This window comes from Desulfofarcimen acetoxidans DSM 771, assembly GCF_000024205.1.
Taxonomy (GTDB): Bacteria; Bacillota; Desulfotomaculia; order Desulfotomaculales; family Desulfofarciminaceae; genus Desulfofarcimen; species Desulfofarcimen acetoxidans.
Genome location: NC_013216.1, coordinates 1,729,596 through 1,787,266, shown reverse-complemented (window position 1 = coordinate 1,787,266; position 57,671 = coordinate 1,729,596). Strand labels below are relative to the sequence as shown.

The following is a 57,671-nucleotide window of genomic DNA, read 5'->3' as shown; positions in this document are numbered from 1 at the left end:
GGCAATAACAGTAACGGCACCCGCATGTTCAACCACTTCTCTTTTTGAAGTGCTGCCGTTAGGCAAAGCTACCTCGTCTAAGCGCAAGCTTAATACCTTGCCCTGGTATACAACTTTTGATTCTAATGTTTTTTCGGCCAAATCCGACAAATTATTACCAATCCCTTCAGTTTTCTCGTTAATTAAAGGCGAGTTTCTTCATAGCTCCTATTACCAGTGAAGGCAGTAAGGCATAATCTTCAGTATCCAGATAACGGGGTGCCGAAGCATCAAATAAAACATTACCGTTAGCAGGAAACTCCTCATCAGCCAGCCAAAGAATAAAGGTTACCGGTACGCGGGGAAATACCGGTATAGTTATACTGGCATCTCCCATAGTCAGCCTTTCTCCACCTAATTTCTCCCCCGCAGACAGCATTTTATCCGGAATATTGCCAAAAATGCCGACCAGAGGACGGATAGCTCTATTAGTAAAAGGTTCAATATAAATAAAACCGTCCGGCAGTTCTTTAAAAGAAATCAACTTGTTTTGCAGATCTACCCCGCTTGCCCCATAAAGATAATGAAGTATTAAAATTTTTACCTCTATTATAACCTCGCTATTTGAATCGCTGTAATATACTTCACCATCCGGATAAACCACCCTGTAGTCTTGTCCCAAAAAAGGAACCGCAAATTCCTTTTTTTCAGTATTATAAGTTACTCCGGCCTTAAGTGCCATAGCCTCAGCATCTTTTTGGCTGAAAATAGTTTTTGCTTTTTCCAGCGCCGGAACCAGATTTATCAGTGCCATAACGTACCCCCTCAAAAATTTCTTTCTTATTCTTTCTACTTCGACAGAATTGTTTCCTGCAAAAGATATGTATTATTATCGACATATATTTTTCTTAATCAAAATGAATATCATCGCTGATTATGAATATTTTATCGTAAAAAGATCATGAGTTATCCGGTTCAGGTTTTTTTTGCTTTTCCGGCAATAATATCCTCCAGGCAATTTAAAGCATAAGAAACCTCAGCAGCTGTGTTAAAGTGAGAAAAGCTGAAGCGAATTAATTTCTTTTCCAGCGTACCCAGTGTTTTATGAGCATCCGGCGCACAGTGAGCACCTACCCGGCAGGCAATATTAAAGGTTTTATGCAATATGTCTGCCGCCTCCTGAGTGTCGTACCCCTCAAAATTAAATGAAACTACCGGGGCTCTGCCTGCTGTATCTTTTAAACCGTAAATTCTGAGGCTCTTCAGATTACAGGCTCCCTGCAGAAACTGCCCGGTTAGATTTAATTCATGCTCGCGAATCTTTTGCATGCCTTCCCGCTGAATATATTTAAGCGCCGCTCCCAGCCCGGCAATGCCAAAGCTGTTGACAGTACCGCTTTCATACCTGTCCGGCATAACCTCGGGCTGTTCCGGAACTTCTGAGAGCTTGCCGGTACCACCGTGTTTGAGCGGCGTTAGCTTTATGCCTTCTTTAACATATAAGCCTCCCGTACCGGTAGGTCCCAGCAGGCTTTTGTGTCCCGGAAAAGCCAGCAAATCTATACCCATTTCCTGCACGTCAATATCAAATACACCGGCGGTTTGCGCAGCATCTACAATAAAAATTAAGCCTTTATCGCGTGCTAACTCCCCTACCTCTTTTACCGGCATCAGGGTGCCGGTTACATTAGAGGCATGAGTCAGTACAATTGCCCTGGTATTTGACTTGACGGCAGAGCTGATAGCCTCAACAGAGATAATCCCGGTCTCACTGTCACACGGCACTTTGCTTACTTCCACACCCTGTCCGGCTAAGTAATAAAGAGGCCTGCTCACCGAGTTGTGCTCCATAGAGCTTGTTATTACGTGCTCACCGGGGCGCAGCAAGCCTTTTATGGCCAGGTTTAATGCCTCTGTCGCATTTAGACCAAATGTCACTTGTTCCCATTTATCTATGTTAAATAAACCGGCCAAAAGCTGTCTTGTCTCATTTACTATGCTGTTGGCCTCTAAGGCCATCCGGTAGCCCGATCTGCCGGGATTAGCCCCCACCTGCTTCAGGCAATACTCCATTGCCTGCCATACCGCATCCGGTTTTGGCCAGGATGTCGCCGCGCTGTCAAAATAAATCAAAGTAACACCTCCCCGCTTAATATTTATCCTGGGAGGTCGGATTATACAGGTCAAGATAACCTTACCCCATTGATTGAGGGATTTTTACCAGCTCTTCTTTGGAAAGTCCGCTGCAGTCGTTCAGCAAGCAGGTCATTCCGCTTTCTTCCCAACTTATGGCTCGTTCAACTACTTTGCGCGATCCCTTTAAATGCCTACTGAGAAATATCTTCCGCAATATCCTTGCGGCCCGTCACAACTGTTGTGCCATATCATTTGGAAAAGTAACAATGTTTCATTGAGAGGCGCGGCTATTTAGGTTCAAAACCGGTATTAAATACAGTTTACAATTCATTTAATGCTTTTTGTATACTGAACGGTTTAATTCACGCAGAAGAAAAATGAAGACTAACCAGGTTAGTCTTCATTCACTCCACTGCGATAGTACCCCGTATCCATCCGGTTGACAGAAATAAACTCTTTGCCCCCAAGACTGCGCAGCTTCAAACTGTAGACTACATCAAAATACTTAAAAATATTCTGATCAGTCAGAGCGGTAAGACAAATCATCTGCACCCGGTTGGCCGCAGCCAATTGGAAAACCATATCCAGGATATGGGGAGAAGAGGCGGCACCGAAAGGATTATCCGCCACCAAAACTTTGGCCGGGTTGTACATAGCACTGGCCTTGCTGCGCAGGTAAGAGATCAGAGCAATATACATAGCACAAAAGCCTGCGTAACGCTCACCACCCGACCATTTAAAAACACCTTCCCAACGATCATAGCGAGAGGAGGCATGATCCTTTTCCGGTTTTAAAACTCTGACTATAGCCTCGGAAAGAGGTGATAGAACATTCAGCAATTCCTTGGAGGACATTTTGTGCTCAATAAATTCCTGTAGTTTTTGCTCCTCCGCACCTTCATCTTTCATATCGTTTAGTATCATGATACACTGATTAATATAATTGTCCGTCACCACCGGCGCAGCCTGTTGCTCCCAAGATCTCAGCTTAATGTCAATAGCCTGCAAATTCCGATCGTTTAAAGTAAACTTGGAAAACTTCTTGATAGAATTTATTTCATCGGCCACCCTGGAAGCCTGCTGTATGCAGCGACTGATCAGTTCCTTTTTATCCTCCTCAATTTCCTTCAGCTTGTGTTTATAACTCTCCTCATACTTAAGGATAGTGGCAAAACACTTACTGAAAACAGGTTCTACCAGCGCAAAATCATATTTATGCCTGTCCTGCTCTAACAAAGATTTAACAAAACTGTTCACGATGCCGTTGTGTCGGGCCTCCAAAACCTTTTTAAAAATCTCGAACTGTTTCTCTACCACCCGGCTCTTGCTCTGCTCTTCATCTTTGAGCTTATTTAACAAGCGGGTTTGCCGGGAAACAAAATCCGTGACATTTTGCATGGCCTGCTGCCAAACCTCCGGGGGCAGCCCATCATCAATCGGCATTATGCTGTTGCTCTTCATGTTTTCATCCAACCTGATTCTCGCGTCTTTCAACAAGGATAACTCATTATTATTTTTTTCAAGCAAATCCCCCAGGAGCTGCAATTCATTCCGCACCTGCAATTTATCCCGCCGCAAAACCGCTTCCTCATTGTCGGGATGAGAAAACAGAGTATATGGCTCCTGTCCGTACTTTTCCGCCACTTCCTCACAATATATTTCCATTTTTGAAACAGCTCCGGCCCGCTGCTCATTCATGCCTGCCTGCTCTTTTTGCATCCTACGATGCATATCCTTACATGACTCCCGCCTGTTTTCCAATAATCCGATCACTTCATTTGAAATATAGCTATCGGCATGGCTGACCTCTTGCAAAAGCAGTCCGTAAGTATTTTGAATTATTTTTTCGTATTCTCTAATATGCTCCTGACAGCTCTTAATATCATCTTCCAGCGACTTGAGCCCTTTTACTTCTCCAGCCAAAGTTTTTTCCAAACCGGTCGCCTGTGCTTTAGCTTCTTCATAGCTCAAAGGCAAAGCCTGTCTCAATTCCGGCAGAACGGCAGCCACGACCTGAGGCAGCGCACTGTCCCGCCTGTTGTCACCGTCCATATTAAGAAGTTTATCAGTTATCATATGAGACTGCCGCCACCCGTCATGTTCCAAAACTTCCAGGCCTTCACACTCCCGCTCCATTTCATCCAGTATTCTGCTCTCGTTATCCAACCGCAATGTCAACTCGGTTATTCTAGTTTGCAGACCGTTCAGCCTATTCCGGCAATCCGCCAATTCTGTGTGCAAGGACTGAATTTGTCCGGCCAGTTCCTCCATTTGCCTTAAATAACTCACTTTCTCTTCGTGCTGGCAATAGAGGTTTTCCAGTTCTTTATAGTGATTTTTCGCTTGAGTCAAGAGTTCTCCCTTCTTTTCCCTATCTTCCTCCAGCACTGTTTTGACTTCAAGCTTCTGAATACGCCGCTTTTCCTGATACACCAGGCGTGAAGCTGTTTTTTGCATCTCAGCAACAACAGCATTGCTCTCACTTTCGAAAACCGGGGTTGGGTCTTGCGGATAGCTCAGATAAAATTCCCGTACTTTAAACTCTAATTCCGCCAATAAGTCACTATTTTGACGCAGCCTGCTTATTTCCTGTTCCGCGTCCTCCATCTGCTCGCCAAGGGAGAGCCTCAATTCTTCCAATGCCTGGCGGGAAAGAGCATAACGGTAACCGCCATGCCAGGGCAGGTAAACATAGTTATCCATCAGTGGCAGCAGAGCACTGTCTTTCACCTCACCGCCGGACAACGCTGCCTCACTCTTCACCACCAGCGGCACAGGGTTATTTAAAGCCAGCTTCTGCCACTTTTCCGCCAATTTGCTCAAATTAGCCAGATCCTTGCGGGCAACGATCAAAGAATATGGCAGCAAAGGGTTGTTTTTCAGATAATTCTCCCGCTGTCGGCCGCTTATTCCGGCCAGATCAAGCCACTTGCTGCCTGTCTCGGAGAAAACACCCCATTCTTCCAACTTCTCCTGCACCAGCAGCAATTCCCGATTGGGCACATAATATTCCAAGCCGCTCAGTTCGGCCTTCTCCTGAATATTGCTCTTTTTTGCCCCGACCCGCAGCATAGCTTGCTGCCCCTCAATTACTTTTTGAGCCAACCTGGTCTCAATGTCAGCACGGTTAGCAAATATATCCCCCACATCCAGCGAAAACCGCGTCAAACTGTCCTGGATATGTTCATATTGCGAATTAAAAACAGCTCGATTTTCGTTAATGCGTTCCATGCGATTGGCAGCAGACGCCTGCCGGAATTTCAGTTCTTCAATTTCTTTCTCAACCGGCGGCAATTCTTCAACAATCTTTTTTATACTGTCTTCAATTTCATCCTTTGCCCGCTCGATTTCCTGTATAATTTCCGACACTGCCTTTTTTCCGTAAGCAGGATCTTTTACCCAGGCTTCCTCATATCCCCCGGCCAAAAGCGTCTTTTCTTTTTCTGAATAAAATTTCAGCCAGCCTTCCACCATGCCTGATTGTTTTCCGCTCTTTTCGATACTTTCTTCCAGCCGTTTCTGTTTTACCTCCTTCTCTTTCGTTTCCGACTTCAGGGCTAACAATTCCTCCCTCAGAGCTTTTACACCCGGCATCTGCCGGTTAATCCTTTCTTTAAGCCTGGTTTTCCAGGTATAGCGGCAGGTTAATAACTGCTCCATGAGTTCCCGGTTGCTGCGCGTCAGATTTTCCGCCTCAACCTGAGCCGCTTTTATCTTTGCCTGCTCCGCAGCAATTTTAAGCCAGAGGTTTTTACCCTTAGCCAGGTTTACCTCATAGGCAGACTGCCTTGCCTCTTTTTCAACCAGTGTAATACTTTCGGTCAGAGCAATAAATTTCTTTTCCAAATCCTGTAGTTCCAGTTTCACTCTGATATATGGCAGGCTGTCCAGCTTATATTCCAATTCATGGAGCCATTTACCTTGCTTTTCCAGATCCGCTGACAGTCCTGCGTTTAAGGCATTGATTTCCTCTTTCCTATTGTTCACACTGCAGTACAATCGCGCTACTTTTTCTTTTTGCCCACTGCGCTCCAATATGCAGTCACTGTAAGCCTTGATGGCGGCCAACACCTTTTCTCCCTCACCCCGGATAGTAGAAAAATCTTTGATGTTTTTTTCCAGCTTAGGGATGCTCAAAAGATTGTCCTTATGTCTGGTAAAAGCACGGGCTAACTCTTTTTCTTCCCCGGCCCGGTTAAAAATCACCTGATCCACACCCGGTATAATCAATCTTTCCATAAGCTGTTCGGTTTTTTTGCTCTTTTCAAAAAAACCTTCCATACCGCCTTCATCACCGTTAGTGGTCTTGATGCCCCGCCATTCCCGCTCGTAAATATTAAATGTTTCCAGATGCTTGACATACTTGTGCTTTTCCCCCTTATCCTGTTGAAAAACATCCAGGCGGCGGCCTCCCTCACCGGACAGGCGGCGCAACATAACCAACAATTCCTGGTAGGAACGGACCTTGCGATTTTCCAGCAGCGGCAGGTTCTCTATATCAAGCTCATTAGGAATCTGATCATACTGAATCGTATACATAAAATATTTAAAAAGCCTTTCATCCTCGTAGCCCCTGGTAAAACAAAAACCGGTCAAAAGGTAGCGTGATTCCGGGTCATCCAGGCGCCATTCCACCAGGATATGTCCGGTAAAGCGATCGCTGCCGCTGACCAGATCGGAAGCCGGCCTCACACCGATACTTTCATTAGGCAGCACTACTTGTAGAAGCAGTTGCACCATAAGAGACTTGCCGCCCCCATTTTCCAAAATAAAAGCACAGTTACTGCCTGCAGGCAAAAACATATCATTGACAAATTCTTTTTTACCGTTATCATACTTGACATTAGTTAGTCTAATCCGCTCAATTTGCGGCAACCTGATCCCTCCTTGCCGCCTGCCCGCCGGACAGCAGAAACTGTAACAATTGCTCTTTTCTCGAGGTATCCGAGTAGTAGCGGCGCACCATGCAATCCAGTCTGTCACGCAGGTAAATCTCCCTGTCCTGATGTACGATAACCAAATCCTGCGCCTGCAAAAAATTGCAGACTTTCAGAATAAAGCTCACCTTATTGTTCTTACTTCTTGCCAGGCTCTTTAATTTATCATCATAATCAGGCAAATCACGCCACAGATAAACAGCATGTGAAAAACCGAACTCCAATTCTTCCTCTATAACAGCTATTTCCTCCAACTGCCCGATCTTTTCTGTTTTGTCAGTAACAAATGATTCCAATTCTATTACCGGCACGAACTGGCGGGTAACCACGTTCAAATCCTCGCTGTCGTAAAACATAGCCATCAGACAGAGTATTATAAAATATGCGGTATAAAGCTCGGCATTTGTCTTTAAGCCCAGCAAATCCCTCAACTCTGTATTGGTGTAGCCAAACACACGGTTATCAATGCCCGGTGAGATATACAGCTTGTCCACCGCATTCAATACCTTGACTTCTGCTGCAGGTTCAAAAACTCCGGATATAATCTCCCTTACCTCGGGAACATTTTTATATGCCTGCAATAACCGGGAGGACTTTTCGTCAACTACTCCCCGGCTGACAAGTGTCATAAAAATAGCGCAGGCATCCTTTACATTCTCAGCTTTATACATTTGCACCACCTCAATAGGACAATCACCTTAATCTCTCGGCAAATTACAAAACATCGCTTAACGCCCGAAAAACAAAATTCGTCACCTGGCAGCCGTTAGCCAAAGTCAAAACATCCTCAGAACCGCATACCTCCAAAACACCCTTATCTGCCAGGTACTCGTTCTCTTTTAAATATTGCAGCAGCAAAAAAAGCAGGTTGGTACCTTCAGTTGAATCAAAGGTTTTTGATTCCATCTCTTCGGTTACTTCCATAGGCAAAGTGCCCGTCTGGTGCAATTGTACCAGAAAAGGATAAAAGTCAACCCGATTGATCAGGTCATCACAAGCAGCAGGTTCCATAGATTGCAGCACATCCAGCAAGGTGTAAGAGGTGCTTTTTTCCAGAGGTGACAGACAAATTTCTATATAATATCGAGTTCTCTTATCCCGCAATTCTTTTAATGCTTTTTCCCGCTTAAGTTGTTCCATGACCTCCTCCGGATCATAGTCGGAGACAACTTCTTCTTCCTGCTCCTCAACCGTTCTGGTAATCAAATTGGGCTCAAAAACCTTTTGCATGTCGAAATACTTAGGGGGTTTTGGCTTTAAAAGAGGGTGAATTAAGTGGCGCATGGTTTCCAGAGAAGCATTATTACTGATCACCCCATCCACCAGTTCCCTGTCAAAACTGATCTTGGTACGAAAGGCATGGGCAATATGCGACTCCATAGTCTCTTCCAGCACCATGCTTAAGTCAAGCTTTTCACTGAACAGCCTGGTATGCTCGTTTACAACAATATCCAGCCGCCGAGCCACTTCCAGTAATTGGGTTAAAGCCAACCTATCTTTTTCCCGCAGGTAGCGCGAGCGAATGTCCTGCTCAGTAGAGCGTACCAGTTCTTTTAATTCAGAAAAAACCTTTTTTTCATCCTGAAACTGCCGCTGTACCCGACCGACCAGTTGTTTATACCGATCTATGGAAACGGCGTGGACATCCCTCAATATTGCCCGCCGCATATCCTGCAAGGAACTGTATACCTTTTTCACCTGCAAATACAGGTCATCTACAGCTTGTAAAGCTCCGTCAAAAACCCGCCTTTCAATCTGCTGGCGCAGGTAAATCTGTGCAATCGTTACGCGCAGTTCCTGGTAAATCTCCCTTGTCTTAAACAATAAATCCAGACCCTCCTGGGAAAGCTTAAATTTAATCTTTCCTCCTATTTGGTAGCCGGCTATCTCTATCAGATGAAAGCGCAGTTTTTCAGAGCCGCCCGTTTCCAAATCTTTAAAGGGATGTTCAAACGGTTTGCCGTTATTGCGCAGTTGATCCAAAACAGTATAGGTAAGTTGCTCCGCTTCTTCACTGCTCAATTCTTTATTGTAATGACAGCGCATCACTTCCAACAGAAATTTGCTTATCCCTTCATGGTCACACTCACTGCGTCCCATCAGCATACTGTCGAGAATATACAAAAGTACCGCCAAACCAAGTGAAACAAGATCATATTCCTGGTATTTGCGCAAGCCTTTTAATTGCCAGATTGGCTCAAATACTGACAATGACTTTACTCTTGCTGAAAAATCACGCAGGCATTCATGCACCCCTGTCACACTCCTCCAGATAAAAAGGATAGGCTAAAGCTTCCTGCGGTATATACATAGATTGGCTTAAAACAGACAATATAACTTCTGTTTCCTCAGCAGAAAAATACTTTAAAAAGTTTTCTAAATGCAGGTCATTGAGCCGCTGTTTTTTAACCATGGGCCGGGGAGATATCTTCAATAAACCGCGGTAAAGAAACACAAAAGGAATTATCTTATATTCAGGATAAGCTTCCGCCAAGCCGCTATAAATTGAAATGCCCTCATAATCAAGGTCACCGAAATAATAAAGTGTAATACCCGTATCCCTGCAATCAGGAATCTCCTCCATAAACTTAAGGCTGTGCAATATCTTTTTGCCTTCGCCGTAAATAAGCATATCTAATTTTACACCATCAATGACTCTGGCTTGCCTGTCAGACAGGTCAAGTGCACTTTTCTGCCAGTTTCCTCCCCGGTTAAATATTTTTTTCAGTGTAAAAAAGCTGTCTTTGTTCTCTACTACCAGGCAGTTTAATGGGGATACGGTTTCATAAATAACATAGAAAAAAGGTTCAAAGGTGGGATAACAGCCCAGATCACCCCACTGTAGTCCGATCCTACGGCAAAACTCCTGCCCCCTCGCACTCGTTAGAAATTTTTCATCCCGGAAAATCTGATAGGATCTTTCGTTGACGGAAAAAGGAAGATTTAAGGTATCGTACATACCTGCATCTTTCAAAAAAGCATCCAGCATATCCAAGTATTCTATATCTTCGTCATGGCCAAGCGGGTGATTGCTGTAATAATCCGTGCATATCCTGGGATGGTAAGCAATCAATCGGTGTCTGTCAGTCTCCTTTTTCTCCTCACGGATATGATAGCGGTTGTACAACAGCGGTCTACGCCCGTTAGTGCCGGACGCTTTTACCGGCGTGAGCAGTCCCTCGGCGCAAAGATCTTCAATACAATCCGCCAGCGCCTCATATCCCCCATTTTCGATAAAGACACTCTTTTTTCTCACCATATCTTCCATGTAAGAAGTTTCAATTCTTTTTGTTTTATGGGTTATAATTATTTGCCTGAGTTTTGCCAGCACAGATAAGCCTCCATCACGATTATACTAAATAATTAGTTATTCTACCTATATCAGCAAATACCTATTTGAATTTTAAAATTTTTGTATTATATAATATTCGGATGTTGTTTAAGCAAAATATTATTACCGCTTGGAACCGGAATGGACCGAGACGGGGATATAGTTTATGATGCCTCTCTGTGGGTATAGCCGGCAGAACAATAGAATCTGCCGGGCTGGCTGCCGTAAGAGTTTTAGCTGATGCGGCGGAAAAGCAGGAGAACATTGCCCACGGAGCAGATGTACTCATTTGCCATAAACTTCTCTTAACAGTTTAATCTCTTGAGCATAGCCAGGTACATCATTGGGAGTTTCCAAATAAAAGGGTAGATTTCGCAACTGGGGGTGGTTGATGATATCGGCAATAGCCTCTGCTCCAATTGTTCCCGCCCCGATGAGAGCATGTCGATCCTTTTTACTGTTGAAAGAGGTCATACTATCATTCAAATGAATGGCTTTCAGGTTTTTTATCCCAATAGACTTATCAAATTGCTCCAATACCCCATCCAAATTGTTTACAATGTCATAGCCTGCAGAATAAACATGACAGGTATCCAAGCATACTCCCATCTTTTCAACCAAATTCACCTTTTTCAATATCTGACTGAGTTCATCAAAGCTGCTTCCTACTTCGCTGCCTTTTCCTGACATTGTCTCTAATAATACCGTTGTGGTCTGCTCTGACCACATTACCTGATTTAATAGCTCTGCAATAAAACCTATTCCTGCTTCTACTCCTTGCCCCACATGGCTGCCGGGATGAAAGTTATATAGATTGTTCGGTAAGTATTCCATTTTAGCCAGATCCTCCACCATTACTGCTCTGGCAAATTCCCTCAGGTACGGATCATTCGAACAAGGGTTCATTGTGTAAGGCGCATGGCCCAAAAGTGCGGCAAATTGATGCTCCTGCATTAAATCAAGCAGTGCAGCCACATCATTTACATCGATTTGTTTAGCTTTGCTTCCCCTTGGGTTACGAGTAAAAAATTGAAAGGTATTTGCCCCTATGCTTAAGGCTTGCAATCCCAAATGCTTATAGCCTTTTGACACAGATAAATGACAACCTATATTCAACATCAGTTTCTCCTCCTTTGAAGGGAAATTTCACTTTTTAACGTAATCATATTAATATCCTCTATGTGTTTTCCAGCCCTCTAATAAGCAATCTAATGACATCATCCATCCAGTCAGAAGCAATTGGTTCTTTCATTGCCTTTTTGCTGAAGCAGTTACTTACTGTCCTAATTAAAGTGCCAAACTAAAATTAAGAAATTCCATTATTTTCTGCATGATAATTCGAATAGCTATATTTTAGAACAAAAGACGCTGGCAAGAGAATTTCTATCTTCTCAACCAACGCATAAAAGCTTTGAAAAACCATATTATATAACTGATAGAGTATGTTATAATAAAGGCGGTATAAAAGCTTTTAATATTTAAGAAGTGCTCACACCTTCTTAATAAATTTTTTATTTATAGAAAGGAGTTAGCAAATATGTCTACCATAATAGATAATATTACAATTGATGAATATGGTCAAATTATGTTACCGTTGGAAGTTAATCAACAACTTAATTTAAAAAACAACGAATGGATCAAAGTGAATATTAAATCAGATCATATACTGTTGGTTCCCAGTAAACCTGGAATAGATGAGGAATTGCTTGATATTATTATGCATGAAGGTATATTAATAGATATAGAATAAATGATCTGGAAATGGTTAAAAAATAATGCTATTTACGAATAATCTCATAAATAGCAATTATCATTAGCAAAATCAACTTAAACTGGTGCCAATCTGCTCATAATCTTGTTTTAAACTACTGTTGATTTTAGCAAAATCAACATCTACCTCGAAAGAATCTGTTATCATAACATTGGCAATATTCTTAATATGCTCACTAATTCTTAAAAGAGCGTTAATTAAATCTAAATGAATCGAACTTGTTTCTATAGAACACTGAAACCCCTCACGCAAACGTTCAATATGACATTGACGAAAATGTTTTTCCAACTTAATTAATTCAGGTTGGATGTCAACCACATCACGGGCTAGGGTTAAATTATTTGTAGCAAGTGCAATACAAGCAAGGCGTGTAAGCTCACAAATTCTTTCATGCATTTCTATTAACTCCTGCCAACCTTTTTCGGAAAAATCAAAATTTGTTTGAAATTTGTTTTTGCAAAGATCAGTAATATACTTCTCAATAATATCACCGATATGTTCGAAGTCATTTACAATATTCATTAAACTCATAGAGCGATTAAAATCATTTTTAGTAAGTGGTTGGCGTAATATTTTTGCTAAGTATTGGCTCGTTTCCTTTGCCAATATATCTACATATTTTTCCTTTTTAAGCATTTCTTCTAAAAGATCGGGTTCATTCTTTTTAAAAACCTTTAAAATATCAATGATCATATCAAACACCTGATCAGATATGTGAATTATCTCTCTGGTGGCCAAGCCAATACCAATAACAGGTGATTTTATTAATTCCTCTTTAATGTATTGGGGACGAAACGCATTTTTTATTTCTTTCACTTCAGGGATAATTTTGTTTAAAAAAATTTGAAACTGTTTCAAAAACGGAAGGCAGATTATAACATCAAAAATATTATAAATTGTATGTGCATTAGCAACTTGATGCCCAGAGTTTACAGTTGTTTTAGCTATAAAGACAGCAAAAGGATGGACAAATGGAAGAAGTACAAATACACCAATTAATTTAAACATAATTTGAGCAATAGCTACTCGTTGTGATTCCCGAGAAGATCCGATACTATGCAATATCGCCGTGAAACAGGTACCAACATTGGCACCAAATAAAAAATAAATTGCATGTTCAATAGAAACAAGACCTTGCACTGCCAATAACATAATAATTCCAATAATTGCTGCACTGCTATGTACAAGGAAAGCAAATACTGCCGCTATGATCATTGATAATAATGGTTTACTGGCTAAAAACACAAGTATATTTTTAAGGTAGGGATCACTTCGTAAAGGATACATACAATCAGACATTATTTTTAATCCAAGAAACAGCAGCCCAAAACCCAAAATAGCCAAACCGTACTGTCGATACTTTAATCTTTTCGTAAAGAAAATAATCATCGCACCAACACCAACCAACGGAAGAGCAACTTCAGTCAGCTTAAAAGCAATTAATTGGGCAGTGACGGTTGTTCCAATACCAGCTCCCAGAAGTACACTTAATGTCTGTCCCAAAGTAATAATTGAAGCGCTGGTTAATCCCACTAAAATAACTGAAGTTGCCGTACTGCTTTGAAATAATATTGTAATAATAATCCCTAAAAACATACCTACAAATCTATTTCTTGTTAGATTGCTCAGTATTATTTTTAATTTCAATCCGGCTATTGTTTGCAAACTTTCGCTTAAAATTTGCATACCAAATAGTATAAGTCCCATTCCACCCAATATGCCTAACATAAACTGATTCCACACACAACCTCCCCCTTATGTTAATTTTATATTAACCTAATGTTAAAAAATATTAAATCTATGTTAACATAGATTTTCTAATTATTCAATTATTTTTTATTATTTTAATGATAAATATTTCTAATGCATATTAAGAAGCATATTTTGCTGGGGTCGAAAGATGAGTTATTTCCTGCCTGCAATTGTCAAATTTAATGTTTACAAAAAAGGGTGGTACCGGCAACACCGGTACCACCCTTTACTTTAAATATCATATACAGCACATTACTCTTACACTAAATAGGCTCCGACCCGTCCAACACCTTATTCATATTACGTACAGCACACATTTTGCCGCACATGGTGCAGGTGTCCTCGTTCTCAGGCTGGGATTGTGACCTGTAGTTCCTGGCCTTCTCCGGATCCAGGGCCAACTCAAACATTCTCTGCCAGTCCAAATTGCGCCTGGCTTCGCTCATATTATCATCCCACTGCCTGGCACAGGGAACTCCCTTGGCTATGTCGGCCGCGTGGGCAGCAATACGGGAGGCGATGATACCCTCTTTCATATCTTCCAGGGTGGGCAGCCGCAGGTGCTCCGCCGGAGTTACATAACAGAGGAAATCCGCCCCATTGGCAGCAGCGATGGCCCCGCCGATGGCACTGGTGATATGGTCGTAACCGGGAGCTACATCGGTAACCAGCGGTCCCAGGACGTAAAAAGGAGCACCGTGGCATAACTTCTTCTCCAAAAGCATGTTCGGGACAATTTCGTTTAAAGCCATATGACCGGGTCCTTCTATCATCACCTGAACATCTTTCTCCCAGGCCCGCTTAGTCAATTCACCAAGAATAATCAATTCCTGAATCTGGCTGGCATCAGTAGCATCTTTAATACTGCCCGGCCGGCAGGCATCACCCAGGCTGATAGTGACATCATACTTTCTGAAAATATCCAGAAGTTCGTCATAATACTCAAAGAAAGGGTTTTCTCGATCATTAAGTTCCATCCAGGCATAAAGCAATGCCCCACCTCTGGAAACAATATTGGTCAAACGCGGGTTTTTCTTGAACCGGCCGGCAGTCTCCCGATTAATCCCTGCGTGTACGGTCATAAAGTCAACCCCGTCCTGGGCATGTTTCTCAGCCACTCCCAGAAACTCCCCGGCTGTTATTTCTTTCAATTCCTTATCGTAAAAACCGACAGCATCATAGACAGGCACGGTGCCAACAGCCGCCGGTGATATTTCCACCAGTCTGCGCCTAAATTCTTCGGTTTTTCCGTAACAGCTAAGATCCATAATGGCATCCGCCTGCAGTTCAATGGCACGCCGAACCTTTTCCATCTCAGACTCAATACTGCAGCAGTCTTTGGAGACACCTAGATTAACGTTAATTTTTGTTTTTAAGCCCTGCCCAATCCCGCAAGCTTTTAGGGAAGTATGATTTTTATTGGCGGGTATAACCACCTTACCCTCCGCGATCAGTTCCCGCAAAACTGATACATCCATTAACTCCTTGCGAGCCACCTCTTCCATTTCCCCGGTGACAATTCCTTGACGGGCAGCGTCCATTTGAGTAGTATAATTCAAGGGCTAAACCTCCTTCCGGCTGAGAATTGCTTTAAGAGCGCTCACCTTACCGCGTATATCCCCAGCTCCTACAATTTCTGTTACCAATGCAACGCACCTGGCGCCCCTGCTGCTTACCTCGGCCAAATTATGTTCCTTAATCCCGCCGATGGCCACAAAGGGCAGCCTGATATTGTCTGCCACATATTCCAGGTATTCCAGTCCTACCGGATCACAAACATCTTTTTTAGTTCTGGTGGCAAAAATAGGTCCCACACCGATATAATCTACCCCGGCTTTCACCGCGGCATCTGCCTGCTCGGGACAATGAGTGGAAAGACCTATAAGCATCTGCTCACCCACCAGTTGTCTGACTTGTTCCGGGGGCAAATCATCCTGTCCCAGATGCACCCCGTCAGCATCCACCAGAAGGGCCAGGTCAACATGATCGTTAACGATAAAGGCAACCCCCACCTGCCTGGTCATCTCCCTGATTTTCAGGCACTCTTCATATTTTTCACGGGTTTTCTTTTCTTTCTCACGGTACTGTATAAGCTTAATCCCGGAATCAATCATCATGGACACCACCTCAAGGTTGCTCCTGCCCAGAGAATACTCTTCAGCTGTGATGCCGTAAATATCCGTTTGCAAAAGTTCGGCCAAACCGCGCCTAGACACCATTAAAATCACCCCCGCAACAATCTCTCCAAGAAAGTCGCCTGAAGCGACTTTCGAGCAGCCGCAATCACTCGTGCTGCACCAAAAACAGACTCAGAAATACCATTTTCATTCTACATGATGCTGCAGAAATCTCGTTGAAAATTATGCTGTACTAACCTTAAATTATCCACAGATCAATCATAAACATAATTTGTCGGAGCGCAAAAAATAACTTAAAACTATATCAGCCTGTTTGGCCGCTGCCACGTTAACACCCGGGGCCAGTACAGGACAGCCGGGAGCAGCCTCCGAAACCAGATCTCCTACCAGGTAGAAATTATTTTTCACCCGGCAAATTTTGATATCGTCAATTCTACCCCATCCTGCCACGCCTGATGCCGCCACCAGGAGCTTACCCGTGTTCAGAATGGCCTCCACAAGCATTTTTTTAGACCCAGCCAGATCCAAAGCTTCTACCACTGCATCGCAGTCAGCAAAAATTTCACCGGCATTCTCCTGCTCAATCCTTTCCGGCATAATCTCTATTTCCAGTTTAGGATTAATTAATAGCAGGTTTTCCTTCAGGGCATCCACCTTTTGACGGCCAACCTGGGCAGCAAAGAAAAATTGGCGGTTTAAATTGCTGTATTCCACCAGGTCAAAATCTACCAGCCTGAGCCTTTTAAACCCACTCCGGACCAGAAACAGGGCACAGTTGGAACCAAGCCCGCCGGCCCCGGCTATGCCGACCTTGACTCTTTGAATTCTGGCCAGGTTATCCCGGCCCAAGCTTTTAGCCAGTGATCTTTCAAAAGCATTCATTATTATTCACCGTCAAAACGACTGCCAATCTTTATAGACCGGCTGGTAACCAACAGAGTAAAGCATGTCCGCCATCTCCACCACATTGCGCTCATCAGATATCTCAAACTGGCCGGTGGATTCCTGATCAGACCGCCCACCCACAGCAGTACAAGAACCGGCCGACATTTTGGTCGCGCCCAGCCGCACAAGATGATCCCGCAATTCTGCCCTCTCTCTGGTGGAAACAGTAATACCGCCGCGCGGCATAAAGAGCCGGAAGGCCAGTAGGTACTGCACCAGGTTTTGATCGCTCACTTCAACTCTGGGTTGAAAGCCCCCCAGGTGAGGGCGCATCCGCGGCGGCGATATGCTGACCTCAACATCCGTAAAATTTTTCTGGAGATAATCAGCATGCAGACCTGTGAAAAAAGCCTCGCTTCGCCAGTCATGCAGTCCCAGTAAGGCGCCCACATTAACTGTCCTCACTCCTGCCCGGCAGGCCCGCTCCGGAGCATCCAACCGGAAGCGGTAATTTCGTTTCGGCCCACCCGGATGCAGTTCGGCATAAACCTCCTCGTTATATACCTCCTGGTACATAGTCAAACCGTCCACCCCGGCAGCAATAAGCTCGGCATACTCGTCTTCTTCCAGTGGATAAATTTCTATGCTGACAGAAGTAAAATATTTTTTCAGCACCTCGACACAATCTCTGATATAGGAAACCGGGGATTCCTGCCTGGACTCTCCGGTAAGAATGAGTATATGCTTTAGACCGGTAGCTGCAATAATTTTAGCTTCCTTTTCCACTTCGGCGGGAGAAAGTTTCTTTCTTTCCAGCCTATTATGAACCTGAAACCCGCAGTACACACACTGATTGACACAATAGTTGGCCAGGTACATGGGAGTAAAAAGGAAAATTACCCTGCCAAAGTGCTGAACAGTAAGGCGGTGAGCTTTTTGAGCCATTTCCTCCAGAAAATTTTCCGCCCGGGGAGACAGCAGCGCCAGGTAATCTCTTTCATTAAGGCGGTGCTGGGCTATAATTCTTTTAATCCCGGCGTCAGTAACTTGTTTAAAAAAGAGTTCAAAATCAAAGTTCTCATACCTTTGGAGTTCTCCGTAAAAACTCACAGCACTCATCCTTTTTATTTATTAATCCCTTAAAAAGCCTGTCAGTGGTGAAGAAGATCGGGCATAATCTAAAGTTTCACCCGGTCCCGCCAGGCAGGCGATACGGCCGGCCCGAACAGCCAGGCCAAAGGCACTGGCCATCACCACCGGGTCACCCGCCGTGGCAACCGCCGTATTTACAAGCACTGCAGCGGCACCCATTTCCATAGCTTCCGCGGCTTCAGAAGGCCTTCCGATTCCTGCGTCTACAATAATGGGTAAAGCTATCTCTTCGATTAAAATCTTTATCAGTTCCTTTGTTTTCAAGCCCCGATTACTGCCGATAGGAGCACCCAGCGGCATTACCGCCGCCGCGCCCACCTCCGCCAGTTTTTTGGCCACCATCAAATCCGGGCTCATATAGGGAAGAACGACAAATCCTTCAGCGGCCAGGATTTCAGTGGCCTTAATCGTCTCATAATTATCCGGCAGCAGATACCTGTTGTCCGAGATTACTTCAATCTTAATCCAGTTGCCGCAGCCTGCCGCCCTGGCCAACCTGGCAATCCGAACCGCTTCCCCGGCGTTTCTGGCCCCCGAAGTATTGGGCATTAAGATACAATCTTTGGGCACGTAAGCAGCAATATTCTCTTCTTCGTAATCAAGGTCAACCCGCCTTAAAGCTACAGTTACCACCTGGGCACCCGAAGCCTCAACAACTTGAGGAATCAGCCTGTTAGATGAAAACTTACCTGTACCCAGAAACAGCCGACTGCTTATTTCCTGTCCGCCAATTTTTAAAATATCTCTCACCTGCTTAACCTCCTCCAACAAATCTTAAGATCTCCAGCCGGTCATTTTCTTTAAGAACAATACCGGCCAACTGTTCTTTCTTAACCAACTCCCGGTTATATTCTACAACCACAGTATCAGGGTTAAGTCCTTTTAAATTGATAAGCTCTGCCACCGTCAGGCTTTCCTTAAAAAACTCTTCTTTTCCGTTTAAGTTGAATTTCAAACAACACCACCCCCAACAGGAAATTCGCCTCAAGCAACTTTCGATGCTTCCATAGACACTTTGCAGTCTAGAAAAATGCAATAACTAACCTTGCAAAAGTGTTTTCATTTTCATGCTATTCTGTGAGTTAATACTCATGAAAGTTTCTTAGAGAATAAAAAAAGCCTGCCTGAAGAGGTAAGCTTTAGTTACTAATGAGAACGTGTTCAACCTTACAACACAGTTCCAGCTTCCCTACGATGGAATTACCCAAATCAGGTTCAGAGGGTTGAGATCACTCTCTCTCAGCCACGCGGCACCCCTAGCCAACTATTTAGTTTATGATTAAGATAAATTATAGTTGAAGTTATCGCTCTTGTCAAGATATGGTTAAAACAGTATGAGTCTGTCTTTAAAAATGATTTCTGTCGCATATTCATCGTCAGACTGGTAAGCTGTCGCTACCATAGCAACTGTAGTCATTGACGGAAGCCCAACAATTAATGTTAAAATCATGCGTGGAGTCTGTGGCAAAAAGAAACCTAAAAGAAAATACATGCTCACCGGTATAAACAACATTTTAACTAAGGCCAAAACAAATATACTTGGCTTCTTGATTATTTTGTCCACTGCAATAAAAGCCAAAGTACCGCCTAAATATATCAGTGTCAAGTACTTGCTCGTTCCTCCCATACCTGATATTGTCCTCATAAGCAAATCCGGTATCGGTATCTTAAAAAACATTATAGTAAAGGCAATGAGCAAAGCAACTGTGGTAGGATTCACCATATTTTTAACAGCACTCAATGAATTTAAATTATCATAATGCCTGCTGCATAAATAAACTCCCAGTGTCCACAAAAGAGCCATATCTATAATGGTATAAACGGATATGCAAACCTGAGCCACCGGCTCCTTAAATATAGACTGTATTAATGGTATCCCCATAAAGCCCATATTGCCAAAAATCATAAGAGCCAAAAATACGTTTGCAGATTTGCCTTCCAGCTTGCACAGTTTAATTAACACCATTCCGGATAGGATTAAAGCTGCGTAAGAACATATTACTCCGATACTAAACTTTCCGCTAATCAGAAATTCTTTGGCTGTTAACCCGCTATCTGCAACAATGCTGAATATTAAAGCGGGTAAAATAATTTTAACTATCATCTTGGAAAGAGCATTCAGCCCGTCCTTGGTAATAACATCTGTTTTCGCACCGGCATACCCGACAAACATAAGAATAGCAAATATTATTATTTGATTAATTACAACAGCTATCCGTCCGGACAATTATTTACACCTTTCCTCTCATTTTTTAGAGAAACTTATAACGACTGCCAACAATTGCTTGGATTTCACAAAAAAATCGTAGACTAAATGATGTATTAAGCATAAAACCTTAATAAGAAAGGAAATACTAAAATACGCTATTGATATAATTACAGCAATTATCTAAATGTAATAATACTACACATAAACACGATTGAATATAATAGTTATTAAATTATAGCAATGTGGCTAACCTCCACTCGAACGCAAGCAATTACGTCCATCTAACTTCGCCTGATATAACGCCTGGTCAGCAGTTTTCAGAAAATGGTCTAAATTTTCATCAGAAACAAACTCCACACCGGAAGTCCCTATACTTGCTGTAACTTTTATACTTTTCCCTTCATAACATATTACTGCCGATGCAATATTGTTTAAAATTCGATTGGAAACCATCCGGCAGTCTTCCAATTTTGTATTCGGTAAAAAGATAACAAATTCTTCACCACCGTACCGGCCTAAAATATCAATGGAACGAATAGACTTGCGGCAGATATCTGCAATCTCCTTGAGTACTGTGTCACCGGCTTGATGACCATAATTATCATTAATCTGCTTAAAAAAATCAAGATCGAGGATAATTAATGAAGCAGGCATATTATAGCGCCTTGATTTCGATAATTCCAAAGAACTAAGTTCGGCAAAATATCTTCTGTTATAAACACCGGTCAGGGCATCTCTCGAAGCAAGGTGATTTAGTTCTTCCATCATATTCATATACTTTGTAATATCATTAAAGGTTATAAGAAAACCGACCCCCCTGTCTCTTGATTCTAATATCTTTACCGTTTGAACCCTATAATAATTTTTCTTATAATCGCTTAGACTTTCATATTGAAATTCCACACAATTAAGAATCGAATCAACCAATCTTTCATTCGTTTCAAATACCATTCGTATATTTTTACCTATACAATTCTCATCAAGACCGGGAAAAATAACCTCCGCCGAGGGATTAAAGTCGATAACATTATTATTAGCGTCTAATACAATAATACCATCATTTGTGGATTCAAAAACTTTATCTCTGGCTAAAGGTTTTATATTGAGAAACTGGTATCTTAAATAAGCCACTAAAAATATAGCGACTGAAGAAGTGACTGCAAAGGCACCCCAATCAATATTCAAAGGCGATATATTCAATAAATCCAGCAAGTAAGAAATCCAGGGAAAAAGTGAAGCAATCAGCAAAAGTAAACATTGACGGCGAATGGATCCGGTTGATTTCCTATACGTAAAAAAATACACATAATTCACAACAATAAAACACGATGTTGTATATATTGCATGAACCCAATACCAGGGACCCTTCACAATATATAGTACAGGAAAAAAAAGATTAGTGGTTTTTTGCACACTTACATAAAAAAGATGATTTAAATTGCTTGTATACCGAAAAAAGAGAGTTAAAATCGGTATTAAAAATATACCCGCCTTTATTGCAGTTTTGGTACGCTTATTATTATATTCCAAACTAAATATTAACCACAACGCAGGTAAGAATGGCAAACCCAAATATTGAATATAATTCCAAAAAAGCATTTTATCAAATCTGTTACCATAAAGCTCCATAGAGTATCCAAAGGAATATATTGTTATGCTTAGACAAAAAAATGCGAAATATTTTGTAATATAATTATTCTGCTTAAACATATAGATAAAAACAAAAAAAGTGAACATAGCAGATGCCATTAAAAAACCGCTTAATATAGTTTGAATATGTTCCATAGTTCATTTTCCCCGGGATTAATTAGTTTAATATTTTGGGTAAATCCACTTCTTAACTCAAGATTCCCCGTTTGTCCTAAATTTCCTTCTAAAACGCTATCCAAAATATCAAAGAATGTCACCCCGACGGAATTTCAATAGAATAGTATATTCTAACTTTAAAGATAATAATTAATTTAATTAATAATTGACAGTGCATTTTCCATAAATATTCCTTTATAATCGATTTCTATGCTCACCAGAGCTTATACCTTAATTTATACTCCTAAACAAATTGTTGTTGTTAATGCTGTTAAATGGAGGTAGAATTATAAGTATGTCGAATATGTTATAAAGTTAAGCACTTAGCTGGAAGCCGTTCTTAATAAGACTTTTAAATATAAACTTTTCGTCATAAAAACAAATATCTATTCACGGTCAAAATAAAATCATTAAAGGGCATGTGATTTGACTATGGAATCAATTAACTTAAGTCAATACCTTAATTTAAATATAAATACTAAAAAAACAGGGCAAATTATTATAGATAAGACAACTAACAAAATAATTGCATTAAACAACGTCTTAATTGAGTGGCTGGGATATGAAAAGAAGGAATTATTAAATTGCAGTATTGAAGATTTCATAGAAGTATTTGAACAGAATGAAACCCTTGTGTCAAGACTTATTAAAAAAGACGGTACATTTGTGGAAGCACAACTTTCCGCAACTTTCATGGAAAATAATAATAAAGAATACTATTTGTTGGAAATTAAAAACAGTAACCAGCAACATCAGGAAGACCAGTTGAATTTCCTGCAACAATTAATAGATATAATACCCAGTCCCGTCTTTTTCAAGGACATAAATGGATTATATCAGGGATGCAATAAAGCTTTTGAAAACTACATAGGCCATTCCAGAGAGGAATTGCTGGGTAAATCAGCATATTACATATCACCTAAAAATTTAGCTGACAAATATTTAGCAAAAGACAAAGAGTTATTTAAAAATAAAGGTGCAGAGGTATTTGAATCAAGCATTTTATATGCTGACGACAGCCTGCATGAAGTTATTATTAACAAGGCTGTCTACTTTGATAATGAAAATAAAGTAGCGGGTTTAATAGGAATTATTACTGATATTACCGAACTCAAGCAGTTTGAAAGAAAACTTAAGCAGACAGCAGAGCGTTTTCGCTCCATTTATGAAGATGCAGCTATTGGCATTGCAATTGTAAACGAGCAGGGTCGCTTCTTGCAATGCAATGCACAGTTTCAAAAGATGCTGGCCTACAATGAAAATGAACTCCGCGATAAGCTTATCAGCGATATAACTCACCCAAATGACATCTCAATAATGAACTTTCTGTATCAAGAACTTTTTTCAGGGAGACGCATGAATTATCAAACTGAGAAAAGATATATTCGAAAAGACGGCCAGCTAATATGGGTTCGACTCACAGCTTCTCAGGTGCAAACGGCTCCCGGTGAACCAAAGCTGGTAATTGGTATGGCGGAGGACATCACCAAACATAAACAAGTGGAAAAAGCTCTTATAACTGAACGCAAGAGGCTTTTTTCCTTATTGGACGAATTACCGGCTGCTATTTTTTTGCTGGCTAAAGATTATACCATTCGCTATTCTAACCGTTTATCTCTGAAACAATTTGGGAATCCCGGTACCAAACGATGCTACGAGCATACTTTCGGATTAAGCAAACCTTGCAAGAACTGCATCCCCTTTAAAGTATTTGAAAACAATACGCTTACACAGCATGAGTTTAAAGATAAAAATGGACGCAAATATCATTTTTATAATTATCCCTATACAGATGTGGATGGGTCTTCCCTGGTTTTAAGTTTATGTATAGATATAACGGATCGCAAACAGGCTGAAGAATTTTTTAAAAAATATAAAATACTTTCTGATTGCGCGCATGATTTTTTTCTTTTTATCAACGGTAACAAAAAAATTATAGAGGCTAATCAGGCAGCAGTGGAAGCACTAGGTTACAGCCGTGATGATTTGCTAACTTTAAATATAAACGACTTGCTTGCACTGGAAGCTTTGAAATTAAACAAAAACCAAATGGAACAGGCTTACCAAAATGGAATTTTGTTTGAAACAGTGGCAAAAAGAAAAGATGGCAGTACTTTCCCAATAGAAGTAAACTTGAGAGGTACTTTTATTGGCAATGAGCGCGTTTTTTTGAGTGTTGGGCGTGATATAACAAACCGTAAAAGATTTGAACAAAAATTGCAATATTTAGCTAGCCATGATCCATTAACGAACATTTCCAATAGGTATTCCCTGGAGGAATATCTGACCAGATTTGTAGCCAAAGCCAAACTAGGCAGGACAGGTGTTCTCCTGCTAATTGATCTGGATAACTTTAAAATGGTCAACGATACTTATGGTCATGCTGCAGGCGACGAGGTGCTGATAGCACTGGTTAATACTTTAAGACTCAATCTGAGAGAAGAAGATTTTATTGCCCGGTTTGGCGGAGATGAATTTGTAGTCTTATTAGATAATACGACAGTAGCGGAAGCTATGCTCATTGCTGAAAAACTGCGCAATGCGGTTGATAATAATGCTTTTTGCCTCTGTACCTTCAAAACTTGTTTTAACTTAACTATCAGCATTGGAGCGGTTCTAATTGACGGCAATCAGGATGCTCAAAAATTACTTTCTATTGTAGATGCAGCTCTTTATGTGGCAAAAGAAAGCGGGAGAAACAGCATTAAATACTTGGAAGCAGATGAGTTTTCCAAATACGTTTATGCGGAAACAAACGAAATAATTGGTCTCATCAAGCAGGCATTAAGAGAGGACAAGTTTATATCATACTATCAACCGGTTGTAAAAATAGATAACGGTACTATAGCGCACTATGAGGCTCTTACCCGTCTTATCGGTAAAAATAGGGAAATAATTCTTCCCGGCATATTTATTCCCGTTGCTGAGCGATATGGATTAATGCCCCAGATTGATCAATGGGTTGTCCGAAATTCATTGGCTGCCCTTGTGCAAAATCCTGAAATCAAAATTTTTATCAATATTTCGGGTATGAGTCTGGGCCAGGATACTTTGCTTGAATCTATAGAAAAGCAAATTCGGGATAGTAAAATTGACCCTTTACGACTGGGCTTTGAGATTACAGAAACAACCGCCATTAAAGATCTGCCACGTGCAGAAAGATGGATTCGCAGGTTAAAGAAATTAGGTTGCCAGTTTGCCTTAGATGATTTTGGTATGGGATTTTCCTCTTTTTCTTATCTCCGTGTATTACCGGTGGACATAATAAAAATTGATGGTTCTTTTATTCGCGATATTAACGATAATCCGACTCAACATGCCATACTCCAGGCTATAATCAATATAGCACGTACTCTCGGTAAAAAGACTATTGCCGAGTACGTGGAAAACAAGGAAATTTTACAATCTCTTCATAAGTTAAATATTGATTACGGTCAGGGGTATTTTCTTGGTAAACCTGCTCCAGAGTTCCAAAATAGCTCTCGGTATTGATCTATATTTTAAATCTTAGCTCACCTTCCAATATTTTAATCTTTTAAAATATTACAATGAAACTTGTTTCATTTCTTTACTCCCTTAAATATAATCCTATAACTAGCTACCCATTATATGAGTGGGTAGTTTTCGGTTTCACAAACTTTATTTAACCTGCTATTCTCTGCATTCTTTCCATATCCAATTAATTCTTCATATTAGAAAGAGTGCTAAACCATCCTCCCCACACCCGCAACTAATAAACCACAGCAAAAATGGGAATATTCTTATTGGTGTGTTTTTGGATATTGCAACTTTTTTGGGAGGATCTATGAATCTAAATACTGAACAGCTCCGACAAAAAGCTCACGAACTCGCGCTGACACACGCTCCGGACATGGGACGCATAACCTTAAAACGTTTCGGGCGTCAATTTTATGCTGATGTGGAAAATCTGCGCGCGTTCGTAAATTGCCTGCAGAATGACCGGGGAAATTGCTCACAGCCGTCGGAAGAATGGTTGCTCGACAATGCCGAGTTTATTGAAGAACAGGTACTGGTCGTGAAGAACCAGATCTCCAAAGCCTTTTTGAAGGGGTTGCCGCGCCTGTACAAAACCGGTGAGCCACGTATATTGTCAATAACTGCCGACTATCTCAAACATGTGGATGGAAACATGGATGAGAACTCGCTCGTTTCATACATAAATTTTTATCAGGATGTATCTGTTATTACCATTGCCGAGGCCTGGGCAGTCCCGCTGGCGCTGCGCATAGCTCTTATCCGGCACCTGGCCGAAGTCATGCAGCTGCTGCGTGAACGGAGAGAAATCTGCGAGCTGGTTGAACGGTTGCTGGAACGCGTAGAACCGTCAAAGCTAAACCCGGAAGTGCTCCGGGAGGCTCTGGAAAAAGCAAATCAGGACATGCCGCTCTCCGGCCCGATGATTGTCCATCTGATCAGCCATTTACGCGAATGGGCGGATGATTCATCAACCGTGCGCGAGTGGTTGATGTGCAAATTAGAAAACGGCCCGGCCAGTCTGGATCGCATCATCTCCTACGAGTTTCAGCTTCAGGCCGGCTATCAGGTTACAACTGGTAATCTCATCAGAAGCTTGCGCAACATTTCTCGCTGGGACTGGCGCGATCCCTTCGAGCAGCTTTGTATTGTCGAACATACTTTGCGGCAGGAAATGGCCGGCGATTATTCCAAGCTTGACTTTTCCAGCCGCGACACGCTGAGAAAGCGAGTTGAGCAATTGGCCCATCGCTTTTGCGTGCCGGAAAACCTGGTGGCCAAGCAGGCTGTGGAGCTTGCAGACAGGTCTTATAAACAATACTGCGAGGAAAATGAACAAGCTTGCTCAGACACGGCAAATTACGGAGTGGAAAATAATAAAGTAAATAACCGCAAAAAAGATAAGTCAGATCATAATTCAAATAATGTATATCAACCGCCGCGCCAGAGCTATGTTGCTTTCTATCTGCTTGACCCGGCCGGGGTCAGAAAGCTGCAGCAGGCTTTAAAAGTTTGCCTGTCCCCTCGCCGTTTTGTAGAAAATGGACTGTTGCGGCTGACAACCAGCACATATTTCAGCCTGCTGACCGGCTTTTTAGCAGTCGCCCTGCTCGGTTTCGCCGTTTACATCGGAGAGGGAACGAACTTTACACCGGCCCGCGGGATTATAATTCTGCTTGCTCTGCTGCTGCCTGCCAGCGAGTGGGCTGTAAATGCCGCTCACTGGTTTATAGAGTGCGCCAGCAAGACACGTCACCTGTTGCGCTACGATTTTTCCCGCGGCATCCCGCCGGAAGCGGCCACAATGGTAGTAATTCCGGTGATTTGGTCAAAAGCTTCGGACGTACAGGAACTGGCAGACAGACTTGAACTGCATTACCTGGCCAACCGTGATCCGAATATCTATTTCGCCCTGCTGGGCGATTTTGCCGATGCAGATACGGAAAGCCTTCCGGAAGATACAGCTATTCTGGCAGCCGCTCGCGCCGGCATTGACGAATTAAACCGTAGCTACAGTACTCCGGGCAATACTACTTTTTACCTTTTCCAACGCCGCAGGCTATGGAACCCTTCCGAGGGTAAATGGATGGGCTGGGAACGTAAGCGCGGCAAACTGGTGGAATTTATCGAACTGATCAAGGGACAGAAAACTACGACTTATGATTTTGTCCACGGAGACAGCGCTGTTTTTGCGCGTATTCGTTACATCATTACGCTTGACGCCGACACGCAGCTGACCATGGGAAGCGCCCACCGGATGATTGGCACCCTGCACCTGCCCTATAACCGGCCACGATTAAATGCCGCGCGGACACGTGTTGTCGAGGGCTACGGCGTGCTGCAGCCGCGTATCGGCATCAGCCACGAAGCAGCCATGCGTTCCCGTTTTGCCTATTTATGGTCGGCAGACCCGGGAATCGACCCTTACGCCTTTGCTATGTCTGATCCCTACCAAGACGGACTGGGGCAAAGCATATTCACAGGAAAAGGTATATTTGATGTTGATGTCTTTGATACGGTACTCTGCAAACGTATTCCGGAGAACAGAGTACTCAGCCATGACCTTTTGGAAGGTGCTTTTTTACGGACCGGTCTGCTCTCTGATATTGAATTAATCGATGACCACCCGGCTACATACAGCGCCCACCAGAAAAGACTGCACCGCTGGGTGCGTGGTGATTGGCAGCTCTTGCTCTGGCTGTTTTCCCGTGTTTCCGACCGCTCGGGAAGGCTTGTGCCGGTTAACTTATCCGCACTTAATCGCTGGCAAATTATTGATAACATGAGGCGCAGCTTACTCACGCCGGGTCTGTTCGCGCTTTTGCTGCTGGGTCTGACCGTCTTGCCCGGCACCCCCTGGGCTTGGTTTGCTCTGGTCCTGGCAACTCTCTTTTTGCCGGTAATCCGCCAGTTGGCAGCCATCCGGCGGACAATCTGGCGTCCCCAGAACTTGCTGGCTTCAGTGGGCCAGGCACTGCTGACTCTTATAACTCTGCCTTATCAAAGCATGCTGCTGCTGGACGCAGTCACAAGAACTTTGTACCGTTTATTCGTATCAAAACGCAATTTACTTGAATGGGTTTGTTCAGCGGAGGTTGAAAAACACTGCCGGGGCGGCCGGCAGCCTGGCGTGCTGTACATGCACGGGGGTTATTTCCTGGTTTTTATTTTTGCGGCGGCAGCCGCGACAAGTACGAGCCCGCTGCTGCAGGGGACAGGCTTGCTGCTCAGCGCACTCTGGGCTCTGGCTCCGCTGGCAGTGCGCTGGCTGGATCAGCCTATAAAGTGGACTGAAGGACAGTTTAAGGAAAGCGAGAAGGAAGAACTGCGAGTGCTTGCGCAGCAGATTTGGGCATTTTTTGAGGACTATGTAACAGCCGAAGAACACTGGCTGCCCCCTGACAATGTCCAGTTTAATCCGCCCCGTGGAGTAGCACACCGCACGTCGCCCTCCAACATCGGGCTCTACCTTGCTTGTGTGCTGGCGGCGCGTGATTTGGGATTCATTGATACACAGGGCATGCTCGAACGTTTGGAGCGTACCATCAGTACAGTCGAAAGTCTGGAAAAATGGCAGGGCCATCTCTACAACTGGTACGATACCCTGACACTTGAACCATTGCCGCCCCAATACGTGTCAACTGTCGACTCAGGCAACCTGGTCGGCTATTTGATGCTTTTAAAGGAGGGACTGGTGGAATGGCTCAGGCCGGATGCGGAAAAAGACAAACAGCCCGGCTCAGGCCGCACTTATGGAAAGGCGGCACATAATGCTGCCTTTGCTGAAGAACTTACACCGGTAATTGGCTTTAAAGATATAGATTCAGCCAGGCGCGGGCAAAAACTGATTACCAGGCTGGAAGCTCTGGTTCAGACCACAAATTTTCGGCCTCTTTACGATCATAAGGCTAAATTGTTTAGCCTTGGTTATCACGCCGGGCTGCATAAGCGTGACGATATCCTGTATGACCTGATGGCTTCAGAAGCCAGACAGGCCAGCTTCATTGCTATTGCTCTGGGGCAGGTCTCTGTAGCACACTGGCACGCGCTGGGCCGGACAATGACCAAGGTAGGAAAACGGACCACACTGCTTTCCTGGTCCGGAACCATGTTTGAGTATTTGATGCCTTCGCTGGTTATGCGCACCTATCGCAATACTATCTGGGACAGCACCTATCGTGCTGTGGTGAAGCGCCAAATCGATTACGCCAGGCAGCGGGGCGTCCCTTTTGGCATCTCGGAGTCCGGCTATTATGCCTTTGATCACCGGATGAACTACCAGTATCGGGCCTTCGGTGTTCCCGGTCTGGGTTTTAAACGTGGTTTGGAGCAGGACCTGGTGGTAGCCCCTTATGCAACAATTCTGGCTTTGCCTTATACGGGAAGTCTTGGACTGGCTAACCTGCGAAAAATAGATAAGCTTGGCGGGCGGGGTAAATACGGCTTCTACGAGGCCATTGATTATACGCTTGAGCGGCTGCCTGAGAATAAGACTTACCAGGTAATTCAGAGTTTTATGGCCCATCACCAGGGTATGAGCCTGCTTACTCTGGCCAACTTGCTGTCACCCCAAAAAATGTACGAGCGATTTCACCGGGATAAACGTGTACAAGCGACGGAACTGCTGCTGCAGGAACGTATTCCTGCCAGGCCTAAGATTATAAAACACCCGGCCATCAAACGAGTGCACCTGCCCTATAGCAGGCCGGAACAAACAGGTGCCGTGCGTGAATTTCTTTCTCCGGACACTCGCACACCGGAGGTTTGCATTCTTTCTAACGGCACCTTTACGACTATGTTGACTAACAGCGGCAGCGGCTTTTGCCGCTCCGAGAACATATCCGTCTCTCGCTGGAGGGAGGATCCGGTGCTGGACAATTGGGGCAGTTATATTTATATTCGTGACTTGACTAACAATGCTTTATGGTCGCCGGCTTTTCAACCCTGTCGTGTGCCCTCTTCCAAACAACGGGTGCAATTCTCGCTGGATCGAGCGCAATTTTTGCGGGTAGACGGAGATATTCAAACGAGCCTGGAAATTTGCGTGTCACCGGAATGGAACGCAGAAGTCCGAAGGCTGCTGCTCACTAACACGGGAAACACGGCGCGGATTATGGAAATAACTACGTTTTTGGAACTGGTTCTGGCGCCTCCCATGGCTGACGAGGCGCACCCTGCCTTCAATAAACTGTTTATTGAAACTGAGTATGCCAAAGAGGCTGAGTGCCTGCTGGCCCGGAGGAGACCTCGCCAGTCAAGTGAAAAATCCTTATGGGCGGCACATTCTCTTCTGGGAACCGATGCCACACTGGGGCCTGTAGAATTCGAAACAGACCGGGCCGGCTTTATCGGCAGGGGGCATAGCCTGTCCCAGCCGCAGGGAATAGGCTCCCGCTTGCGTGGAACGGTGGGCTCGGCAGCGGATCCTGCTTTTATCATGCGACGCCAGTTAAGCCTTGAACCGGGTGACCAAATTCAGCTGTTTGCCATTACTGCTGTTGCCGACACCAGGGAAGAAGCACTAAATATTGTTGGGCGATTCACAGCAGAGCAAGTGGTGGAACGGACCTTTCAACTGGCCTGGAATCGCAGTCAAATCGAGCTGCGCCATTTACACCTGACCGCTTCCCAGGCCATGGTCTGGCAGGCCTTTGCAGGCCAGGTTTTGTACACCCCACCGCTAAAGCAGGAGCGGCTAAAAAGCATTGCCGGAAATGTCAAGGGTCAGTCCGGTCTCTGGGCTTACGGAGTTTCCGGAGACCGGCCAATAGTGCTTGTGCGCATTGAGAACCGGGCTGCACTGCAGTTTGTGGTAAAACTGCTGGTGGGTCATGAATACCTGCGCCGCCTGGGTTTATTCTTCGACCTGATTATTCTGAACGAATCTACAGGAGGCTACCAGCAGGATTTGCAGGAAGCGCTCCGGCGGGCGGTCGAACACGGCGTTGACCGTTTTGGCGCCGGTCACGGGGGTATTACAGTTATTAGCGCCAACCAACTGCCCGAGAGGGACCGGCTGCTGTTAATAGCCACGGCCCGCATTGTCCTGCAGGCGGGCGGGCCCAGTCTCAAGACACAAACCAAACTGCCGAAACCGGACACAGGCTTGCCGGCTGAACTGGTTCCGACAGCACCGCTAAACAGATTTACAGCCAGGCCTCCCTGTGAGCTGCCTGATCTGATTTTCTTTAACGGCTGGGGAGGTTTTACTCCTGATGGCCGGGAGTACCGCATAGTATTGAAAAATAATCATCACCTGCCGGCGCCCTGGAGCAATGTCATTGCCAATCCTCATTTTGGCTGCCTTGCAACTGAACTGGGTACCGGTTACACCTGGTGGCGCAACAGCCGCGAGTGCAAAATCACGCCCTGGTCTAATGATCCTGTGCTCGACCCTCCCGGTGAGGTTTGCTACCTGAGGGATGAAGAAAGCGGCGAGATGTGGACTGCCGCACCCATGACTGCACAGGCAGACAGGCCTTATGTGGCAACACACGGCCGGGGCTTTACCCGTTTTGAACACGAAGGGTATGGCATAAGGCATGAAATGACGGTTTTCGTGTCTCCTGGTGATCCTGTCAAGGTTATAAAATTACAACTGCACAATAAAACTGCTCTGCAACGACAACTTTCTGTCACTTATTATGCAGAATGGGTACTGGGCGTACAGCGCCACTCTAACGCTCCATTTATCGTTACAGAGTGGGACAACAAAGCCCGTCTTTTGATGGCTCACAATACTTACCAGGAGGTCTTTCGCAATGCCACCGGCTTTATGGGCATCTACCCTCAGGAAATGCTTGCCAAATCTCATCTTTCAGCAAAATCTGAAGCAAGGACAAAAGAGAACGCATTTGAGCAAGCATTGTCCTGGACAGCAAATCGCAGCGAATTCATAGGACGCAACGGGACTTGGAAAAACCCCGCCGCTCTCGGCCGGAAACACCTATCGGGCCAAACAGGTCCTCAATATGAATCATGCGGCGCAATACAGGCCGGTCTAACATTAGAACCGGGAGCCCAACGCCTGGTTTATATCCTGGTAGGCTGCGAAGCTTCACGGGAGGCTGCCCTGGAACTGGCTGAAAAGTACAGTAAAGCCCGGGTTTGTGAGGATTCCTGGCAAAAGGTGCAGAAATTCTGGGATGAGGCGCTGGATCAGATTTCAGTCGCTACACCCTGCCCGGAACTGAATGTTCTAATCAACGGCTGGCTGTTATACCAGGCCGTCGCCTGCAGGTTATGGTCGCGATCCGCTTTTTACCAGGCAGGAGGAGCCTATGGTTTCCGTGATCAATTACAGGACAGCCTGGCACTTCTGCACACACGACCGGATCTGGCCAGAGCACAAATATTGCTCCATGCCGCGCATCAGTTCGAAGAAGGCGATGTACAGCACTGGTGGCATGAAGAAACTCAGCAAGGCATCCGTACTGACTTTTCCGACGACTTGCTCTGGCTGCCCTATGCAGTTGCCCGCTATGTGGAGCACACGGGAGACGACAGTGTGCTTGATGAACCGGTAGAATTTCTGCAAAGTGAGACCTTGCGTGCGGGTGAATATGAACGCTACGAAACGACACAAAGCTCTGAGAAAAAGAGTACCGTCTTTGAGCACTGCCTGCTGGCCATTGACAGGTCCTTGCAGCGTTTCGGTGAACACGGGCTGCCTCTGATCGGAATTGGTGACTGGAACGACGGCCTGAGCCGCGTGGGTGCTGAAGGTCGTGGCGAAAGTGTCTGGCTGGGCTGGTTTCTCAGTGATGTCTTGGACAGAATCAGGGAGCTTTGCCGGCAGCGCGGTGACAGCAAACGGGCCAACCGCTACCGGAATGCGCGGCAGCAGTTGTCCTTGAATCTGGATAAACATGCCTGGGACGGTCAGTGGTACAGGCGGGCTTTCACTGACGCCGGGCAATGGTTGGGATCTGTTCATAACCAGGAATGCCGTATTGATGCCATCGCCCAATCCTGGTCAGTGATTTCCGGAGCCGCGCCCAAAGAAAAGGCGCTAAGGGCAATGCAATCCTTTGACCGGGAACTTGTGGACAGGGATATTTCCGTGGTGCGCCTTTTGACACCGCCTTTTGATCATACAGATCCCAGTCCCGGTTATATTCAGGGTTACCCACCAGGGATCCGTGAAAACGGGGCTCAGTACACGCATGGTGCTATCTGGAGCATTATCGCCTGGTGCAAGCTGGGCAGAGGAGACAAGGCGCTGGAGTTGTTTCAAATGCTGAATCCTTTAACTCACACGCGCACAACCAATGAAGTGCGCCAGTACACCGGAGAGCCCTACGTCATGGCGGCAGACGTTTATACTGCGGACCCTCATAAAGGACGAGCGGGCTGGACCTGGTACACCGGTGCCGCCGGTTGGATGTACCAGGCAGGAGTAGAGTGGATACTGGGTTTACGCCGGCAAGGCAAAAAACTCTACCTTCGCCCCTGCATTCCCGCCGAGTGGCCGGAGTTTTCCGTCAACTACCGTTTTGGCAAGACACACTATCTTATTTCGGTCAAAAACCCGTCCGGCAAATCCAGTGAAGTCAGTACGTTACAAATTAATGGAGAGGATATGGATTTGAAAAGTCTGGACACCAAGAAAGGCCCTTATATTGAATTACATGATGACGGGAAGAAGCACCATGTTATATTAACGATGTAGCTAAATTTATATATCGTCTTACACCCTCTCATGAGCTACAGCACTGTGTTGACAGGAAATCAGTTTTACAAAGCAACCCATTGTCCTGATGCAACCCTATACTGATTATCAAAGACCTTTATAGAAAATCGCTCCTGAAAACCCACGCATTCGTCCCGTGGGATGAAAGGAGCGATCGCCCGGTAGGGCGACAAGTATATACACAAATACTTCCCCTACTGTATAATTGAATCATTGAAAGAAAAACAAACCATTGGGTTTATAATATCAACTATCATATCATGTTTTGCCAAAAGTACCGTTGCAAAGCAATTACCGGACCACTTGCACATATTCATCTCTGCTCCATCTACCGTAGCTCCCACTGAAATTGTAAGAATGCTTAGGAGAATTACCGCTGACAGAATATTTGCCGCTTATCCTTGGGTTAAAAAGAAATATTTCCGGGTCAGCGGGTTATGGAGCAGAGATTACTATGTCGGCACTGCCGGTAATGTCAGCTCTGAGACCATTAGTAAACATATTGAAGCTCGGAAATCTCCCATAAGGAGGTGAATGTGTCTGGATATGCCTACTGAAAATAATGGGCGGGATAAATTACTATGAAAAAACTAATTATTATTGTATTAGTAATGATTTCTGTTGTTACTGGTTTTATATCATTTGCTCTGGACAAAGAAAAATATGTTTCTGAATGTCTTTCGGAAAGTAATTTTGATAACTCCGGTCAAGACAAAGAAATTATCCAAGGGGTTCTAAAGAATAACTATGCTGATACACAAAGAATGCTAATTGAAAATTATGACGCTTTTGGTTTTAACTCCAAAGAAGAGGTTCCCAAGGAGTATGGTAAGCCTTATAAAGTTTATCAGTTAGGAGATATATTTTCATCATTCAAAAATAACAAAAATATTTCCGGCTGTATAGATAAAAGCTATTTTTGGGAGATCCCCCTATTAGACAATGATGGTAATATTTTAAATACTATTACCGTAGGAAAAGAAAAAGATAACTGGAGTATTGTATCTGCAGGTAAAAGATTTAATAATGATCTGTTAAAATTCTATTCCGATGATGATGCTGTACGAGAATATTTAAAATCGGAGTATAATATTGAAAAAGTTAATAAAATTTCTCGTATAACAGCATATTATTTTGACGGAATCCATATAAGACAAAACAACAAAGAGTATATTATACCGATAACTGCAAGGCCTGAACTGTTTAAAATTAAAAATCTAGGAATGTACACAATTGAAGAGTTTATTCCTAAATATAAAAATATGCTTAGTAGTTTTGGCATGACAGTTGAAAACATCAATCACTAAATACCACTTTTGGGAGTCTTCTTCAGCAACCTTCATATGCAAGTAACAATCATGGTGTAGATTCATCACTGGGCTTTACCGTAATTCTTGGTCAGGTTAATTGGAGTTCGTATTTCTGGAACTATATGACACTGGGGGAAACGGTTTCACAAGCAGCATATGGTTCCACTACTATTCCTTGATTCGCTAAAATGAAGGGAGCGATAAAATATGTTACGTAGAATAAGCATTTGGTTGATAACCCTAACACTAATTTTTAGCGGTGGAGTTGCTGTCTCCAAACTTGTGTCAGCGCAAGAAGGAATAACTGTCAATCAAAAAGTTTATAATATAACAAAAATTGATGAAAATACTGCAAAGTATAAGGTTAAACAATTATTGGAGGACCAAACCGCAGATTTTGAAAAAGTGGAACTTATACCTCAAGGAGAGAAAAAATATCACCCACGTTATTTCCTTCAAAATAATAATGGAGATACGTTTAGAGTTGATGCAGTAAATGGCGAAATACTTTCGGCAACATTTACTAAAGGGATAAAACCACAAAATAAAAAGGTGGATTTAGCGGAAGCAAAAAATATTGCAGAAAAGTTTGCAAAAAACTATTCCTCCGCTTTTAAATTAGGGAAAAACATGGTTCTTAAAGAAGATAAGTTAATTGACCGGATGTCTTATAAAGAATATCGGTTTGAGTGGAGGGAACAAATAAATAATCTTAATACTCCAAACTTGGTAGTTGTTCAGGTTGATCCTGAAAATGGTGCAATTATCAGTTATCACTCGGCAGTTTTTGAAAATTTCACTGCAACCTCTACACCTTCTATTGCAAAAGATGAAGCAATCAAAATTGCTAAAGGCCAAGCTGAATTTGCCCCAAATAAGAGTGATGCCAAATTGCAATATGGTAGGGGAAACCAATTGATATGGATTGTAGAATTGCAAACAACTAAGAGTATAATAACTAGCGATAATCAACCTTTCGAACTTCAACTTGCTAAATGGGTTACGATTGATGCTTTAAGTGGTGAAGTTGTTAATATAGTGAACTCTCACTGATTTACAAGATCTACAGCCACAAATGAATGAAAATTAAACGCTGCCTACAATTCAGGCAACAGCTTTATAACATCCGAAAAATTATTTATAGGCAAAGCCGGAATATCGTTATTCAGGCAGTAGCCCAATAGCGGCTCCTTAGCCAGGATAATATCTGCTTCTCTGGCTACACAGGTGTCAGAATAACCGTCTCCCACAAACACGGTGCGGCTGTTTTTCTCCTTTAGCCTGTGCAGAAGACCTGTTTTACAGGTGCCGCACCTGCCGCAGTCTTTGTTATGATGAGTACAGGCAATGGAAAAACGGTTGCCCTCCACAAGCAGCCTGTTGGCATAGAAAGGCAGCTCAATTCCGGCCTTTTTCAATATATGCGCGATTATTAAATCATAGCCGTCACTGAGAATAACCACATTTTCTTTGTTTTGCCGGCAAAGCCTGAGAAACTCCGGAAAATACGGGTCAATTTTTATAGCTGAGGCCAGGTTTAAAATATCTTCCCGGCCGGCCGACATCAGATTGAACGTCTTCTGTGCACATTGTTCTGTACTGATCTCGCCTCGCTCCCACCGGCCGTTTATTTCCTGCCAGCCTTCGCGGCAGAAAGTTTTAATCATGGTAAAGACTACATCCTGCTCTGTGATCGTGCCGTCAAAATCTATAAAAAAGTTTCTAGACATTGTTAAGCTCTCCACCTATAAATCACAGTCCTTTAAAATGGCTCGTTCAGTCACCGGGTAAAGGCTGTAATCTGTTTTATCTATAACCATGACAACTTACCCTTTTCCAGAATAACCTGCTCTGATAAACTGTAAATCTGATCGAACAGTTTTATTCTGAAAGTGCCGGGAAGCACCTCACCTGACAGTAAACCGGCAGCTGTTTCACCGGATAAGCCCATAGCCAGAACTGCTGTCGCGGCTGCTTTCAAGAAGTCTTCTTTTTCCACAGCCGCGGCAGCTGCCGCCAGTGCCCCCAGCATACAGCCTGAACCTGTAATCAGGGATAATAAAGAGGTACCGTTATCCACCAGGGCAACCCTTTTACCGTCCGAAATAATATCCTGCACACCTGAAGCCACTACTACTGTATTATATTTTTCAGCCAGCGTGCGGCAGGCATCTACAGCCCCTGCCCCGTCATCAATAGAATCAACACCCCTTACGCTGGCATCTAGACCGGCCAAAACTTTTATTTCACCCAGATTTCCTTTAACTATGGAAATATTATAGTTTTTCAATAGGTTCAATACATAATCCGCCCGTGAAGGTATGGCCCCTACCCCGACCGGGTCTATGACTACAGGTATATGCAGCTCAGAGGCTCTGGCTGCAGCCAAAAGTATGGAGCTTTTTTGCTCGCCGGCCAGGGTACCTATGTTAATATAAAGACTTTGGGCTATGGCAGTAAAACCCTCAACTTCCTCAATTATTTCAACCATAGCCGGTGAGGCGCCAAACCCGAGCAAAATATTGGCGCAATCATTCACTGTAACATAATTAGTGATAGCATGAACCAGAGGTTTTTTCTCACGAACTTGCTGAATAACCCTGCAAGCTTCCTTTAACAAACTTATGCACCTTCTTTTAGTAATATATCTTTAATAAAATTTATAGAAATGATGAGTGGGTCCCACACCTTTGCCTATGTCCAAAGAGTTTTGAATTGCTCCGGTAATATACTCCTTGGCTTCCGTTACAGCCTCCGGCAGCGATTTTCCTTGCGCCAGGCAGGCAGCTATGGCTGAAGAAAAGGTACAGCCTGTACCGTGCGTGTTTTTGCTGTTGATAAACTCTCCCCGCAGACTTAAAAAGCTGCTGCCATCATAGAAAACATCAACCGGGCTGCTTTTCAGGTGACCGCCTTTAATTACCACAGCTTTTACTCCCATCGCATGTATCTTTTCGGCAGCGGTTTGCATATCGTCAGGATTTTTTATCTTCTGTCCGGTAATTTCTTCTGCTTCCACCAGATTAGGAGTCAGCACTCCGGCCAGCGGGAAAAGACTTCTAATTAATTCTTCTATAGCCTCAGGCTTTAACAGTTTATAGCCGCTCTTCGAGATCATTACCGGATCCAGGACTACGTTGCCGGCATTATTTCTTTTTAAAGCTGCTGAAATTGTTTTAATTATTTCCGTATCCGATACCATACCGATTTTAACCGCATCAATATCCATGTCTTCAAACAGACAGTCTATTTGAGCGGCTATTATTTCCGGCTTAACCTCCTGTACAGCAAAAACTCCCATAGTGTTTTGTGCCGTTATAGCTGTTATGGCGCTAAGGCCAAACACCTGAAAGGCAGCAAAGGTTTTTAAATCAGCCTGTATTCCGGCCCCGCCTCCGGAATCAGATCCTGCTATAGTCAATGCGGTTTTCATTTATAAGCTCATCTCCTTTAGAACAGACCTTTTGCTTTTAACTCCTATAGCTTAATATTTTCTTACGTGATTAACCAACTTATTTTTTAGTCCTCAGAAAGTAGCGGCAGGATAAAATTCTCAAATAATTTGCTGCAATAAAAAAAGTGCTTCCCAACTAATAGAAAGCACTTTTTAGCCATCAAATTTTTAAGTATGACTGTTGCTTCCCTACGCAGGCATTAACCCTACAGGTTCAAAGGGTCGGACACAGCAAATCCTCTCAGCATAAAGCTCCCCCAGCAGGTTTATTCAATTATAGCTATAATAAGCTAATAATTAATTTTCGTCAATATCAAGCTCTAATTTACTGCAATCCTACCACCCTCGTGAATACTCGTCCGCACAAGACATGCATACAATCTCGCCGTTTCTGACTCTGGCTCTCGGTTCCATAACATATTCGCCGCAGGACTGGCATTTTACTGAGTTAAAGATTCTGGCTTTACCAGGTAAGGAAAACTTTATTTTTTCAACATTACAAAAATCTTCCGCAGGCATGTTCAGTATCTGCTCAATTTTTTGTCTCTGTATTTGACTAAAGGCTTCCTGCTCTGCTTCGGTTGCAGTGTCTCCAAAAACCTTTGTCCTCAACGCTGTTACTTCAGGAGTTGCGTTATGCAATAACTCACTGTTTACTGCTACACGCAAAGCCAAGCCGCTGCTTCGACTGCCAAAGGTGTAGACTTGTTTGCCTAAATCCCGGTAAATAAGATTCCCTTTACCCAGGGTACAACCTGTCAGAAGCATAATTGCATCTATACCACAGGCATCATTTTCTACAATGGCAACCAATTCTTCATCCGGTGAGCGAACCTCATTCAATCTGGAGAGAGCAATTTGCGCTACCCTGAAACCTGTTGCCAGGCCGGGACAGGAATGCCCGTGAAAATCAACAGCTCTTTCCCAATCGGTTTTTTCCATACACATATTATTCACCTCTGTTTTTAAAATTAAAAGACCACGAATTTGTACCGCTAAAGACAGCACCAGACTACATGGTCCTCAATAAAATCAGAATATACATATTAATTAGAATATAATTTCAGCGTTCTTGTCCTAATAATAAAGTTTATCTTATATGGTGAATAAATGCAATAATAAAATTATGACCGTTTTAAAATACTTCAGAATATAGTTCAAAATAAATTTTGTCATGCCCGCAAAGAGGGCATTTCCCTGGTGGTTCAGCACCCTCATGAATATGGCCGCACTCCCGGCACTTCCACTTAACAGTCTGCTCTTTCTTTAATAAAGTACCGTTTTCCAACTGCTCCAAAAGATTTTGAAAGCGTTCGGCGTGGCGCTTTTCCACTTGCTGCAGCAATCTAAAGAGATTAGCTGCTTCCACATTACCTTCTTCTCTGGCTATTCTCTCAAATTCAGGGTACATATCGTGGTATTCATAGGATTCTTTATCCACGGCGGATTTTAAGTTTTCTTTACTGTCTTTAATACCGTTGAGCAGTTTTAAAATCTTTTCTGCGTGTTCTTTTTCATTGTTAGCGGTTTCCTCAAAAATTTCCGCCACCTTTAACCAACCTTCTTTACGAGCCACACCGGCCCAGAAGGTGTAATAATTGCGGGCCTGGCTTTCTCCCGCATAAGCTGCTTTCAGGTTATTTTCGGTTTTTGTTGTCATGCTTCGACCTCCTATAATTACTACAGTTATAATTTGAAATGAACCAGCCTTCCGCACACTGTCAATATAAGCTATTCCATCCTCTACAAATGAAACTGTAGGGTTTGGATGTAATACCCCATCAAATATATCATATGAAATAAATAAACTCTTTAATGCTCTCCCGACATTTCCCACATAAATTAATATTATTACTTAGATGGCTTTGCCTAAAAATTTCTCAGCTCCGTATGCAAGTATAGTTTTAGTTTTTCATAAGTTACTAAGTTTATACCAAATACCATTAATTTATTCAGTAACGCATAATGACAGACATTAGTATAGCAACACGTACTGTGGAAAAATTAGCTGATAAATTTTTTAGTTGAATTATTCCACTGAAAAAACACCGTAATCTTATCTATATTTACGGTGTTTTAATAAATAATATTTTATGATATATTTTGTAGTAATAGCTTATCATTAGTTACCAACTTTATACTAGAATTCATTTATTTATCCAGATCTCCTTAAAGTCCTATACTAAATTTGAAAATTGCGCTTACGATTTATATAATCAGAGAAAAGTTGAGGTGTGGAATATGAAGGTACCGTCAAAAATCATAGTGGCGGTTCACAGGCTTTATGCTTTAATAGATCAACTGGCAGACCAGCTGGTTCGGATGGATAACTATTGGAACAAGTGTTTTCCCTGTACGAACAAGGGCTGCTGCTGTGTCGGTGTAGATATTCCCGTTTATGAGGCGGAATGGCTATTAATAGCTGAATATCTGAGCAAGCTATGTCATGAGGATATTGAACAGGTTAAAAAAAATCTTAGTGATAATATTTTATGCCCTTTTCGCTTAACAACTAAATGCGCGATACACACCGTACGGCCACTTTACTGCCGGTTTACTCCATATATGGCTGTCTATTATGAAGCTGCCACAGAAATTGAGGTTATGTACCCGGCGGCCAACTGCACTTTTATCCGCCAACACTGTACCCGTATTACAGGCAGCCCGCCTCAGAGTTTTGAGAGCTTGGGCGGCAGGCATTTTATCGTAATTACTGAAACTGTCTATAAGGCACAGGAATTTAAATTATTAAAAGACTTTGGTGATACAAAATATCTTTCCGAATTATTGTTCCTTTAGCACAATAATTTAGTACAATAATAATATGTTGTATTATCTTCTAATAAAGGGGGGACTCTTATGCACTGGCTTATTTCCTTATTGTTGAACGGAATCGCCTTGCTGCTGGCTGATTATCTGGTAGACGGTTTTCATGTAAGCGGGATATTTGCTGCGGTTTTTGCCGTATTTATTCTCGGTATTGTAAATACTATCATTAAACCTGTACTGGTAGTGCTAACCTTTCCAGTAACCCTGGTAACGCTGGGCTTGTTTATTCTGGTGATCAACGCGATAACCTTTAAACTGGCTTCTTGGTTTGTTCCCGGCTTTCATGTATATACCTTTGGTGGCGCTTTCTTTGGTTCTCTGATCACAAGTGCCTTTAACTGGGCTTTAAACGGTCTGTTTAATAAAGGTGACGACGATTAGGCAATAAAAACAGGAATGCCATATAAGTTTAATCAGAAAGTAAAACAAAGCCTTTTTGAACGAATAAATAGTATTACAATTAACACAGAACCCTTACCATTTTTTATTAGTGGTAAGGGTTCTTATCAGGATTGTTTTTTTGTTGGGCTTATAGTTGTATCTTTTCCATTTTATCTTCAGGCAGATACCATTCCCCGTCTTTGTTGATCAGCTCCTCCTGAGCAATACCCTCGCAGAAAGCCCAACCCTGGGCTAATTTGGCCCTGCAGGCTCATGAGTTTTTGTTTATAATCAAAGGCAAGTTCAAGTAGTCCATAGCATAAACCTTGCCGTTTTGCGGGTTATACAAAACTCCTGCCATATTTTTTCCTCCTTGCTTTTTCCTTTATTATATATTAGATAAGTATAGAATGCCATGTATATTAAAATTGCCCGGCAGGAAAATCAGCATCTTTGTTGAAGCTTTATTTTATTTAAAAAGATAAAAGAGATTATTATATGCGGAAAGAGGGATAAACTAGATGAGATGTGTAGATGATTTTCGTTGCGCCAGGTGCCTGAAGGACAAGGAATATATTGAGTTTGATTATAATGTATTTGATGAAAACAGCGATCTATGGCTGGATTTCTGTGTAGAATGTGATGTTGAAGAAAAGGAAGCCGAAGAATTTGCCACACAGATTTTTTCTTCTATGAGTGAGGAAGATTTTAACATGAAATACCGTTCCAAAAAATGGCAAGAGCATAACAAATTAAAATAATGTGATTAGGACGCTGGCTTTGGTTATCCCCTTCACGGTTCAACCGGGATAACCAAAACCATCCTGCCATAACAGTTTAGAAGCGTAAAACCATTACCAATCATCTTGTATTAATGTTTTAGCTTGTGCAGCCTTGCTGCCAATCAGGTTTATTTTGCAGTCTGGCAGGTAACTCAGGCTTAAACCTTGGGCTTTCGTAATATACATCCAAAGCTTTGACTTGCACCAGATTTAGTTCCGGGTAGCGTAAAGAGGTCAGATGTCCTCCCATACAGCAGCCCTGATCGATATCTATAGTGTTGTTGATAAATTTAGGCTTAGGAACAGGTGTATGTCCATAAACAATTAAGGGATAGCCATGATAATTGAGGGCCCAGTCCCTGCGGAGGGGCAAACCGTCCGCCGCCGTCATTCCCGTGGCATCACCGTAGTAACAGAAATCAATTATCCTGTGGTTAACCTTACCTATCATTTCTTCTCTTATTCCCCCGTGCACAACCACCAAATTACCCTTATCCAGAATCATGTATGGAGGAGCAGAGTTATATAAATCTAAAAAAAGCGCGGCAAAATTATCTCTTTCCCTTGCTGTGAGGGCTTTATACTCCTCTACTGTTTTTTCCATGCCATGTGCAACCTGCACCTTTCTGCCGATCAGGTAACGAGCCAATTTGTTGCAGTGATTGCCCGGCACATATAAAGCGGAACCAGCATCTACCATAGATTTAACTGTTCTCACAGATGCCAGGCAGTGAGGACCACGATCAGCTAAATCTCCTAAAAAAACCACAGTCCGGCCGTTGGGATGATAATAAGCCCCATCTTGCATATACCCCAACCTGGCTAAGAGTATTTTTAGTTCATCAAGGCATCCATGCAGATCGCCTATAATATCAAAGGGGCCGTTTAACGGGAGGTGTACCCGCATAGCTTCTTTAGACTTTAAAATTTTATCTTCTATAATCAGTCCCCTCCAGTTCTGTCTCGTTTCTGGTAAACAAATGAGACACCTACTAAAACGATTCCCACAATAAACAGGATTAAAACCCTGTAAATCATGGCCAAACCGCTTAAATCAAACAGCATGACTTTCACCGTAGTTAAGCCGAACAGGGACAGTGAAATATAGCGAAAACCTTTAATATCTTTTTTCATACCTAGAAGCAGCAAAAAAACAGCAAATAATACCCAAGCCATAGACACTGAAAAATTATAAGAAAAGTTGATATTAAAATAATCAAGGAAATTGGTTACTTCCCAGCTTATTTCTTTGATTGCCAAAACGGTAGCTATTATAGCTGCAGGCCAAACCTTGAAACGTTCTTTTTCTGTCATCTCGGGCCGATGAAAGTACATGTGGGCTACAAAATAAAACCCTATAGTGGCTAAACAAGCAGTTATGGAATAATGATTTAAAACAGGAAAAGGAGATTTTAAGAAATAAGGATATCGTGTAAAAACCTCCAGACCCACTAAGGATAAAAGGATTAGACCTGCTCTCCTAACCCAAATATTCCCTCCTTTAATGCCTGCATATACCAGGACCAGTGCTTCCGTTGCCCATGCCGGATAAGTCCAATTCTGGTCAAACAAGAGCGGTACTGCAATAGTTGCAAAAGCAATGCCGGTTCCCAGTATAGTAAGAAAAAGTAACCGGTCTCCTAATTTTCTTTTATGCAGAAAAACAGCCAGAGCCATGTAAACCAAAGCCAGTGTGACTGCCAGTAAATCCAACCAGTCTTCATTAACATTATCTAAATTATTGCTGGCGGAAATATAGAAAAAAGCTGCATTTAGAAGAAGCAGCGCAATATCTCTCGCAGAGGTTTTCTCATTGTGCCTGATATTATAAAAGAAGGACAGTGTGCCGAAAATTATAAAATATATGGTAAGAAAGACCTGATTTAACCATAAATTTTTGTCGGCCACAGAGTAAGCATTAAAGTGGTAGACGGTATAAACCAAAGCAGTAGAAAAAAATGCCAGCAAATTAAGACTTCGCCAGTTTTTATTATAGGCCAGGTAAAGAACGGCCAAATTGAGCGCAGCTATATAACTCAATAGGAGCAGAGGCCTGGCTTCCGTGCTGCCGATTAAAAAAGGAGTGAGAAACCCGCCCAGAGCAGAGAGTACTGCTATACTGTAGCCATCGTTATGTACAGCCAGAATACCTCCGCTGAAAGCAGTAAAGACCATAACGGCAAAGGCTACGGAAGGATACATCAAATGATAAAAGTTAACCGCGGCAAATGTAGTCAAATAGATGATGCCGATACCTCCACCGGTAAAACCCTGCGCAAAATAAGAGTACTTGCGCCGCAGCACCAGTTCGCTGCAAGCAATCAACGCAATTCCAGAAATATAGCCAATAATAATTCTAGCCAATTCACCAATCCACTTGTTGTCAAAAGAGTATTTAAGAAAGTAAGCTGCCCCAAAAAATATGACTATAATACCTATACGGTTTAGCCAAGTACCGCCTATGATATTTTCCAACCCTGTTTCATTGAATTTGTTCGCTAAATTCTCTTTAATCAAGTTGGGTGAGCCGGACGGCCTGACCTGGTTTGGAATCTCAGTCTTGACCGGATTTTTCTGAACATTAATTGAAGCTGCCGTCACTACCGGTATATCTGTTGCATGGTTGTTTACTGGAACTTCTTCTTTACAGAATACATCCTCCAAAACAGCTACCCTGTTTTTTAATTCTTCTATTTCCAAACTTAAGCTTTTAATTTTCTCCAACATTGTATTATCATCAACCATAATATCCCCCCTGCTTCAGTATAACATTTCGGATGTAGATGTACGAATGCTTTAAATACTTTTTATAAAATATTTAAATCCACATGCAAATTGAGGGGCTTTCAGCCCGGTTCAAAGATTACGCTGCATAAATTTACACAAAATATAATCATCGGGAATATACAAAATACCCCGGACATTTGCCGGGGTAACTATGTTCTTATAGCTTATACTTTTGTAAATCTTTAGCTAAGTGTTGAAAATTTTTTATAGAAGTGTTGATACCACATAAACTACGATCAAATGCGGTCAGTGCTTCATTTAGTTTTTTTATAGCCATTATGCTTTTTTGTGTATTTTCCTGCAAACTAAGATTATATTGAGACATAGAAAGTTCATCTCCCATCTTATATCTCCGTTTATAAACCTCGTACAACTTAGAGATACAATCCTGTATCTCTAAATATTTATATTTTTTACAGCTTGGGCCATATTAGTAATGCCCGAAGAAGTTAATATTGTAATAGGTTTACAATGCTTTCTGCAAAATTTTTTGGCACTGGCACAAGCATTGTGACTGTTGCAATCTACGGGACAAAAAACCATATCACACTTCATTATCTTTCTTTCCAGAATCTTCTCTCCACCCTTCATATAACCATCTAAATACTCACATTCATGGCCACAACTCTCGATTAGGTTCTTATAAAGCTGCTTAAACTTAGTCATTCCGCCAATAATTAGTATTGTTTTTGCACAATGTTTGCAATTACAGCTATTCTTGCAGCAATTTGCGGGCTTTTCATTTTTAAAATCGACTGAACCAAAATTAATATTTGTCCAACCCTTTTGCGCCATTAGTATCCTCTCCTGTGACTGATATAAGCCTGAGGCTAGGCCATTAAAACTTCTTTTGATTTATAGCAATAAATCAATCATGCATTAAAAGATTTGCCCCTTATTAGCCAACCTGCGTAAAACATGCAATGGTATATTTGAAATACAAAATCAAAATATTATTTTTAGGAAACCATATTGGCGGCATCATACTTCCGTATTTTCTGCAAATAGCTTACCAATTGCTGTACACTACCAGATTGTGTTATCAATTCATTGCTGGTATGTTCAGAGATATTTTCAAATTTACTTACCACATCGTTTATTTCTTGGGCAACAGCTTGCACACCATCCATTCCCAAATCCAGAGCCTCTGCCCCTCTGTTAGCCTTTTCCACTGCCAGTACACTGTTAGCCATATCCTCAACAATTATTCGGCAAATATCGTTAACCTGGTTTATTAAATTCATACCGGTCTGAATTCCTGCCGCCCCTTTATTCATGCTCTGCATTACCATAGCGGCACTGTCTTCTATCTGTGTAAGGGTAATCGAAACACCGTCAGCCATCTTTTTACTTTTAACAGCCAATTTGCTGATTTCCTGAGCTACCACAGCAAATCCTGATCCGGCTTCTCCAGCCCGTGCCGCTTCAATAGATGCATTAAGCGCTAACAATTTTGTTTGATCAGCAAAGGATTTGATGGCTTCCAACATTTCACCAAACGTTTTGACATCATCCTGCAGCCTGGAATATATTTTAATTGAATCCAACACTTGTTTTTGAATAACTTCCATTTCTGTATTGGCTTTCTCAAGACTGATAGCCCCTTCTTCACCAAACTCCTTGGTTTTTTTTAAGGATAAATTTGTTTCCGCCATTTGCTGTATGACTTCAGTTACATGCTTATCTAATTCGTTCACCATACCCTGTGTGCACATTGCAGTTTCTGACACTTCAGAAATCATGCTTTTTATCTCTTCCCTGGAGTTCAGTAAACTGTTATTAATATCAGCTACATTTTGAACAACAGCATCAAATTCATTAATATCCTTAAAAAATGTTGTTCCGAACTTCGTTTCATTGGTTCTCAGTCTCCTATTTTTATCCGTACTGTTCAATAATTTCGAGAATAGAGACACATACTACATCCTTTCAATTAACAACAAATTGTTAATGATTATCATTATCATCAGTTGAGCAAAAAAAATATTTATTTAACCAGCGTTGTTACTACCCTAACATAGCCATCCGCCCATAATAAACTCCGGCTTGGGATTAATCTCATAATGATGCAACGAGACAAACAGAGATGGATTCTGTTTAAACATTTTTGCAAGAACCCTTACCATATAGGCGTCAAATTGATCCCCGGCATACTCCTGCAGTTCATAAATGGCCTTTTCCATAGGCATTCCTTTTCGGTAAGAACGATCGGAAGTCATAGCGTCCCAGGCATCGGCAATAGAAACAATACGGGCTTCAAAGGGAATATCTTCACCCTTTAATCCATTAGGGTAACCCTTGCCGTCGATTCTTTCATGGTGGCTCTGTACAATAGCATGTATGCTTTGTAAAAAATCCACCGGCTGCAATATATTTACACCTATAACCGGATGATTTTTAATTATCTCAAATTCCTCATATATTAATCTGCCTTTTTTATTTAATATTGCCTCATTGATACCTATTTTTCCTATATCATGCAATAAAGCGCCGTATTCAATGGTTTGAATTTCCTGGCAACTGAGTTTTAACAACTCTGATAGTATTACTGCCACACTGGCAACATTCTTAGAATGATTCCTTGTATAGTGATCTTTTGCATCTATAGCCGATACCAATGCGGCAATAGTTTCCAAGTATACCTCTTTTTTACCGTTTTCTATTTTTAATAGCGTATTATGAAGCACTAACGCCGCTTGGTCTGCAAATACAGAAACAGTTCTGATATCCTGCGCTGAATAATCTCCTAAATGATCTTCCTTTTCTGTATAACGGTGCATTAACACCAGTATACCCACAGTTTTTCTCTCCACGATCATGGGAACGGAAATCACAGAAAGTAAAGCAGGATCTGCCTTAACCATTTCATTAAAACCCTCAGAATTGCTTGTAATATATACTATTTGCCTGGAGGCTGCCGGCTTGCGAATAAAATTAGCTTTATCCAGTATTCTTTGAAACTGCCCTTCCGTGAGCTCTCCACGCAGCAGCATAATTTGATTATCGCTGGTAAAACGGTCAGTCAGCAGAACCCCGCCCACTTCACTGTGGGTAATCTTGATAGCAAGATCCAAAATTGCTGACAAGGTGCTGTCCATGTCCGTGGTTTTTATTAGAGTAAGCAAAACTTCGTTAAATAAGTTAGCTTCTTTTAATTTTTTTTCTAATTGACTTTTGGATAAACTTGAACCGGTTTTAGTTTTATTAGCAGAAAATATATTTTCAAGCGCAGACATTGCCACTGCACCTCTTTTACACATTAATGCAATTAATGTTAAGATAAATATCAGCTAAACTACAGAGTTAATTTAAACATTTTTCCGCAACTTCAGTGTCCTGCCCCACGCCCCCCTCATGATAACATTCACCACTGCAATTACCAACACAGTTGCCACATTTCCCACCGCAAGATAAATTTCCCGGTCCACAACAATTACCTTTTTTCAGATTAACTGCTTCCCGGTAAAATCCTTTGACAGTCAAAAATCCGATGCCTGCCGCCAGAGTTAAAGTAGAAAGCAGTCCCGTAAAGCTTTCGGTCATAATAGCAGCCCTCCTGCCTGATGTATAGAACTAACCTCCCAAGCCCAACAACAAACCAATCCGGTAAATCAGAAGAGAAGCAACCCAGGCCAATACAAAGGTGTACCCGGCAGCAAACAACGCCCATTTCCATGAGCCCATTTCCTTTTTAATTGTGCCCAGAGCAGCCATGCATGGTGTATATAGCAGAGTAAATACCATAAATGCGTAGGCGGAAAGACTGTTAAATGTTGCACCCAGTGTACCTTGAAGCTGTGTAACTATCTTCGCTGTGTCATCAGCCAGCTCACTTATACCATAAATTACACCTAAAGTTGAAACCACTGCTTCTTTGGCCAATATGCCGGTCAGTACAGCAACTCCTGTTTGCCATGAACCAAAACCATGCAAAGCAAAAATCGGAGCAATCAGTCCTCCTATAGCTGCCAATAAACTGTCTTTAATATCCGAGGGACCGGAAAAATTATAGCTGCTAAGGAACCAAATCGCCACAGACATACTGAATATAATAGTTCCTGCTTTAACCAGAAAACCTTTTCCCTTCTCCCAGGTTTGCAGGAGAACAGTCTTAATGGTAGGAACACGGAAAGGCGGCAGTTCCATCAAAAAGGGTTCCGCATCCCCTTTGAAATAGGTGGACTTAAAGATTAATCCCATTACAATGGCTACTAATATCCCGAGCAGGTAAAGAGAAAGAACAATGATGCTTTCCTTTCCAGGGAAAAACAATGCAGCAAATAGAGCGTACACAGGAAGCCTGGCACCGCAAGACATAAAGGGTGATATTAAAACAGCAATCTTGCGATCTCTTTCAGTATCAAGTGCCCTGGCTCCCATGATAGCCGGTACAGTGCAACCAAAACCAATCAGCATGGGTAGAATAGATTTACCGGACAAACCGATCTTACGCATAGCACGATCCATTATAAATGCCACTCTGGCCATATAACCTGTTCCATCAAGGAAACTAATAAAGAAAAATAAGGTAAAAATCAATGGCACAAATACTACGACACTTCCGACACCACCAATAATACCGTCTGTCACCAGGGACTGCAACCACCCGGCAGTTCCTAATGCCGCCATAGTTCCGTTAACCCAATCTGTTAATGTTCCGCTGATAAATCCATCCAATAAATCAGATATCGGTTGGCCAACCCAGGTAAAAGTCAACTCAAACATCATATACATAATAGCTATAAAAATAGGAATACCTAATATACGATTTGTAAAAATATTATCCAGTCTATCGTGCCATGATACTACAGCTTCATTAATAATCAAGGACTTTTCCAAAACCCTGTTAATAAAGTCATAACGTGCTGAAATGATTTCTTCTTCCATCAACTCGCTATCTTTTTCTGATTTTCTGATATTTGCTATTTGTTTCAGGTACTCATCCAGCAGTGAACTTCCGGCCACCTCAGGCATCGCCATATTAGGAGAATCTAACGAATTGATCAATTGCTGCAATCCATTTTTACTGGTGGCTACTGAAGAAATAACCTTAGCCCCCAAATATTTGCCTAAAACATCCAAATTGATTTCATAGCCTTTGCTTTTTGCTTCATCCATCATATTTAAATTCACAATTGTAGGTATACCCATTTCCAACAGTTGAACCGTCAGGTATAGATTACGCTCTATATTGGAAGCATCCACCACATTAACAACAAGATCAGGCTTTTCACCTAAAAGATATTCTTTAACAATTTTTTCCTCCAGCGAATAAGCACTGAGACTATATGTACCAGGCAAATCAATAATATTTATTTTTTTCTTGCCCCTGGTTAATTGCCCCATTTTTTTATCAACAGTAACCCCCGGCCAGTTGCCTATATGCTGCCTGGCTCCGGTAAGCGCGTTAAAAATAGTCGACTTACCGGTGTTAGGGTTACCTGCTAAAGCTATGTTTAAAACTGACATCTCTCTAATCCCCCCTTATACTAAGCTTACGAATATCTGCTCTGCCTCAGCCTTGCGAAAAGATAGGTTGTATGACTTGACCAGCACCTCAATCGGGTCGCCAAGGGGTGCAACTTTTATAACCTTTAACCTGGCTCCTTTCATTATCCCCATAGCCATAAAACGCCCCCTTGCCTGGCCCGTTATTTTAACATTATCCACTAATACTGTCTGGCCTGGTTTTATATCTTTTAGAGTAATCATTTCTTCCCTCCTTCCGGCTGCTACACAACCATAATTTGCTTGGCCATTTCTTCCCCGAGCATAACCTTACCTCCACGAACAGTCACCACCAGGGAGCCTTTTTTACAGCAATAGCAAATCCTGATGGGAGTACCGGGGATAAAGCCCATTTCCTCCAGATGAAGCTTACAATTACAGCAATTTTTAATACTTTGGATGTGAACAGTTGTACCTTTTTTAGCGCAACTTAATGGTTTCACAATCATATTAATCTCCGCCTCCAATAAATTAAAAATGAATTACAGCAACATCAACAATAACGATAATCATTATCAATATAGTTGCAAAAAAAATATCCTTTGGTTCTTAAAATTAATATTTCAGGGAAACAATAGCATACTATAAAACCTGCTATTGCTTCCCAAAACTTCATTTTAAAACGATACTAACAATTTTTCTCTAACCGGCACTTGCTGCAATTACCGCTGCAGCAGGCTGGCTGAATTGGGGTAAAGCATCTGGGGCAGCGAAAAACTAAACCCTTATTAATCTGATAACCGCAAGTAGGACAAATGTTTTTTATTTTCTCGGGTTTATCAATTGTCTTCATGCAGGCACCTCTTTTCAAGTATAACTGCAATTAATACTTAAGACTCTACCCGCCTCAGGCATTTTACTGCTTTTAACCTGTGGAAAACAGTACTAAATATAATAGTTATTATGGACATACCTATAAAGACCAAAGCTACCATAATCTTACCATGGCTTATATTTTTAGCTGCACTAAAAACTTGGGCTACAATTCCTCCAACAGTAAATGCAATAACCCAGGTACCTCCCCACATGATAGTTGCCTCTTTCTTGCCCCGCTCCTTAAAAATAACCAGGATAGAGGCTATGCATGGTACAAACAAGGTTATGGTGATTATAGAAACCAATCCATCCACTGGACTCAAGTGCATGCCGTTCAGACCCGCTACGCCAAAATCACGCCTGACTATTCCCATAATAAAGGCGGTGGCGGTTTCTCTGGGGAGATTTAAACAGCCTACAGTCAGAGGCGCCATCATCTTCTGCAAGAAAAGCAGAATACCTGTAAGCTGAAAAACGCTGATTATTAAAGCCCCTACGGCAAACAGCGGTACAGCTTCTTTGGTAAAGGCATAAGACTTAGTGAAAGTTTTATGCAGAACATTGCCTATTCTCGGCAGGCGAAGAGGCGGCAAGTCAATTAAAAGGTCAGTAGGGTTACCTGGCAGAAGAATATTAAGCAAAGTCCCTACGATAACCAGCACACAGAAAATGACCAGCCCGTAAAGGGCCGCATAAGAAATACCGATAGATCCTATAATTGCCGCAATAACGGCTAACTGCGCCGAACATGGTATAACCAGGCCCAGCAGAAAAATAGCAATTCGCTTTTCTCTTTCCGTAGATAATAACCTGGTGGTGATACTGGCCATAGTAACACAGCCAAAACCCAGTATCATAGGTATTATCGCTCTGCCGTTTAAACCTATGCCTACCAGCAACCTGTCAACCAGTGTTGCTATGCGCGGCAGGTAACCGGAATCTTCAAAAAGCGACAGAAACAAATAAAAACCAGCCACCAGCGGCAGCAACAACCCAAGTACATAACTGAATGTCATGGTCAGAACGCCAAACTCTCCGGTAAGTATAATACCCAGCCAGGAGTCCAGAGGAACAACATAGCCAACTGCCATTCTGACTGCCGGCTCATATATACCCTGCATAACAGTTCCTTCGGTAAAACCCACAACATTCCCTGCGATTACTATACCAATAACTTCATATAAAACCCAGAGAATAACAGCCAATATCGGAATTCCGGTTAAAGGCTTTATCATCATACGGCCAAGCGTAGTACTGAAAGTAGAACCTTTACCTGTTTCAAAAACTGTCTGATTAATTATTTCGTTAACATGCTTACGGCGTAAGAGATATACTTCCTCCCTGAAAGATTCCGTCTGCAAACAGTTGCGGCAGGCTACTGCCTGATCTCCTTCAATAATTAACAAAGCTTCGGCCTGACTGCCGGTAGCCATTGAGATTTCTTTTAGCTTGCAAGGCAAATTGGGCGTAATATTTCCACTGTGGGCAGAGGGTATCGCATTTTTTAATTCAACCAAACCCTTTTTCAATACAGCCACTGTAGGTATGACAATAACACCCATAATTTCTTCTAACTTTTGTACATCTATTCTCAAACCTTGTTTTTCTACTTCATCTATCATATTTAAGGCTACTATGACCGGAACCCCTGTGTCAATAATCTGCTGGGTCAAAAATAAATCCCTTTCCAGATAGACCGCATTTACAACATTAATTACTATATCTGCTGTCAAGATAATGTCCCTGGCAATTCGCTCTTCATCGTTGAAAGAAGAAATTCCGTACACACCCGGTGTGTCTATTACCACATCTCCGCCCAACCTGCCGGAGGAAATATCAAGGGTTGTGCCCGGATAATTGGATACATCCACATACATGCCGGTTAGAAAATTAAAAACAACTGATTTGCCTGCATTAGGATTTCCGGCCAGGACAATTTTCTTCGAACATGGGGGTAAATCTTCCATAGTATTAGCGTCATGACAACCGGACACAATACCCCTCCCGTCTAATTTAGAACCACATCAATTTGTTTGGCTAAGGACCTGCCAAAGGCTATTTCCTGCCTGTTCTTGCGTATAATTACCGGACCGGCCGGAACAATCTCAGCGCAACATACCAACTCTCCTTCAGCAATACCGAAGCGAATGACTTGAGTGCGAATATCCTGACTGGGAATAGATACTATCCTACAGGTCTGACCCTTTTTAATTTTATCTAATTTCATACTCGTCAACTCCTTGTTAACGACATTCATTATCAGTATGCCAACAAAAAAAATAGTTATTTTTAATGATAATGATTATCAGTACGTTGGTATTATTATAAATCAAGGGGTTTTTTATGTCAATAAGTTTTTATGTCAATAAGTATTTCCATTAATCAATGATAACTGCAAAAATTTAAACAGAACCCGAGGGTTCTGTTTAAATTTTTGCTTTACTCACGGAAATTATGCTTATGATGAATCTCTGGATAAGCTAAGCTTAATACCGCATAATTTCCGTCGAGCACGAGTGCCTGCGGCTGCTCGAAATTCGCTTAAAGCGACTTTCTTGCACTCTGGAAAATTATGCTTATGATGATCCCCCGAATAAGTTAATGCTAGCACCGCATAATTTCCGTCGAGCACGAGTGCCTGCGGCTGCTCGAAATTCGCTTAAAGCGACTTTCTTGTTAATATTAGCTTTGGCTGCTGTTTGAAGAAGAACTTGACGAGGAACTTGATGAAGAGTTTTCCAAACTGCTTTCAGAATTCTCTGAGCTATCAGAGATCCCGTCCATCTTCTTTTCTTTGTCCAAACTATCTTCCTTCATACCGCAACCTTTTTTGGCGAAGAAATTAAAACCCATAGTTTCACCTCCCGGTTGTCTGATCATCAATTATTATTGCCCTGTCCAGCACAAATAATCCTGGTTATGAACAAATTTTTATTAAAAACCGGCAGTAAAATGAGAGCGTCGAAAAATCTCTTTTTAAAATCCATATTAAAGTAAAAAGCGACTGCTAACCCAATGTTTCAAGGGTTTACCAGTCACCTTTCAGAAGTAAAATATAGTTTCTCAACAGCACTAAATGCTTTTGTTTCTATAAATCTTGTGGCGGAATAAATTTTTCCAAACCAACTCGCTCAATAGTATTGCAAAACTTTTCTTTTGGTTCAGCCTCTTTTTTATAAGCTTCAAAAATAAAGCTTATAGCGGCCTCAACTTTATCTTCCGGCACACCGGCTGCAACTTTTTTTGCATGCTGCGGTTTTATTGTACCGCCTTTACCGCCGACAAATAAGTCATAGCTGCCTTTACCAGTAGCAATTATACCTAAATCAGCACAGTAAGGATCCGTACAGCCTTTTGGACAACCGGCAATAGCAATCTTAAAATGCTTGGGAGTGGGCATTGCAACATATTTTTCATATAAGGGCATACCCAATTTGAAAACATTGTTCACAGTAGTTGTGCACAAGTCATCATTTCCCGCACAAACTTTTATATTTTTAATAACCGGACCGGCACCATCCTTAAAACCTATATCTTTTAACTTTTCTCTAAAAAGTGGTGCTTTGGCCTCTTCCATTACAACCAGCATAGTTTGCCTGGTAGTAATCTTGGTGGTATAAACACCGGTTTCTTTAACCAACTCCCCCAGAGCTACCAACTGTTCGGGTGTGATCTGACCGCAGGGAAAAGCAACATCTACAGCAAATAAATTATTATTTTGTTTCATTAAATCACATAACTCCTTTCCTTTATTTAACGAACTAATATACTAATGAATAAGACTTCAATAAACAATCACAAATTCCTGCTAAATATTTGCTAAATATTTTGAAATATTGTTAATTAATTTCGCCATACTCGTTGGAAATTATGCTCATGATGGAGACATGGATAAGATAAGTCCAGTAGCGCATAATTTCTAACGAAATTCCCATGCTGCGGTGCAGCACTGCGGAGAATGAAAATGGTACTGCGGCTGCTCGAAATTCGCTTAAGAGACTTGCCTGATAAATAGCCTGGCTGCCTGGTAGCAGTTGTCCACTAAGATTTTTATATCTGCCTGAGTGGCATTGTCAATATGTATACCGGCTACCAGGGCTACTGTTTGCCGCAAAGCCCCGGCAATTTCTTCGGCTATGGGCCTGGCTATCTCGTCCTCCCGGTGGCCTAGCCTGGGTACAACCGTACTGTTGCATTTAGCCTTTTCTTGATTAAGAGAGTCCGGTCGGATAACTGACAGGACAACTGCCCCGACATGGGGTTTTTCTCCCCCCAGCAGTTGTATAATCAAACCGTCAGCCGTTACTGTAGCAAGCAGGCAAACTGTGTGTTTTCCATTACCGGCTTTAACTTCAATTTGTTTAAACAATTTTTCACCTTCTGTATATCATCTTATCGAAAGTTTCCTTAGCCCTATTAACTCCGGTTCTGCCGGCAAACCCTTATGCTGGATTAAAACCTTGAAATAACGTCCCATCCCTTCCGGCATAATAAGCTGCTTAATGGCTAAAGTAGTATGCAGCTTTTTTTCATTGAAACTGTAATCGTCAGAAGTTTTAAGAATATCTAAAATACCGGCATTGAGCAAAAAGTCCGACTGGGTAACCAGACCGGCCATATTAAGACCCGCCTCCTTACCCCAAATTTCCAAAGCAGAAAAGTTTACATTAGCGGTAATATCCTGCTCACCAATATACTGGTAAGGATCATCGTTTAAGGTATGCCGCCGAAAACATCTTAACGTTCCGTCAAAACGGGCCCTGTTATATAAATTGTCCGAGGTTAAGCCGTAATCAATAGTAATTATATAACCTTTCTCCAGGCACTCCGCCTGATTTTTCAACCACTTAATAGCAGCCAGATTTACTTCAGCCGTCTGACCGGTTTTCAAAGCCACCCGCTGTTTGGCGAAATAATCCTGCAGCAACTTTTCTGAGAGCAAACCCTCAACTTCAACAAATCGGTTATCCCGATAATCTACATATATTTCTTTTAAACCGTCCTCACGCATTCTCACCCTGTGCACAGGAAAAGCATCAATCAATTCATTGGAAAATATGCAGCCTGTTATTCTATTTCCCTGAAGTTCCAGTATTTGAGCAGGACTGTCTGCCCAGCTAACCTTACCGGGTGGCAGGTTCAACCCGGACAAAATTGCCTGCTGTTTTTCTCTGAAGTCAGGGCTGACATCAATTATCCAATAGGTTAGGGCAGCATAGCAGTCTGGATATTGCTGTTGCAGTTGATTTAGAAAATCATACGCCAGTTTTCCCTTTCCCGCACCATACTCGATAAACTGCCAGACCGGAGGATGACCCAGAATCGCCCACATCTGCGCCGCCTGGCGGGCAATCATCCCGGCAAACAGGGCATGCACATCGGAACTTGTATAGTAATCACCTTTTCGCCCGATTTTTTCTCTGACTGAAGCATAATAACCCAGTTCAGGATAATATAAGGCCATCTCCATAAAGCGAGCAAAGGTTACCGGGCCTTCCAGTTCAATAAAAGATTTAATAAT

At 42.4% G+C, this 57,671-nt stretch carries 49 protein-coding genes and 2 riboswitches (2 of these 51 cut by a window edge); of the genes, 10 read left to right on the top strand and 39 right to left on the bottom strand.

Annotation, left to right across the window (positions count from 1 at the left end):
• From DTOX_RS08290 to DTOX_RS08260, 7 genes are all read right to left on the bottom strand, one after another.
• Window positions 1-150, bottom strand: the start of a protein-coding gene (locus DTOX_RS08290) for an NUDIX domain-containing protein (RefSeq protein ID WP_015757262.1). 384 nt of this gene lie to the left of the window's left edge; 150 of the gene's 534 nt are visible here — the first part of the coding sequence; the start codon lies at window positions 148-150; its stop codon lies off the left edge, out of view.
• A gap of 28 nt (window positions 151-178) precedes the next feature.
• Window positions 179-793: a DUF3786 domain-containing protein gene (locus DTOX_RS08285; protein ID WP_015757261.1), complete on the bottom strand. Its 615-nt coding sequence runs from the start codon at window positions 791-793 to the stop codon at window positions 179-181.
• A gap of 161 nt (window positions 794-954) precedes the next feature.
• Window positions 955-2,112 (bottom strand): aminotransferase class V-fold PLP-dependent enzyme, encoded by a 1,158-nt coding sequence (locus DTOX_RS08280; RefSeq protein WP_015757260.1) that lies wholly within the window; start codon window positions 2,110-2,112, stop codon window positions 955-957.
• Window positions 2,113-2,508: 396 nt separating this feature from the next.
• On the bottom strand, window positions 2,509-6,990 hold the full coding sequence (locus DTOX_RS08275) for a hypothetical protein (protein ID WP_015757259.1): 4,482 nt from the start codon (window positions 6,988-6,990) through the stop codon (window positions 2,509-2,511).
• The gene (locus DTOX_RS08270) at window positions 6,977-7,723 is read right to left on the bottom strand and encodes a DUF6063 family protein (protein ID WP_015757258.1); all 747 of its coding nucleotides are present in this window, start codon (window positions 7,721-7,723) and stop codon (window positions 6,977-6,979) included. Before DTOX_RS08270 ends, DTOX_RS08275 begins: the two co-directional genes overlap by 14 nt.
• 43 nt (window positions 7,724-7,766) lie before the next feature.
• Entirely contained in the window at window positions 7,767-9,305 is a 1,539-nt protein-coding gene (locus DTOX_RS08265; protein ID WP_015757257.1) for a hypothetical protein, read from the bottom strand.
• The gene (locus tag DTOX_RS08260) at window positions 9,298-10,383 is read right to left on the bottom strand and encodes a hypothetical protein (protein WP_015757256.1); all 1,086 of its coding nucleotides are present in this window, start codon (window positions 10,381-10,383) and stop codon (window positions 9,298-9,300) included. The genes DTOX_RS08265 and DTOX_RS08260 overlap by 8 nt, the downstream gene beginning before the upstream one ends.
• A 179-nt stretch (window positions 10,384-10,562) precedes the next feature.
• On the opposite strand from DTOX_RS08260, the gene DTOX_RS22905 reads away from it, so the two are divergent.
• Window positions 10,563-10,700 carry a hypothetical protein gene (locus DTOX_RS22905; RefSeq protein WP_157862879.1) on the top strand — a complete coding sequence of 46 codons (138 nt, stop codon included), beginning with the start codon at window positions 10,563-10,565 and terminating at the stop codon, window positions 10,698-10,700.
• Here DTOX_RS22905 and DTOX_RS08255 read toward each other — a convergent pair.
• Window positions 10,669-11,502 carry a deoxyribonuclease IV gene (locus DTOX_RS08255; RefSeq protein ID WP_015757255.1) on the bottom strand — a complete coding sequence of 278 codons (834 nt, stop codon included), beginning with the start codon at window positions 11,500-11,502 and terminating at the stop codon, window positions 10,669-10,671. The two genes, DTOX_RS22905 and DTOX_RS08255, sit on opposite strands and share 32 nt — an antisense overlap.
• 418 nt (window positions 11,503-11,920) lie before the next feature.
• Between DTOX_RS08255 and DTOX_RS08250 the strand changes: the two genes are divergently transcribed.
• Window positions 11,921-12,133, top strand: a complete 213-nt coding sequence (locus DTOX_RS08250; protein WP_015757254.1) for a hypothetical protein — start codon at window positions 11,921-11,923, stop codon at window positions 12,131-12,133.
• A gap of 72 nt (window positions 12,134-12,205) precedes the next feature.
• Here the strand turns inward: DTOX_RS08250 and DTOX_RS08245 are convergent, their stop codons facing one another.
• The 9 genes from DTOX_RS08245 to DTOX_RS08205 form a co-directional block, all read right to left on the bottom strand.
• Window positions 12,206-13,897 carry a Na/Pi cotransporter family protein gene (locus tag DTOX_RS08245; protein ID WP_015757253.1) on the bottom strand — a complete coding sequence of 564 codons (1,692 nt, stop codon included), beginning with the start codon at window positions 13,895-13,897 and terminating at the stop codon, window positions 12,206-12,208.
• A 272-nt stretch (window positions 13,898-14,169) separates the two neighbouring features.
• Window positions 14,170-15,465 (bottom strand): phosphomethylpyrimidine synthase ThiC, encoded by a 1,296-nt coding sequence (thiC, locus tag DTOX_RS08240; protein WP_015757252.1) that lies wholly within the window; start codon window positions 15,463-15,465, stop codon window positions 14,170-14,172.
• A 3-nt stretch (window positions 15,466-15,468) separates the two neighbouring features.
• Complete coding sequence (gene thiE / locus DTOX_RS08235; RefSeq protein ID WP_015757251.1) at window positions 15,469-16,125, bottom strand: thiamine phosphate synthase; 657 nt, start codon at window positions 16,123-16,125, stop codon at window positions 15,469-15,471.
• A gap of 177 nt (window positions 16,126-16,302) precedes the next feature.
• Window positions 16,303-16,926 carry a sulfur carrier protein ThiS adenylyltransferase ThiF gene (gene thiF / locus DTOX_RS08230; protein WP_015757250.1) on the bottom strand — a complete coding sequence of 208 codons (624 nt, stop codon included), beginning with the start codon at window positions 16,924-16,926 and terminating at the stop codon, window positions 16,303-16,305.
• A gap of 12 nt (window positions 16,927-16,938) precedes the next feature.
• On the bottom strand, window positions 16,939-18,039 hold the full coding sequence (gene thiH / locus DTOX_RS08225) for a 2-iminoacetate synthase ThiH (RefSeq protein ID WP_015757249.1): 1,101 nt from the start codon (window positions 18,037-18,039) through the stop codon (window positions 16,939-16,941).
• Window positions 18,040-18,060: 21 nt separating this feature from the next.
• Window positions 18,061-18,831: a thiazole synthase gene (locus tag DTOX_RS08220; protein ID WP_042315587.1), complete on the bottom strand. Its 771-nt coding sequence runs from the start codon at window positions 18,829-18,831 to the stop codon at window positions 18,061-18,063.
• Window positions 18,832-18,835: 4 nt separating this feature from the next.
• Window positions 18,836-19,036, bottom strand: coding sequence for a sulfur carrier protein ThiS (thiS, locus tag DTOX_RS08215; protein WP_015757247.1), 201 nt, complete (start codon window positions 19,034-19,036; stop codon window positions 18,836-18,838).
• Window positions 19,037-19,250: 214 nt separating this feature from the next.
• Window positions 19,251-19,349: riboswitch (TPP riboswitch) on the bottom strand.
• A 56-nt stretch (window positions 19,350-19,405) separates the two neighbouring features.
• The gene (locus tag DTOX_RS08210) at window positions 19,406-20,308 is read right to left on the bottom strand and encodes an AEC family transporter (protein WP_015757246.1); all 903 of its coding nucleotides are present in this window, start codon (window positions 20,306-20,308) and stop codon (window positions 19,406-19,408) included.
• A gap of 228 nt (window positions 20,309-20,536) precedes the next feature.
• Entirely contained in the window at window positions 20,537-22,039 is a 1,503-nt protein-coding gene (locus DTOX_RS08205; RefSeq protein WP_278184590.1) for a histidine kinase N-terminal 7TM domain-containing diguanylate cyclase, read from the bottom strand.
• A 489-nt stretch (window positions 22,040-22,528) separates the two neighbouring features.
• Between DTOX_RS08205 and DTOX_RS21395 the strand changes: the two genes are divergently transcribed.
• The 5 genes from DTOX_RS21395 to DTOX_RS08185 all read left to right on the top strand — a co-directional run bounded on the left by DTOX_RS21395 (window position 22,529) and on the right by DTOX_RS08185 (window position 36,646).
• Window positions 22,529-25,588: an EAL domain-containing protein gene (locus tag DTOX_RS21395; RefSeq protein WP_052292918.1), complete on the top strand. Its 3,060-nt coding sequence runs from the start codon at window positions 22,529-22,531 to the stop codon at window positions 25,586-25,588.
• A 313-nt stretch (window positions 25,589-25,901) separates the two neighbouring features.
• Window positions 25,902-34,262 (top strand): glycoside hydrolase family 94 protein, encoded by an 8,361-nt coding sequence (locus tag DTOX_RS08195; protein ID WP_015757243.1) that lies wholly within the window; start codon window positions 25,902-25,904, stop codon window positions 34,260-34,262.
• Window positions 34,263-34,496: 234 nt separating this feature from the next.
• The gene (gene tnpA, locus DTOX_RS22095; RefSeq protein WP_340140013.1) at window positions 34,497-34,817 is read left to right on the top strand and encodes an IS200/IS605 family transposase; all 321 of its coding nucleotides are present in this window, start codon (window positions 34,497-34,499) and stop codon (window positions 34,815-34,817) included.
• A 47-nt stretch (window positions 34,818-34,864) separates the two neighbouring features.
• The gene (locus DTOX_RS08190) at window positions 34,865-35,590 is read left to right on the top strand and encodes a hypothetical protein (protein WP_015757242.1); all 726 of its coding nucleotides are present in this window, start codon (window positions 34,865-34,867) and stop codon (window positions 35,588-35,590) included.
• Window positions 35,591-35,800: 210 nt separating this feature from the next.
• Complete coding sequence (locus DTOX_RS08185) at window positions 35,801-36,646, top strand: YcdB/YcdC domain-containing protein (protein WP_015757241.1); 846 nt, start codon at window positions 35,801-35,803, stop codon at window positions 36,644-36,646.
• 44 nt (window positions 36,647-36,690) lie between these two features.
• Here the strand turns inward: DTOX_RS08185 and DTOX_RS08180 are convergent, their stop codons facing one another.
• The 5 genes from DTOX_RS08180 to DTOX_RS08160 form a co-directional block, all read right to left on the bottom strand.
• Window positions 36,691-37,323: an MtnX-like HAD-IB family phosphatase gene (locus tag DTOX_RS08180; protein WP_015757240.1), complete on the bottom strand. Its 633-nt coding sequence runs from the start codon at window positions 37,321-37,323 to the stop codon at window positions 36,691-36,693.
• 80 nt (window positions 37,324-37,403) lie between these two features.
• Window positions 37,404-38,213 carry a hydroxyethylthiazole kinase gene (thiM, locus tag DTOX_RS08175; protein ID WP_015757239.1) on the bottom strand — a complete coding sequence of 270 codons (810 nt, stop codon included), beginning with the start codon at window positions 38,211-38,213 and terminating at the stop codon, window positions 37,404-37,406.
• A gap of 30 nt (window positions 38,214-38,243) precedes the next feature.
• Window positions 38,244-39,026, bottom strand: coding sequence for a bifunctional hydroxymethylpyrimidine kinase/phosphomethylpyrimidine kinase (thiD, locus tag DTOX_RS08170; protein ID WP_015757238.1), 783 nt, complete (start codon window positions 39,024-39,026; stop codon window positions 38,244-38,246).
• Window positions 39,027-39,216: 190 nt separating this feature from the next.
• Window positions 39,217-39,316, bottom strand: a riboswitch (TPP riboswitch).
• A gap of 67 nt (window positions 39,317-39,383) precedes the next feature.
• Complete coding sequence (locus DTOX_RS08165) at window positions 39,384-39,995, bottom strand: FmdE family protein (protein WP_042315582.1); 612 nt, start codon at window positions 39,993-39,995, stop codon at window positions 39,384-39,386.
• 187 nt (window positions 39,996-40,182) lie between these two features.
• Entirely contained in the window at window positions 40,183-40,707 is a 525-nt protein-coding gene (locus tag DTOX_RS08160; protein ID WP_042315580.1) for a rubrerythrin family protein, read from the bottom strand.
• 581 nt (window positions 40,708-41,288) lie between these two features.
• On the opposite strand from DTOX_RS08160, the gene DTOX_RS08155 reads away from it, so the two are divergent.
• The 3 genes from DTOX_RS08155 (at window position 41,289) to DTOX_RS08145 (ending at window position 43,018) form a co-directional block, all read left to right on the top strand.
• Window positions 41,289-41,846 (top strand): YkgJ family cysteine cluster protein, encoded by a 558-nt coding sequence (locus tag DTOX_RS08155; RefSeq protein ID WP_015757235.1) that lies wholly within the window; start codon window positions 41,289-41,291, stop codon window positions 41,844-41,846.
• Between the two features lie 60 nt (window positions 41,847-41,906).
• Window positions 41,907-42,257, top strand: coding sequence for a phage holin family protein (locus DTOX_RS08150; RefSeq protein ID WP_015757234.1), 351 nt, complete (start codon window positions 41,907-41,909; stop codon window positions 42,255-42,257).
• 521 nt (window positions 42,258-42,778) lie between these two features.
• Window positions 42,779-43,018, top strand: a complete 240-nt coding sequence (locus DTOX_RS08145) for a hypothetical protein (RefSeq protein WP_015757233.1) — start codon at window positions 42,779-42,781, stop codon at window positions 43,016-43,018.
• 118 nt (window positions 43,019-43,136) lie between these two features.
• Here DTOX_RS08145 and prpE read toward each other — a convergent pair whose 3' ends face one another.
• The 17 genes from prpE to DTOX_RS08070 form a co-directional block, all read right to left on the bottom strand.
• A complete protein-coding gene (prpE, locus tag DTOX_RS08140; RefSeq protein WP_015757232.1) occupies window positions 43,137-43,946 on the bottom strand; it encodes a bis(5'-nucleosyl)-tetraphosphatase PrpE in 810 nt (269 codons plus the stop codon).
• 35 nt (window positions 43,947-43,981) lie between these two features.
• Window positions 43,982-45,784, bottom strand: coding sequence for a DUF2339 domain-containing protein (locus tag DTOX_RS08135; protein ID WP_015757231.1), 1,803 nt, complete (start codon window positions 45,782-45,784; stop codon window positions 43,982-43,984).
• Window positions 45,785-45,983: 199 nt separating this feature from the next.
• Window positions 45,984-46,169, bottom strand: a complete 186-nt coding sequence (locus DTOX_RS08130) for a hypothetical protein (protein ID WP_015757230.1) — start codon at window positions 46,167-46,169, stop codon at window positions 45,984-45,986.
• Between the two features lie 53 nt (window positions 46,170-46,222).
• The gene (locus DTOX_RS08125; RefSeq protein ID WP_015757229.1) at window positions 46,223-46,621 is read right to left on the bottom strand and encodes a DUF2325 domain-containing protein; all 399 of its coding nucleotides are present in this window, start codon (window positions 46,619-46,621) and stop codon (window positions 46,223-46,225) included.
• Between the two features lie 164 nt (window positions 46,622-46,785).
• Window positions 46,786-47,742 (bottom strand): methyl-accepting chemotaxis protein, encoded by a 957-nt coding sequence (locus tag DTOX_RS08120; protein ID WP_015757228.1) that lies wholly within the window; start codon window positions 47,740-47,742, stop codon window positions 46,786-46,788.
• A 96-nt stretch (window positions 47,743-47,838) separates the two neighbouring features.
• Entirely contained in the window at window positions 47,839-49,062 is a 1,224-nt protein-coding gene (locus tag DTOX_RS21390) for an HD-GYP domain-containing protein (protein WP_015757227.1), read from the bottom strand.
• A 67-nt stretch (window positions 49,063-49,129) separates the two neighbouring features.
• Window positions 49,130-49,369 carry a hypothetical protein gene (locus DTOX_RS08110; RefSeq protein WP_015757226.1) on the bottom strand — a complete coding sequence of 80 codons (240 nt, stop codon included), beginning with the start codon at window positions 49,367-49,369 and terminating at the stop codon, window positions 49,130-49,132.
• A gap of 30 nt (window positions 49,370-49,399) precedes the next feature.
• Window positions 49,400-51,295 carry a ferrous iron transport protein B gene (gene feoB, locus DTOX_RS08105; protein ID WP_015757225.1) on the bottom strand — a complete coding sequence of 632 codons (1,896 nt, stop codon included), beginning with the start codon at window positions 51,293-51,295 and terminating at the stop codon, window positions 49,400-49,402.
• A gap of 15 nt (window positions 51,296-51,310) precedes the next feature.
• Entirely contained in the window at window positions 51,311-51,538 is a 228-nt protein-coding gene (locus tag DTOX_RS08100) for a FeoA family protein (RefSeq protein ID WP_015757224.1), read from the bottom strand.
• Window positions 51,539-51,558: 20 nt separating this feature from the next.
• The gene (locus DTOX_RS08095; protein ID WP_015757223.1) at window positions 51,559-51,783 is read right to left on the bottom strand and encodes a FeoA family protein; all 225 of its coding nucleotides are present in this window, start codon (window positions 51,781-51,783) and stop codon (window positions 51,559-51,561) included.
• Window positions 51,784-51,962: 179 nt separating this feature from the next.
• Window positions 51,963-52,127: a hypothetical protein gene (locus tag DTOX_RS22900; RefSeq protein WP_157862877.1), complete on the bottom strand. Its 165-nt coding sequence runs from the start codon at window positions 52,125-52,127 to the stop codon at window positions 51,963-51,965.
• A gap of 37 nt (window positions 52,128-52,164) precedes the next feature.
• Window positions 52,165-54,144, bottom strand: a complete 1,980-nt coding sequence (feoB, locus tag DTOX_RS08090; protein WP_015757222.1) for a ferrous iron transport protein B — start codon at window positions 54,142-54,144, stop codon at window positions 52,165-52,167.
• A gap of 14 nt (window positions 54,145-54,158) precedes the next feature.
• A complete protein-coding gene (locus DTOX_RS08085) occupies window positions 54,159-54,377 on the bottom strand; it encodes a FeoA family protein (RefSeq protein ID WP_015757221.1) in 219 nt (72 codons plus the stop codon).
• 455 nt (window positions 54,378-54,832) lie between these two features.
• Window positions 54,833-55,003 carry a hypothetical protein gene (locus DTOX_RS22895; RefSeq protein WP_015757220.1) on the bottom strand — a complete coding sequence of 57 codons (171 nt, stop codon included), beginning with the start codon at window positions 55,001-55,003 and terminating at the stop codon, window positions 54,833-54,835.
• Between the two features lie 235 nt (window positions 55,004-55,238).
• Complete coding sequence (locus tag DTOX_RS08080; RefSeq protein WP_015757219.1) at window positions 55,239-55,877, bottom strand: nitrite/sulfite reductase domain-containing protein; 639 nt, start codon at window positions 55,875-55,877, stop codon at window positions 55,239-55,241.
• Window positions 55,878-56,141: 264 nt separating this feature from the next.
• Window positions 56,142-56,519, bottom strand: coding sequence for a prenylated flavin chaperone LpdD (lpdD, locus tag DTOX_RS08075; RefSeq protein WP_015757218.1), 378 nt, complete (start codon window positions 56,517-56,519; stop codon window positions 56,142-56,144).
• Between the two features lie 18 nt (window positions 56,520-56,537).
• Window positions 56,538-57,671, bottom strand: partial view of a class I SAM-dependent methyltransferase gene (locus tag DTOX_RS08070; protein WP_015757217.1) — the 3' portion only. The gene runs 27 nt beyond the window's last position; 1,134 of the gene's 1,161 nt are visible here — the last part of the coding sequence; its start codon lies beyond the right edge, outside the window; its stop codon occupies window positions 56,538-56,540.

Coding starts and splice junctions, on each gene's coding strand:
- DTOX_RS08285 (WP_015757261.1), bottom strand. CDS start 793: ATGGCACTGATAAATCTGGTTCCGGCGCTGGAAAAAGCAAAAACTATT.
- DTOX_RS08270 (WP_015757258.1), bottom strand. CDS start 7,723: ATGTATAAAGCTGAGAATGTAAAGGATGCCTGCGCTATTTTTATGACA.
- DTOX_RS08255 (WP_015757255.1), bottom strand. CDS start 11,502: ATGTTGAATATAGGTTGTCATTTATCTGTGTCAAAAGGCTATAAGCAT.
- DTOX_RS08250 (WP_015757254.1), top strand. CDS start 11,921: ATGTCTACCATAATAGATAATATTACAATTGATGAATATGGTCAAATT.
- thiE (WP_015757251.1), bottom strand. CDS start 16,125: ATGGTGTCTAGGCGCGGTTTGGCCGAACTTTTGCAAACGGATATTTAC.
- thiF (WP_015757250.1), bottom strand. CDS start 16,926: ATGAATGCTTTTGAAAGATCACTGGCTAAAAGCTTGGGCCGGGATAAC.
- DTOX_RS08205 (WP_278184590.1), bottom strand. CDS start 22,039: ATGGCATCTGCTATGTTCACTTTTTTTGTTTTTATCTATATGTTTAAG.
- DTOX_RS21395 (WP_052292918.1), top strand. CDS start 22,529: ATGGAATCAATTAACTTAAGTCAATACCTTAATTTAAATATAAATACT.
- DTOX_RS08195 (WP_015757243.1), top strand. CDS start 25,902: ATGAATCTAAATACTGAACAGCTCCGACAAAAAGCTCACGAACTCGCG.
- DTOX_RS08190 (WP_015757242.1), top strand. CDS start 34,865: ATGAAAAAACTAATTATTATTGTATTAGTAATGATTTCTGTTGTTACT.
- DTOX_RS08185 (WP_015757241.1), top strand. CDS start 35,801: ATGTTACGTAGAATAAGCATTTGGTTGATAACCCTAACACTAATTTTT.
- DTOX_RS08180 (WP_015757240.1), bottom strand. CDS start 37,323: ATGTCTAGAAACTTTTTTATAGATTTTGACGGCACGATCACAGAGCAG.
- thiD (WP_015757238.1), bottom strand. CDS start 39,026: ATGAAAACCGCATTGACTATAGCAGGATCTGATTCCGGAGGCGGGGCC.
- DTOX_RS08165 (WP_042315582.1), bottom strand. CDS start 39,995: ATGTGTATGGAAAAAACCGATTGGGAAAGAGCTGTTGATTTTCACGGG.
- DTOX_RS08160 (WP_042315580.1), bottom strand. CDS start 40,707: ATGACAACAAAAACCGAAAATAACCTGAAAGCAGCTTATGCGGGAGAA.
- DTOX_RS08155 (WP_015757235.1), top strand. CDS start 41,289: ATGAAGGTACCGTCAAAAATCATAGTGGCGGTTCACAGGCTTTATGCT.
- DTOX_RS08150 (WP_015757234.1), top strand. CDS start 41,907: ATGCACTGGCTTATTTCCTTATTGTTGAACGGAATCGCCTTGCTGCTG.
- DTOX_RS08145 (WP_015757233.1), top strand. CDS start 42,779: ATGAGATGTGTAGATGATTTTCGTTGCGCCAGGTGCCTGAAGGACAAG.
- prpE (WP_015757232.1), bottom strand. CDS start 43,946: ATGCGGGTACACCTCCCGTTAAACGGCCCCTTTGATATTATAGGCGAT.
- DTOX_RS08135 (WP_015757231.1), bottom strand. CDS start 45,784: ATGGTTGATGATAATACAATGTTGGAGAAAATTAAAAGCTTAAGTTTG.
- DTOX_RS08130 (WP_015757230.1), bottom strand. CDS start 46,169: ATGGGAGATGAACTTTCTATGTCTCAATATAATCTTAGTTTGCAGGAA.
- DTOX_RS08125 (WP_015757229.1), bottom strand. CDS start 46,621: ATGGCGCAAAAGGGTTGGACAAATATTAATTTTGGTTCAGTCGATTTT.
- DTOX_RS21390 (WP_015757227.1), bottom strand. CDS start 49,062: ATGTCTGCGCTTGAAAATATATTTTCTGCTAATAAAACTAAAACCGGT.
- DTOX_RS08110 (WP_015757226.1), bottom strand. CDS start 49,369: ATGACCGAAAGCTTTACGGGACTGCTTTCTACTTTAACTCTGGCGGCA.
- feoB (WP_015757225.1), bottom strand. CDS start 51,295: ATGTCAGTTTTAAACATAGCTTTAGCAGGTAACCCTAACACCGGTAAG.
- DTOX_RS08100 (WP_015757224.1), bottom strand. CDS start 51,538: ATGATTACTCTAAAAGATATAAAACCAGGCCAGACAGTATTAGTGGAT.
- DTOX_RS08095 (WP_015757223.1), bottom strand. CDS start 51,783: ATGATTGTGAAACCATTAAGTTGCGCTAAAAAAGGTACAACTGTTCAC.
- DTOX_RS22900 (WP_157862877.1), bottom strand. CDS start 52,127: ATGAAGACAATTGATAAACCCGAGAAAATAAAAAACATTTGTCCTACT.
- DTOX_RS08085 (WP_015757221.1), bottom strand. CDS start 54,377: ATGAAATTAGATAAAATTAAAAAGGGTCAGACCTGTAGGATAGTATCT.
- DTOX_RS22895 (WP_015757220.1), bottom strand. CDS start 55,003: ATGGGTTTTAATTTCTTCGCCAAAAAAGGTTGCGGTATGAAGGAAGAT.
- DTOX_RS08080 (WP_015757219.1), bottom strand. CDS start 55,877: ATGAAACAAAATAATAATTTATTTGCTGTAGATGTTGCTTTTCCCTGC.